The sequence below is a fragment of the Enterobacter cloacae complex sp. IR5450 genome, from assembly GCF_049238665.1.
GTDB lineage: Bacteria > Pseudomonadota > Gammaproteobacteria > Enterobacterales > Enterobacteriaceae > Enterobacter > Enterobacter hormaechei_C.
Genome location: NZ_JBMKIC010000003.1, coordinates 109,189 through 164,628, shown reverse-complemented (window position 1 = coordinate 164,628; position 55,440 = coordinate 109,189). Strand labels below are relative to the sequence as shown.

General features: G+C 54.5%; 56 protein-coding genes, 3 tRNA genes, 1 other RNA gene, 1 pseudogene and 1 riboswitch (2 of these 62 cut by a window edge). Of the genes and pseudogenes, 28 read left to right on the top strand and 33 right to left on the bottom strand.

The features are described 5' to 3' along the window. Both ACOTYB_RS04605 and ACOTYB_RS04600 read right to left on the bottom strand, forming a co-directional pair. On the bottom strand, window positions 1-309 hold the beginning of the coding sequence (locus ACOTYB_RS04605) for a FecCD family ABC transporter permease (protein WP_220153715.1). The gene continues 723 nt to the left of window position 1, outside the view; only the first 309 of its 1,032 coding nucleotides appear in the window; the start codon lies at window positions 307-309; the stop codon falls past the left edge of the window. Further along, window positions 306-1,313 (bottom strand): ABC transporter substrate-binding protein, encoded by a 1,008-nt coding sequence (locus ACOTYB_RS04600; protein WP_023324421.1) that lies wholly within the window; start codon window positions 1,311-1,313, stop codon window positions 306-308. Before ACOTYB_RS04600 ends, ACOTYB_RS04605 begins: the two co-directional genes overlap by 4 nt. 173 nt (window positions 1,314-1,486) lie before the next feature. Between ACOTYB_RS04600 and ACOTYB_RS04595 the strand changes: the two are divergent. Beyond that, a pseudogene (locus tag ACOTYB_RS04595) lies at window positions 1,487-2,877 on the top strand (mechanosensitive ion channel family protein). Between the two features lie 40 nt (window positions 2,878-2,917). On the opposite strand, the gene ACOTYB_RS04590 reads toward ACOTYB_RS04595, so the two are convergent. Beyond that, complete coding sequence (locus ACOTYB_RS04590) at window positions 2,918-3,436, bottom strand: LuxR C-terminal-related transcriptional regulator (protein WP_032657976.1); 519 nt, start codon at window positions 3,434-3,436, stop codon at window positions 2,918-2,920. 254 nt (window positions 3,437-3,690) lie between these two features. On the opposite strand from ACOTYB_RS04590, the gene ACOTYB_RS04585 reads away from it, so the two are divergent. Then, a tRNA-Ser gene (locus ACOTYB_RS04585) sits at window positions 3,691-3,778 on the top strand. A gap of 42 nt (window positions 3,779-3,820) precedes the next feature. On the opposite strand, the gene ACOTYB_RS04580 is transcribed toward ACOTYB_RS04585, so the two are convergent. Beyond that, complete coding sequence (locus ACOTYB_RS04580) at window positions 3,821-4,822, bottom strand: magnesium transporter (protein WP_045343523.1); 1,002 nt, start codon at window positions 4,820-4,822, stop codon at window positions 3,821-3,823. A gap of 60 nt (window positions 4,823-4,882) precedes the next feature. After that, window positions 4,883-5,052, bottom strand: a riboswitch (M-box (ykoK) riboswitch). 158 nt (window positions 5,053-5,210) lie between these two features. Between ACOTYB_RS04580 and ACOTYB_RS04575 the strand changes: the two genes are divergently transcribed. Together ACOTYB_RS04575 and agp are read left to right on the top strand one after the other, a co-directional pair. Next, window positions 5,211-5,711, top strand: coding sequence for a DedA family protein (locus ACOTYB_RS04575; RefSeq protein WP_023315778.1), 501 nt, complete (start codon window positions 5,211-5,213; stop codon window positions 5,709-5,711). 92 nt (window positions 5,712-5,803) lie between these two features. Beyond that, window positions 5,804-7,045, top strand: a complete 1,242-nt coding sequence (agp, locus tag ACOTYB_RS04570; protein ID WP_220153716.1) for a bifunctional glucose-1-phosphatase/inositol phosphatase — start codon at window positions 5,804-5,806, stop codon at window positions 7,043-7,045. Between the two features lie 32 nt (window positions 7,046-7,077). Here agp and ACOTYB_RS04565 read toward each other — a convergent pair whose 3' ends face one another. Further along, complete coding sequence (locus ACOTYB_RS04565) at window positions 7,078-7,305, bottom strand: YccJ family protein (protein WP_003858110.1); 228 nt, start codon at window positions 7,303-7,305, stop codon at window positions 7,078-7,080. 18 nt (window positions 7,306-7,323) lie between these two features. Next, complete coding sequence (gene wrbA / locus ACOTYB_RS04560) at window positions 7,324-7,920, bottom strand: NAD(P)H:quinone oxidoreductase (RefSeq protein WP_006809323.1); 597 nt, start codon at window positions 7,918-7,920, stop codon at window positions 7,324-7,326. Between the two features lie 391 nt (window positions 7,921-8,311). On the opposite strand from wrbA, the gene ACOTYB_RS04555 reads away from it, so the two are divergent. Together ACOTYB_RS04555 and ACOTYB_RS04550 are read left to right on the top strand one after the other, a co-directional pair. Next, the gene (locus ACOTYB_RS04555; RefSeq protein ID WP_001273664.1) at window positions 8,312-8,482 is read left to right on the top strand and encodes a general stress protein; all 171 of its coding nucleotides are present in this window, start codon (window positions 8,312-8,314) and stop codon (window positions 8,480-8,482) included. 116 nt (window positions 8,483-8,598) lie between these two features. Then, a complete protein-coding gene (locus ACOTYB_RS04550; protein WP_263521498.1) occupies window positions 8,599-9,519 on the top strand; it encodes a DMT family transporter in 921 nt (306 codons plus the stop codon). Between the two features lie 110 nt (window positions 9,520-9,629). Here the strand turns inward: ACOTYB_RS04550 and rutG are convergent, their stop codons facing one another. The 8 genes from rutG to ACOTYB_RS04510 all read right to left on the bottom strand — a co-directional run bounded on the left by rutG (window position 9,630) and on the right by ACOTYB_RS04510 (window position 15,887). Further along, window positions 9,630-10,952, bottom strand: a complete 1,323-nt coding sequence (gene rutG, locus ACOTYB_RS04545; RefSeq protein WP_220153717.1) for a pyrimidine utilization transport protein G — start codon at window positions 10,950-10,952, stop codon at window positions 9,630-9,632. Between the two features lie 21 nt (window positions 10,953-10,973). Next, window positions 10,974-11,465, bottom strand: a complete 492-nt coding sequence (gene rutF, locus ACOTYB_RS04540; protein ID WP_015570873.1) for an NADH-dependent FMN reductase RutF — start codon at window positions 11,463-11,465, stop codon at window positions 10,974-10,976. A gap of 12 nt (window positions 11,466-11,477) precedes the next feature. Further along, window positions 11,478-12,068, bottom strand: coding sequence for a malonic semialdehyde reductase (locus ACOTYB_RS04535; RefSeq protein ID WP_409248785.1), 591 nt, complete (start codon window positions 12,066-12,068; stop codon window positions 11,478-11,480). A 9-nt stretch (window positions 12,069-12,077) separates the two neighbouring features. Then, on the bottom strand, window positions 12,078-12,878 hold the full coding sequence (rutD, locus tag ACOTYB_RS04530; protein ID WP_220153718.1) for a pyrimidine utilization protein D: 801 nt from the start codon (window positions 12,876-12,878) through the stop codon (window positions 12,078-12,080). Between the two features lie 7 nt (window positions 12,879-12,885). Beyond that, entirely contained in the window at window positions 12,886-13,272 is a 387-nt protein-coding gene (rutC, locus tag ACOTYB_RS04525) for a pyrimidine utilization protein C (protein ID WP_008499822.1), read from the bottom strand. An 11-nt stretch (window positions 13,273-13,283) separates the two neighbouring features. Continuing rightward, window positions 13,284-13,973, bottom strand: coding sequence for a pyrimidine utilization protein B (rutB, locus tag ACOTYB_RS04520; protein ID WP_220153719.1), 690 nt, complete (start codon window positions 13,971-13,973; stop codon window positions 13,284-13,286). Beyond that, window positions 13,973-15,064 carry a pyrimidine utilization protein A gene (gene rutA, locus ACOTYB_RS04515; protein ID WP_220153720.1) on the bottom strand — a complete coding sequence of 364 codons (1,092 nt, stop codon included), beginning with the start codon at window positions 15,062-15,064 and terminating at the stop codon, window positions 13,973-13,975. The genes rutB and rutA overlap by 1 nt, the downstream gene beginning before the upstream one ends. Before the next feature lie 439 nt (window positions 15,065-15,503). Next, window positions 15,504-15,887 (bottom strand): hypothetical protein, encoded by a 384-nt coding sequence (locus ACOTYB_RS04510; protein WP_230683309.1) that lies wholly within the window; start codon window positions 15,885-15,887, stop codon window positions 15,504-15,506. Between the two features lie 620 nt (window positions 15,888-16,507). On the opposite strand from ACOTYB_RS04510, the gene ACOTYB_RS04505 reads away from it, so the two are divergent. Continuing rightward, entirely contained in the window at window positions 16,508-17,248 is a 741-nt protein-coding gene (locus ACOTYB_RS04505) for a hypothetical protein (RefSeq protein ID WP_126524713.1), read from the top strand. A gap of 942 nt (window positions 17,249-18,190) precedes the next feature. Here ACOTYB_RS04505 and ACOTYB_RS04500 read toward each other — a convergent pair. Together ACOTYB_RS04500 and ACOTYB_RS04495 are read right to left on the bottom strand one after the other, a co-directional pair. After that, window positions 18,191-18,364, bottom strand: a complete 174-nt coding sequence (locus ACOTYB_RS04500) for a VOC family protein (protein WP_214595493.1) — start codon at window positions 18,362-18,364, stop codon at window positions 18,191-18,193. Between the two features lie 429 nt (window positions 18,365-18,793). Further along, entirely contained in the window at window positions 18,794-19,048 is a 255-nt protein-coding gene (locus ACOTYB_RS04495) for a GNAT family N-acetyltransferase (RefSeq protein WP_324292429.1), read from the bottom strand. 433 nt (window positions 19,049-19,481) lie between these two features. On the opposite strand from ACOTYB_RS04495, the gene rutR reads away from it, so the two are divergent. Beyond that, window positions 19,482-20,120 carry an HTH-type transcriptional regulator RutR gene (gene rutR / locus ACOTYB_RS04490; protein ID WP_015570865.1) on the top strand — a complete coding sequence of 213 codons (639 nt, stop codon included), beginning with the start codon at window positions 19,482-19,484 and terminating at the stop codon, window positions 20,118-20,120. On the opposite strand, the gene ACOTYB_RS04485 is transcribed toward rutR, so the two are convergent. Next, window positions 20,117-20,512: a lysozyme inhibitor LprI family protein gene (locus tag ACOTYB_RS04485; RefSeq protein WP_220153721.1), complete on the bottom strand. Its 396-nt coding sequence runs from the start codon at window positions 20,510-20,512 to the stop codon at window positions 20,117-20,119. The genes rutR and ACOTYB_RS04485 overlap by 4 nt on opposite strands. A 51-nt stretch (window positions 20,513-20,563) precedes the next feature. Further along, window positions 20,564-24,526 (bottom strand): trifunctional transcriptional regulator/proline dehydrogenase/L-glutamate gamma-semialdehyde dehydrogenase, encoded by a 3,963-nt coding sequence (putA, locus tag ACOTYB_RS04480; RefSeq protein WP_220153722.1) that lies wholly within the window; start codon window positions 24,524-24,526, stop codon window positions 20,564-20,566. Between the two features lie 422 nt (window positions 24,527-24,948). On the opposite strand from putA, the gene putP reads away from it, so the two are divergent. Then, entirely contained in the window at window positions 24,949-26,457 is a 1,509-nt protein-coding gene (gene putP, locus ACOTYB_RS04475) for a sodium/proline symporter PutP (protein ID WP_421765754.1), read from the top strand. A gap of 71 nt (window positions 26,458-26,528) precedes the next feature. Then, window positions 26,529-26,948: a DUF3574 domain-containing protein gene (locus tag ACOTYB_RS04470; RefSeq protein ID WP_023315789.1), complete on the top strand. Its 420-nt coding sequence runs from the start codon at window positions 26,529-26,531 to the stop codon at window positions 26,946-26,948. Between the two features lie 82 nt (window positions 26,949-27,030). On the opposite strand, the gene ACOTYB_RS04465 is transcribed toward ACOTYB_RS04470, so the two are convergent. After that, on the bottom strand, window positions 27,031-28,215 hold the full coding sequence (locus tag ACOTYB_RS04465) for a NupC/NupG family nucleoside CNT transporter (RefSeq protein ID WP_023315790.1): 1,185 nt from the start codon (window positions 28,213-28,215) through the stop codon (window positions 27,031-27,033). Window positions 28,216-28,466: 251 nt separating this feature from the next. Here ACOTYB_RS04465 and efeU point away from each other — a divergent pair, with 251 nt between their 5' ends. From efeU to phoH, 4 genes are all read left to right on the top strand, one after another. Further along, on the top strand, window positions 28,467-29,300 hold the full coding sequence (efeU, locus tag ACOTYB_RS04460; RefSeq protein ID WP_003858080.1) for an iron uptake transporter permease EfeU: 834 nt from the start codon (window positions 28,467-28,469) through the stop codon (window positions 29,298-29,300). Window positions 29,301-29,339: 39 nt separating this feature from the next. Next, a complete protein-coding gene (efeO, locus tag ACOTYB_RS04455) occupies window positions 29,340-30,467 on the top strand; it encodes an iron uptake system protein EfeO (protein WP_045343514.1) in 1,128 nt (375 codons plus the stop codon). A 3-nt stretch (window positions 30,468-30,470) separates the two neighbouring features. Next, window positions 30,471-31,754, top strand: a complete 1,284-nt coding sequence (gene efeB / locus ACOTYB_RS04450) for an iron uptake transporter deferrochelatase/peroxidase subunit (RefSeq protein WP_003858074.1) — start codon at window positions 30,471-30,473, stop codon at window positions 31,752-31,754. A 500-nt stretch (window positions 31,755-32,254) separates the two neighbouring features. After that, a complete protein-coding gene (gene phoH, locus ACOTYB_RS04445) occupies window positions 32,255-33,043 on the top strand; it encodes a phosphate starvation-inducible protein PhoH (RefSeq protein ID WP_003858070.1) in 789 nt (262 codons plus the stop codon). 293 nt (window positions 33,044-33,336) lie between these two features. Here the strand turns inward: phoH and ACOTYB_RS04440 are convergent. From ACOTYB_RS04440 to ACOTYB_RS04430, 3 genes are all read right to left on the bottom strand, one after another. Beyond that, window positions 33,337-33,424 (bottom strand) — tRNA-Ser (locus ACOTYB_RS04440). Window positions 33,425-33,561: 137 nt separating this feature from the next. Beyond that, the gene (locus ACOTYB_RS04435) at window positions 33,562-34,239 is read right to left on the bottom strand and encodes an isochorismatase family protein (RefSeq protein WP_003858068.1); all 678 of its coding nucleotides are present in this window, start codon (window positions 34,237-34,239) and stop codon (window positions 33,562-33,564) included. Between the two features lie 19 nt (window positions 34,240-34,258). Further along, on the bottom strand, window positions 34,259-35,119 hold the full coding sequence (locus tag ACOTYB_RS04430; RefSeq protein ID WP_040117482.1) for a pirin family protein: 861 nt from the start codon (window positions 35,117-35,119) through the stop codon (window positions 34,259-34,261). A 109-nt stretch (window positions 35,120-35,228) separates the two neighbouring features. Here ACOTYB_RS04430 and ACOTYB_RS04425 point away from each other — a divergent pair, with 109 nt between their 5' ends. Further along, window positions 35,229-36,134: a LysR family transcriptional regulator gene (locus tag ACOTYB_RS04425; RefSeq protein ID WP_017384759.1), complete on the top strand. Its 906-nt coding sequence runs from the start codon at window positions 35,229-35,231 to the stop codon at window positions 36,132-36,134. A gap of 131 nt (window positions 36,135-36,265) precedes the next feature. Here the strand turns inward: ACOTYB_RS04425 and ACOTYB_RS04420 are convergent. Together ACOTYB_RS04420 and ACOTYB_RS04415 are read right to left on the bottom strand one after the other, a co-directional pair. Next, window positions 36,266-36,404, bottom strand: a non-coding RNA gene (locus tag ACOTYB_RS04420) — RtT sRNA. 42 nt (window positions 36,405-36,446) lie between these two features. Next, window positions 36,447-36,534, bottom strand: a tRNA-Ser gene (locus ACOTYB_RS04415). 229 nt (window positions 36,535-36,763) lie between these two features. Here ACOTYB_RS04415 and ghrA point away from each other — a divergent pair. The 4 genes from ghrA (at window position 36,764) to ACOTYB_RS04395 (ending at window position 39,677) form a co-directional block, all read left to right on the top strand. Next, window positions 36,764-37,702: a glyoxylate/hydroxypyruvate reductase GhrA gene (gene ghrA, locus ACOTYB_RS04410; RefSeq protein WP_220153725.1), complete on the top strand. Its 939-nt coding sequence runs from the start codon at window positions 36,764-36,766 to the stop codon at window positions 37,700-37,702. Window positions 37,703-37,786: 84 nt separating this feature from the next. Beyond that, window positions 37,787-38,524, top strand: coding sequence for a phosphatase (locus ACOTYB_RS04405; protein WP_220153726.1), 738 nt, complete (start codon window positions 37,787-37,789; stop codon window positions 38,522-38,524). 19 nt (window positions 38,525-38,543) lie between these two features. Further along, window positions 38,544-39,098, top strand: coding sequence for a TorD/DmsD family molecular chaperone (locus ACOTYB_RS04400; protein ID WP_003858059.1), 555 nt, complete (start codon window positions 38,544-38,546; stop codon window positions 39,096-39,098). Window positions 39,099-39,194: 96 nt separating this feature from the next. Beyond that, window positions 39,195-39,677, top strand: coding sequence for a DUF1097 domain-containing protein (locus ACOTYB_RS04395; protein WP_074173990.1), 483 nt, complete (start codon window positions 39,195-39,197; stop codon window positions 39,675-39,677). A gap of 43 nt (window positions 39,678-39,720) precedes the next feature. On the opposite strand, the gene csgG is transcribed toward ACOTYB_RS04395, so the two are convergent. Genes csgG through csgD form a run of 4 tightly spaced genes read right to left on the bottom strand, consistent with a single transcriptional unit; the run spans window position 39,721 to window position 42,068 of the window. Beyond that, window positions 39,721-40,554, bottom strand: coding sequence for a curli production assembly/transport protein CsgG (gene csgG / locus ACOTYB_RS04390; protein ID WP_003858055.1), 834 nt, complete (start codon window positions 40,552-40,554; stop codon window positions 39,721-39,723). Window positions 40,555-40,580: 26 nt separating this feature from the next. Beyond that, on the bottom strand, window positions 40,581-40,997 hold the full coding sequence (csgF, locus tag ACOTYB_RS04385; protein ID WP_003858054.1) for a curli production assembly/transport protein CsgF: 417 nt from the start codon (window positions 40,995-40,997) through the stop codon (window positions 40,581-40,583). Between the two features lie 26 nt (window positions 40,998-41,023). Continuing rightward, entirely contained in the window at window positions 41,024-41,413 is a 390-nt protein-coding gene (gene csgE / locus ACOTYB_RS04380) for a curli production assembly/transport protein CsgE (RefSeq protein ID WP_003858052.1), read from the bottom strand. Window positions 41,414-41,417: 4 nt separating this feature from the next. Continuing rightward, entirely contained in the window at window positions 41,418-42,068 is a 651-nt protein-coding gene (gene csgD / locus ACOTYB_RS04375; RefSeq protein ID WP_003858049.1) for a biofilm master transcriptional regulator CsgD, read from the bottom strand. A gap of 743 nt (window positions 42,069-42,811) precedes the next feature. Here csgD and csgB point away from each other — a divergent pair. The 5 genes from csgB (at window position 42,812) to ymdB (ending at window position 45,242) form a co-directional block, all read left to right on the top strand. Next, on the top strand, window positions 42,812-43,267 hold the full coding sequence (gene csgB, locus ACOTYB_RS04370) for a curli minor subunit CsgB (RefSeq protein WP_023315797.1): 456 nt from the start codon (window positions 42,812-42,814) through the stop codon (window positions 43,265-43,267). A gap of 39 nt (window positions 43,268-43,306) precedes the next feature. Next, window positions 43,307-43,762, top strand: coding sequence for a curli major subunit CsgA (csgA, locus tag ACOTYB_RS04365; protein ID WP_003858043.1), 456 nt, complete (start codon window positions 43,307-43,309; stop codon window positions 43,760-43,762). Window positions 43,763-43,818: 56 nt separating this feature from the next. Beyond that, on the top strand, window positions 43,819-44,151 hold the full coding sequence (gene csgC, locus ACOTYB_RS04360; protein ID WP_003858040.1) for a curli assembly chaperone CsgC: 333 nt from the start codon (window positions 43,819-43,821) through the stop codon (window positions 44,149-44,151). 153 nt (window positions 44,152-44,304) lie between these two features. Then, window positions 44,305-44,625, top strand: a complete 321-nt coding sequence (locus ACOTYB_RS04355) for a type 1 fimbrial protein (RefSeq protein WP_003858038.1) — start codon at window positions 44,305-44,307, stop codon at window positions 44,623-44,625. 80 nt (window positions 44,626-44,705) lie between these two features. Next, window positions 44,706-45,242, top strand: coding sequence for an O-acetyl-ADP-ribose deacetylase (gene ymdB, locus ACOTYB_RS04350; protein WP_023324442.1), 537 nt, complete (start codon window positions 44,706-44,708; stop codon window positions 45,240-45,242). 41 nt (window positions 45,243-45,283) lie between these two features. Here the strand turns inward: ymdB and mdoC are convergent, their stop codons facing one another. Next, the gene (mdoC, locus tag ACOTYB_RS04345) at window positions 45,284-46,423 is read right to left on the bottom strand and encodes a glucans biosynthesis protein MdoC (protein WP_023315799.1); all 1,140 of its coding nucleotides are present in this window, start codon (window positions 46,421-46,423) and stop codon (window positions 45,284-45,286) included. A gap of 255 nt (window positions 46,424-46,678) precedes the next feature. On the opposite strand from mdoC, the gene mdoG reads away from it, so the two are divergent. The 3 genes from mdoG to ACOTYB_RS04330 all read left to right on the top strand — a co-directional run bounded on the left by mdoG (window position 46,679) and on the right by ACOTYB_RS04330 (window position 51,065). After that, on the top strand, window positions 46,679-48,232 hold the full coding sequence (mdoG, locus tag ACOTYB_RS04340) for a glucans biosynthesis protein MdoG (RefSeq protein WP_015570847.1): 1,554 nt from the start codon (window positions 46,679-46,681) through the stop codon (window positions 48,230-48,232). Continuing rightward, a complete protein-coding gene (mdoH, locus tag ACOTYB_RS04335) occupies window positions 48,225-50,753 on the top strand; it encodes a glucans biosynthesis glucosyltransferase MdoH (RefSeq protein ID WP_015570846.1) in 2,529 nt (842 codons plus the stop codon). Before mdoG ends, mdoH begins: the two co-directional genes overlap by 8 nt. An 84-nt stretch (window positions 50,754-50,837) precedes the next feature. Beyond that, window positions 50,838-51,065 (top strand): YceK/YidQ family lipoprotein, encoded by a 228-nt coding sequence (locus ACOTYB_RS04330; RefSeq protein WP_003858030.1) that lies wholly within the window; start codon window positions 50,838-50,840, stop codon window positions 51,063-51,065. A 7-nt stretch (window positions 51,066-51,072) separates the two neighbouring features. On the opposite strand, the gene ACOTYB_RS04325 is transcribed toward ACOTYB_RS04330, so the two are convergent. The 3 genes from ACOTYB_RS04325 to ACOTYB_RS04315 form a co-directional block, all read right to left on the bottom strand. Continuing rightward, the gene (locus tag ACOTYB_RS04325) at window positions 51,073-51,447 is read right to left on the bottom strand and encodes a MysB family protein (RefSeq protein WP_003858026.1); all 375 of its coding nucleotides are present in this window, start codon (window positions 51,445-51,447) and stop codon (window positions 51,073-51,075) included. A gap of 79 nt (window positions 51,448-51,526) precedes the next feature. Then, window positions 51,527-52,762 carry a multidrug efflux MFS transporter MdtG gene (gene mdtG / locus ACOTYB_RS04320; RefSeq protein WP_409248879.1) on the bottom strand — a complete coding sequence of 412 codons (1,236 nt, stop codon included), beginning with the start codon at window positions 52,760-52,762 and terminating at the stop codon, window positions 51,527-51,529. Window positions 52,763-52,903: 141 nt separating this feature from the next. Further along, window positions 52,904-53,830 (bottom strand): Kdo(2)-lipid IV(A) acyltransferase, encoded by a 927-nt coding sequence (locus tag ACOTYB_RS04315; protein ID WP_003858019.1) that lies wholly within the window; start codon window positions 53,828-53,830, stop codon window positions 52,904-52,906. A gap of 218 nt (window positions 53,831-54,048) precedes the next feature. On the opposite strand from ACOTYB_RS04315, the gene ACOTYB_RS04310 reads away from it, so the two are divergent. After that, window positions 54,049-55,098, top strand: a complete 1,050-nt coding sequence (locus tag ACOTYB_RS04310; protein WP_058656505.1) for a rhodanese-related sulfurtransferase — start codon at window positions 54,049-54,051, stop codon at window positions 55,096-55,098. A 38-nt stretch (window positions 55,099-55,136) separates the two neighbouring features. On the opposite strand, the gene ACOTYB_RS04305 is transcribed toward ACOTYB_RS04310, so the two are convergent. Then, window positions 55,137-55,440 carry the 3' portion of a YceI family protein gene (locus ACOTYB_RS04305; protein ID WP_023315801.1) on the bottom strand. Its footprint extends 275 nt past the window's final position, so only the last 304 of its 579 coding nucleotides appear in the window; its start codon lies beyond the right edge, outside the window; it ends in the stop codon at window positions 55,137-55,139.

The window sequence follows — 55,440 nt, the reverse complement described above, 5'->3', positions numbered from 1 at the left end:
CAGCAGATAAGGCTCAGCCAGAGGGTTACGCAGGATCGACTGCAACACCAGCCCGCACAACGCCAGGCCGCCGCCGTTGCACGCGGCCATTACTGCCCGGCTCATGCGATATTGCCAGACGATACCTTCCTCCGTTTGCGGCAACGCATAAGAGGTCAAACCCAGTCCGTTGAGGATCGCTTTCCCGGTACTGGCATACGACACCGGCATATCCCCGATACTGGCGGCAAAGACCAGCATCAGCGGCAGCGCCATGGCACCTGCTGCCAGTAAACCCTGCTGGCGGCGGTCAAAAGCGAAATGACTCATTGTTCATCCTGGAAAGAAGCCAGCCGATCGCTGATAAGCTCAACCGCATCGACGTTACTCAATGAAGGGTTTAACGACATCGCTGGCACCACGATGATGTAGTTGTTCCTGACCGCAGGCATGTTCTTTGTCACCGGGTCACTGCGCAAGAACGCTTTTTTTACCTCAACCTCATCGGCAGGATAGAGCCTGCGGGACATCCCGGCGATAACAATCACGTCCGGCTGCGACTGGGCAATATGTTCCCACGTTACAGCGGGCCATTCGTCGTGAGAGTCAATAATGTTCTTCAACCCCAGCGTGCGGCTAATCCAGCCAGGCGCGCCGTAATTCCCCGCCACCCAGGGATCGCCATTCAGACGGCTGCTGGAGAACCAGAATACGACGCTAAGTTGTTTCGCGGAGGCGCGCGCCTGGGCCTTTTTAATACGCTCCGCCAGCGCACGATTGAGCTGCTCACCTCGCGCGGAAACATCAAAAATCGTCGCCAGATCTGTCACTTCCCGCGTAATTTCCGCCAGTGAAAACGGCGCGCTACGTGCTCCGTCTGCGTTTGAGGTTTCCGTTACCGTTTTATCCGTGCAGTCGGCAGGGGAGATCCACGTATTAATCCCCAGCGACGCAAACTGTTCACGGGTTCCCACTTCTCCCTGCGGACCAATGTGCCAGTGATACTGCGCGAGAACGAGTTCAGGTTTCTGCCCTACCACGGCCTCAAAGGAGGGGGAATTATCCGCAAGCCGGGGGAGGTTTTTCCCGGCATCCTCCAGCGTGGGTGGCAGCGTGCCGAACCAGACTGACGTCGCGGCGATGGTTTTCTCCAGCCCCAGTGCGAGCAGTAATTCTGTTTCATGCTGACCCACGGTCACGACGCGCTGAGGAGCCTGCGTAAAGGTCTGCTTTACGCCGCAATTTTCAATCGTGAGAGGCCAGGTGGTTGCGGCGAAAGCGGCAGGTGCCATGGAGAGCAGTGAAGCCAGAAATAACCCTTTTTTAAGTAACATAGAACGCTATCCGAAATTGTTATGTTATAACATAATACATATATTGCGATTGAGAGCAACACGCTCACCGTCGCTTGTTGCAGAAACGAAAGGCTGGACTATTCTCAACATACCCACCTGGCATTCGCGGGTTGCCTGAAAAATAACAAGATTTCTGACCTGGGGGAGTGAGGATGAAAAAGATCCTGCTCGCGTTTGCGTTCTGTTTTGCCGCCCTGAGCGCCTTCTCATCGTATGCCGCAGAGCCCCGCCAGGCGCCTACGGAGCAGGAGCGCGCCCGAACGGTCTATATCTTCCATCAGCCCATCGTCATGCTACAGGCGAAATTTGGCCTGACTACGCCGGAAGAGCGCGTTTTACGCATCCGCAACACCCTGCGCAATTTTACCGAGGCGGATGTGCGTGAGCCGCTGGCCTGCTGGCGCTGTTGCTGCTCTGCTACGGCGCGTGGCGATCCTGGCGCTGGTTCCGGCGCGTCTACCGTCGGCGTATTGTGGAGAACCGCAGCCGGGTGCCGCAAAGCTGGCGGCGGTACATTGGCGCCATTGAGATTCGGCTTTACGCCTTGCTGATGTTCCTGTTGGGTTTGATTGGCTTTTACGTCTGGCTGAGCTGGGCATTCAGTCTGTTTCCGTGGACGCGGGTGTGGGGCACGTCGCTGGGAGACTGGACGCTTCGCGTGGTACAGCAAATTGCCCTGGCGATTGTCTCGGCCTTGCCGGGGCTGACGATTGTTCTGATCATTTTCCTCATTACCGCTTTTATTCTGAAGCTTCTTAAGATGGTGCTGAATCAGGTGGAGGCTGGTCGTCTGCAACTTCCCGGCGTACATCCGGAAACCGTGGGGGCTACCCGTAAGCTCATTTCCGTCGCCGTCTGGCTATTTGCTCTCTCCGCTGCCTGGCCGTTTCTTCCCGGTGCAAACTCGCTGGCGTTTAAAGGTATTAGCGTCTTCTTTGGACTGATGTTAACGCTGGGCTCGGCAGGGGTGATGAACCATGCCATGAGCGGTCTGGTCCTGATTTACTCCCGCGCGCTGCGTAAAGGCGATGTCATTCGGGTGGCGGATAACGAAGGTAAGGTCAGTGAAATAGGCATGCTGGCGACCAAAATTATTACCCGGGAAAATTATGTCGTTACCGTGCCCAATGCGGTGGTGGTGAGCGGTAAGATCACCAATCTGAGCGCGCTACAGCCCGATGGCAGCCTCAATCTGACGGTCAGCGTCACTATCGGTTATGACACCCCATGGCGTCAGGTGCATGCCATGCTGGAGCTGGCCGCGAAACGGGCAAAAGGGTTTGACCTTTCCGAGCCGCCGCTGGTGCGCCAGTTAGGGTTAATGGACTGGTATATCGCTTACGAATTGCAGGTCCGCCTGCTGCCCGATCAGTCCCTCGCGGTTGCCCGCAATGAACTGCATAGCCAGATACAGGATGTGTTTAACGAATTTAACGTGCAGATCATGTCCCCGAATTTTGTTATGCAGCCAGAGGGCAGCGTGATGGTTGCCAAAGAGAACTGGTATACCGCGCCAGCCAAACCCCCTCAGGGCGAAACGTGACGGCCCGGTTTTTCCGTGGCAAGGCAAAATGTCACAGCTTTTAATCGACGATCGCCGATTTTACACGGGTCATCGCCAGAATGTTTTTTGAGCGCATATTTAATTTCTCGATGATCCTCACGCGGTAGGTGCTGGTCGTTTTTTGTGACAGTTGCAGCTTTTTCGCGATCTCATGGTTTTCCAAATGAAACAGCTTCAGCACGTCATACTCGCGTCGCGTAAAGGAGTGTGTCCTGAGCGCCCGATAAAAACGCATCAGCTGCTGAAAAGGGTGAGCAGTAAAATGCATCGACGAATAGATAATATTATCGATTCTCACCGCGCGGTTGGCTTCTATCTCATGCATCAGGACAATGTAATCACGCTTAACTTTTTTGACCTGCCGAATGGTTTTATTGCGTAACTTATCCTGTTCAATCGCAATGATAAAATCCATCGCCTGATCGACCCCATCAAGATCGTGAATATCCGCGTCATCGCGAATCAAATGGGTTGATGTCAGGGAGCTTGATACACCATGGCAAAGGTAATAGTTATCACTGATAAATAAAAAATTCATAATCGTCGTTAAATAAAGTCATGGCTAATCTCTTATCGCAGTGATCCACGGTTAATGGGTGTTGTGCGAAAAAGAGTCTAAATGACCACCCGCGAATCTAATAAACGTTATGAATGTAAAAATAAATGTTTACATTTTAACCAGTCGATGACGAAGAAATCAGCGGGACGGAAGGGGACGACGAAAGACGTGTAACGTTATGCAATTTCGTGCTTTACATCATGCTCAGAGATGTTTATAGTGCGCCTCACTTTGGAAGCGTGGCCGAGCGGTTGAAGGCACCGGTCTTGAAAACCGGCGACCCGAAAGGGTTCTAGAGTTCGAATCTCTACGCTTCCGCCAAATTCGAAAACCCTGCGATAGCAATATCGCAGGGTTTTTTCGTTATTCCAGCCCCAGCGTATACTGCGCAATTTTGAAGTAGATAATCAGCCCGGTGCCGTCGATTAGCGTGGCGATAAACGGTGCGGAGACCACCGCCGGATCGATTTTGCAGCGTTTCAGTACCATCGGGATCACCGACGAGACGATGGCGCTCCACAGCGTAATGCAGACCAGCGTCAGGCTGACGATGAGCGTGATTTCCATCCCAATGCCCATCATCCAGGCGCGAACGCAACCCGCCAGACCCAGCGTGGCGGCAATCATTAACGAGGTGCTCATCTCTTTGCGCAGCACACGACCCACATCGCGAAGGTGGACTTCACCCAGCGCCATGGCGCGCACCAGCGTCGAGGTGATCTGCGTCCCGCTGTTTCCGCCGGTGCCAATCAGCAGCGGAATAAAGAACGCCAGCGCAATTGCGGATTCCAGCGCCTCTTCAAAATGCTGGATCACCGAGCTGGTATACGCTTCCGCGACAAAAAGCAGCAGCAGCCAGACGGAGCGTTTCTTCCACAGGCTAAAGGCGCTGGTTTCCAGATAGGGCTTCTCCAGCGGCAGCGTCGCCCCCTGAAGCTGGGCATCTTCAGTAACGTCATCTTCCAGCAGATGGGCGATTTCACGCTCGGTAAGGCAGCCCACCAGCTTGCCGTGGGCCACCACCGGCACCACATCCGCCCCCGCGTGCGCCAGCACCCCGGCGACATCCGCCCGCTCATCTTCCGGTTTGAGCTGAATAAAATCCGATATCATCAACCCCTTAACGGGCTGCACGGTGTCGGTGGCCTGCAACAATTTGCGTACGGCGATCAAACCCGCGAGGCGACCGTTATCTTCGATAAAAATATGCGACGGAATATCATCATCTTTTAATTTTCCAAAAAACTGCTCGCGTGCCAGAGCTACGCATAATGAAATATCGATAACGATAAAATCGGTATTCATATATTGCGCGATGGCGCTGTCATTGAAAGCCAGGTTTTGGTTGTGAATAGCGTAAGACATAGTAAATTCCCTTTGAATAATAAAATCTCTCAGGGGCGAGCAAGACAGGGCATGTCGGAAAGGAGATCCCCACGTCCTGGGTTCAGCACTGTACACCGTATCCCGCAAGGGAAGTTATACTGACAAAGCCTTGATTCGACAGTGCCTGTTTTACCCTGTGCCGGTTCTCTCGAACCCGCCAGAGCGATAACGTGTATTTGTACAGGAGCCTCGCCATAACTAGATCGTTGTAAAACGAGAGGGATAATACGCTTATTTAAAACCGCTGCTGAGGAATTTTAATAATGTTGAAGAACGGTTTAAATGAATAGTATTAAACGCATGTTGAGGTTTTATTTAACTGCTTTCTTTTTAAATGGATAATTCATTTGTTACCGGAGAGAGTAAAATGGCATGGCTGGACACGCTGCTGGATCATTTTGCGCATTATCCGACGCATCTGTTCGCGCTGCTCGTTGTTATGGCGTTGAGTAAATCGACGGTGCTGGTCTCCTCGGTGCTGCCGCCCGCATCGGTCATGCTGATGGCGGGGATCGCCGTCAGTCAGTCGAGTCTGCATCCCGGAATGACGTGGCTGGCGGTGGTGATGGGCGCTACGGCAGGTTCGGTGCTGAATTACCATATCGGCCAGCTGATGGGGCATACCCGGCTGGTGTCACGCCTCACCGCAAAACATGCCGATAAGTTTCTGCGGGTACAGCATCAGCTGCAAAAGCACGGCGTAGTCGCGCTGTTCACGTCGCGTTTCCTGGCGGTGCTGCGTTATATCGTGCCGCTGGCGGCCGGCATGCTCAGGATGAGCGCGATGAAGGTTTACGTCGTTAGCCTGCTGTCAGCCTGCGCATGGGCGGCGCTGTATGTCGGCATCGTCACCGGCATCAGCATCTGAACGTATTCATCAGTTTGAGAAATGCTTCCCGAAAAAACGGTCACCAGTCTGTCACACTCAGCGTAACGATAAAAACGCATGAGGAAAAAGGGATGAGAAAAGCACTACTCGCTGTCGCCGTGGCAGGAACGTTTTCAGTGACGTTTGGGGCGCAGGCACAGGACACGCCGGATGGCTATCAGCTGGAACAGGTGCTCATCATGAGCCGCCACAACCTGCGCGCGCCGCTTGCCAATAACGGCAGCGTGCTGGAGCAGTCCACGCCCAAGCAGTGGCCGGAGTGGGACGTCCCGGGTGGACAGCTCACCACCAAAGGCGGCGTACTGGAAGTGTATATGGGTCACTATATGCGCGAGTGGCTGGCAGAGCAGGGAATGGTGAAGACGGGTGAATGCCCGCCAGCGGATACCGTCTATGCCTACGCCAACAGCCTCCAGCGCACCGTGGCGACCGCGCAGTTCTTTATCACCGGCGCGTTCCCCGGGTGCGATGTTCCTGTGCATCATCAGGAAAAAATGGGCACCATGGACCCCACCTTCAATCCGGTCATTACCGATAACTCCCCTGAGTTTCGCGAGAAAGCGCTGAAAGCGATGGAGACGGAACGGCAGAAAATGCAGCTGGATGAAAGCTACAAACTGCTGGAACAGCTGACAAACTACAGCGACTCGCCGTCCTGCAAGGAGAAAAAAGTCTGCTCCCTGACGGAGGCGAAAGATACCTTCAGCGCCGATTATGAAAAAGAGCCGGGCGTCTCCGGGCCGCTGAAGGTGGGTAACTCGCTGGTGGATGCGTTCACGCTACAGTATTACGAAGGCTTCCCGACAGACCAGGTGGCCTGGGGGGAAATCAAAACCGATCAGCAGTGGCGCGTGCTGTCGAAGCTGAAAAACGGCTATCAGGACTCGCTGTTTACGTCGACGGAGGTGGCGCAGAACGTGGCTAAACCGCTGGTGAAGTACATTGATAAAGCGCTGGTGACCGACCAGGCAAAAGCGCCAAAAATCACCCTGCTGGTAGGGCACGACTCTAACATCGCCTCGCTGCTGACCGCGCTGGACTTCAGGCCTTATCAGCTGCACGACCAGCAGGAAAGAACCCCGATTGGCGGTAAAATTGTCTTCCAGCGCTGGCATGATAAAAACACTAACCAGGAGCTGATGAAAATTGAGTATGTTTACCAGAGTTCAGATCAGCTGCGTAACGCCAGCGTACTGTCGCTGCAATCCCCTGCGCAGCGCGTGACGCTGGAGCTGAAGGGCTGTCCGGTGGATGGCAACGGCTTCTGTCCTGTCGATAAAATCAATGCGGTGATGGATAACGCGGCGAAATAGAAAATAACCCCCCGCGTGGGCGGGGGGAACGTTCAGACGTTTTTACGTTCGATGGTTTGCTCGCCCCAGAACAGCGAGTCTTTGTCGGTTTTTTTGAAGGCGCGAACCAGCACTTCATCGTTGCCTTCTTCCCAAATCTGTTCAGCCAGCTTTTCGTCATAATTGGCGACTTCAAAGATGGCTTCGGCAATCTCCGGAGAGGTATTGCGTAAACTTGCCCATTCGCCCACGTGGTGAGCTTTGGATTCTTGAGTTGGCATACTTGTCCTCCTGTTAGGTTAGCCGTTCAGTTTTTTGGCAAGACCCGCGACGTATTCACCCTGATAGCGGGCGATTGAAAGTTCTTCATTGCTTGGCTGACGTGAACCATCCCCACCGGCAATCGTTGTTGCGCCATAGGGCGTACCACCACGGACCTGGGAGACATCAAACAGTTCCTGCGCGCCGTAGCCAATCGGCACAATGACCATCCCATGATGCGCAAGCGTTGTCCAGGTGGAAGTGATCGTCTGCTCCTGGCCGCCGCCCGTGCCGGTAGAGCTGAACACGCTGGCCAGCTTGCCATATAACGCGCCGGAGGCCCAGAGTCCGCCCGTCTGGTCGAGGAAGGTGCGCATCTGGCCGGACATATTGCCGAAGCGGGTCGGGGTGCCGAAGATAATGGCATCATAGTCCGCGAGCTCCTGCGGGGTGGCGACCGGGGCGTTTTGTGTTTTCCCCCCGGCTTTGGCGAAGGCTTCCGCCTGCATGGTTTCCGGTACGCGTTTAACCACGACCTCAACGCCGTCTACTCTGTTTGCGCCTTCTGCTACTGCGTGAGCCATGGTTTCAATGTGTCCATACATGGAATAATAGAGCACCAGAACTTTTGCCATTTTGCATCACTCCTCGTTGGTTTTTCTTACAGCGGATCGCTGCGTTCCTTTAAAGATATGACATCACGGCCAGACTGCAAAAATGAACGGCATTTCTTTGATATATAACAATATCTTTTCGTTACGTGCTTTGTAGCAAAATGAAACAACTTTCGCGGCGCGGATTTTTCAAAATATAAGAATGGCTTATGAATGACTTCCTCAATATTTCATACGAAAGGCTGAGATCATGTTGCAGAATATTACCTCTCGCTTGCCGGATAGCCGCATTACACTAAGCTTAGTTTCACGCGGCACAGATAAAGGCACTGTCCTTGAGCCGCGAGGTGAAAGAATCCTCTTTTACTGAATGCAATATGATGTCTAATGTTTCACACTCTGGAGGTTAGAGATGGCAAACCATCGTGGTGGTTCAGGTAATTTCGCTGAAGACCGTGAAAGAGCATCAGAAGCAGGTCGTAAAGGTGGCCAGTCTAGCGGGGGCAACTTTAAAAACGACCCTCAGCGCGCATCAGAGGCTGGTAAAAAAGGGGGTAAAAATAGCCACGGCAGCAACAAGTAGTACGCCGGGTTAACTCTCTGCCGCCGGGTTTCCCGGCGGTTTTTTTATGTCTGCTACATTGAACTGTCATCAAAGGCATCGCACACTACAGGATTGATTCTTCGTGCTGGTGTCCCATGTCCGTTTCCCGTTTTACCTTCTCCATTAAGCCTCAGGAAGCCATCCTGATTTTGATCACCATGTTCTGGGGCGGAACCTTTCTTGCCGTTCAGTACGCGGTCACGATGAGCGATCCGTTTTTCTTTGTAGGGCTGCGTTTTGCAACCGCGGCGGTTGCCGTGGCGCTTATTTCACTGAAAACCCTGCGCGGATTGACCCTGAGAGAGCTTAAAGCGGGTGTCGCTATTGGCGTGGCGATTGCCATGGGTTACAGCCTGCAAACGTGGGGGCTCCAGTCTATCTCCAGCAGTAAATCCGCCTTCATCACCGCCATGTACGTACCGCTGGTGCCGCTGTTGCAGTGGCTGTGCCTCGGCAGAATGCCGGGCCTGATGTCGTGCATTGGCATCGTGCTGGCGTTCATCGGCCTTATTTTATTAGCCGGGCCGGAAAATAATCTGCTGGCGCTGGGGCCGGGGGAGATCATCACTCTGGTGGGGGCCGTCGCCATTGCGGCAGAAATTATTCTGATTAGCGCCTGGGCAGGAAAAGTGGACCTCAAGCGGGTGACGGTGGTGCAGCTTGCCACCGCGTCGCTGGTGGCGTTCGCGACGATGGTGCCGGCAGGGGAGTCCGTCCCGCCGATGTCTACCGGGCTTATCGTCGTGGCGCTGGGGCTGGGCATTTTCAGCGCCATTATCCAGGTCACCATGAACTGGGCGCAGCGCAGCGTATCCCCGACACGGGCGACGGTCATTTACACCGGTGAACCGGTGTGGGCGGGTATTTTCGGGCGACTCGCCGGGGAGCGTCTGCCGCTGCTGGCGCTGGTGGGCGCGGCATTTATTATCGCCGGGGTGCTGGTGAGCGAGTTGAAGTTAAAAAAACGACGTAAGGCGACTGCCGGATTGAGCGCTGAACAAAGGGCAGATAGCTAACAACGCGCACCCTGTCCGTTTAGCCCGGCGGCGCTTCGCTTGCTCGGGCCTACTTGCCAATTGTAGGCCGGGTAAGCGTAGCGTCACCCGGCAAGAATGCGGCACGTATTTCAGGTGGAAGGGGTGATGGCTTTTCCTTGCGGTACATCCCTTTTCCGGCGGCTCAGCAGGGCGTTGAGCAGGATCGCGCCGAAGGTCGCCGTGCCAATCCCGCCCACCGTAAACCCGCCCAGCGTCAGGGCGAAATCACCCGCCCCCAGCACCAGTGTCACCGCCACCATGATCAGGTTACCGTTCTGGCTCAGATCAACATGATTCTGCACCCAGATACGTGCCCCCGCGACGGCAATAAGACCAAATACCACAATCGAGGCGCCGCCAATCACGGGTGCCGGGATGGTGTGGATCAATACGCCGAATTTTGGGGAAAAGCCGAGCAGCATCGCCATCACCGCCGCCGCCACGAAGACCAGCGTCGAGTAGACTTTGGTCACTGCCATCACGCCGATGTTTTCCGCGTAGGTCGTCACGCCGCTGCCGCCGACCGAGCCGGAGAGCATGGTCGCCAGGCCGTCTCCCACAAACGCCCGTCCCATATACGGATCCATATTGCGCCCGGTCATTCCCGCTACGGCTTTCAGGTGGCCCAGGTTTTCAGCCACCAGAATCACTGCGACAGGCGCGATGAGCATCATCGCCTGAGAGTTAAAGGTGGGCGAGGTTATGTGCGGCATGCCGAACCAGGCGGCCTGATGAATCAGTGTGAAATCAACCGGTTTGCCGAGGCCGAACACGTTCGCCAGCAGCGCGTAGACCAGACAGGCCGCAATCAGCCCGACCAGGATCAGCAGCCGCTGGATCATGCCGCGCGTAAAGACCGCCACCACGCCGATGCACAGCACCGTTATCACCGCCATCCAGCTTTCAAACGGCGAGCCGGATACGCTCTTCACCGCAATCGGCGCGAGGTTCAGGCCTATCGCCATCACCACCGCCCCGGTGACGACGGGGGGCATCATTCGCTCGATCCAGCGCGTGCCGACTTTCATCACCACCAGACCGGTCAGGGTGTAGACCAGCCCACAGGCGATAATGCCTCCGAGGGCCACGCTCAGGTTGGGATTAATACCCTGACCGTTAAACCCGGTCGCTGCAATGACCACTCCAACGAAGGCGGCGCTGGAGCCCAGATAGCTGGGCACACGCCCGCCGGTGACAAAAAAGAACAGCAGGGTACCCATACCCGACATCAAAATGGCGAGGTTAGGATCCAGCCCCATCAGCATGGGCATCAGCACCGTCGCACCAAACATCGCGACCGCATGCTGCACGCCCATCACCATTGTCTGCCCGAGCGGGAGCCTTTCATCCGGCGCGACCACGCCTTCTTCTGTGGAGGTCGATTTCAACTGCCAGTGGGGAAGTCCGAACATGATCTGTCTCCTGAATGCGGATTAACAGGCGGGTCGCATAAGTGCGTGATAGCCGCGGTCGAACCACACCAGCCCTTGCGGCGCCGGGTGGCGTACGATGGATACGATGTCGCAAAACAGAATGTCGTGAGTGCCAACGCTCACCACCTGGCTGATGCGGCAGTCGAACGAGGCCAGCGCATTTTCCAGACGCGGGCAGCCCGTGTCGCCTGTCTGCCAGCGGGCAGCGGCAAAGCGGTCCGCCATCGGCGTTTTCCCGCCAAACAGGTTGGATAAAGGCTCCTGTCCGGCACTCAGCGTGTTAACGCACAGGGTGCGGTTCTCGCTGAAAATCGGCCAGACCGACGCGCCGCGGTTCAGGCACACCAGCAGGGTAGGCGGGGAATCCGTGACGCTGCATACCGCGCTGGCGGTGAAGCCCGCCAGGCCTGCCGGGCCGTCGGTGGTAATGATATTGACCGCTGCGCCGACGCAGGCCATAGCGTCGCGAAAGGTTTGTTTATCCGGTGTCATCACGTTCGCTCCTTACGCCAGCCCGCAGGCATCGTCAAAGGCCAGACGCGGCAGGCGTCCGTACAGTTTGGTCGTATCGCCATAGCCGATGTTAATCAGCAGATTGCTTTTGAGTAGCGTGCCCGTGAAAAATGCCGCGTCCACTTTTTCCCGGTCAAAACCCGACATCGGCCCGGTGTCCAGCCCGAGCGCGCGGCAGGCGAAAATCAGGTACGCGGCCTGCATTGAGCTGTTGCGAAAGGCGGTCTCTTCCGCCAGCGCGGGGCTTGCGGTAAACCAGCTTCTGGCATCGCCGTGCGGGAACAGTTCAGGCAGGCGCTCATAAAACTCGCTGTCCCAGGCGACAATCGCCGTGACCGGGGCAGTGAGCGTTTTCTCAAGGTTGCCGCTGGAGAGCGCCGGGCGCAGCTTCTCTTTTCTTTCCGGGCTTCGCACAAACACAATGCGCGCCGGGGAGCAGTTGGCGGACGTCGGCCCCCATTTCATCAGGTCATAAATCTCGCGCAGCGTCTCGTCACTGACCGGTATATCCAGCCAGCCGTTATGGGTACGTGCGCCGGTAAACAGCGTTTCCAGCGCGGCGGGCGTGATGGCTTCGCTCATTCAAACTCCTTACAAAGCGGGTTCTGGGCTGTGCAGCAGGCTGGCAAGCCCGTTCAGCAGCAGAGTGTTAAAGATGTCCGGCGCGGTCACGTTGCAGGCATGCCCGCCCTGGCGCATGACCGTTTTGCGGGCGTGCGGGAGTGCGGCGTGCAGTTCATCAGAACAGACGGACGGCACCAGCAGATCGTCGGTGGAACAGATAATCTGCACGGGGCAGCGAACGCGTGCAGCGTGGCGGCTGAAATCGGCCTGCTTCAGCGCATGCAGCCTGCGCAGCAGATTGGCTTTGCCCTGAAAATGGGCCAGCGCCAGCGCGTCCTCGGCCTCCAGCCGCGGGGCGCGGGCGGCCATCCAGTCTGCCGGGTAGAGGAACAAGGGCTGTGCCTCTACCCACGCCTGCGCGCCGCCCGCATGCAGCAGACGTTCGCGAACGTCAAAACAGCGTCGGGTATGGGCATTGAGCGTCAGCCAGCCGTTGACGCAGACCAGCGCGGTAAGGGCGTCGGGCTTATCGATGGCCAGCCGCAGGCCTACCAGCGCCCCCAGCGCGTGGCCGACCACGCAGTAACGGGCGATCCCGGCCCCGGCTAACGCCAGTGCGAGCTCGTCGGCCATGTGTGCGAGGGTGTAGTCTTCCGGCAGGGTATCCGGGTTATTCCCCGTGCCCCGCTGGTCGTAGCACACCACCTGATACTCCTGCCCCAGCACGGCGAGCTGAGGCAGCCAGTAGCTCCCGCTGCCGCCGAGCCCGGCAATCAGTACCACCACGGGCGCGCCCGCAAAGGGGGGCGGGAAAATGGACAGTTTCATGGCGGCCTCACTTCGCGATGTGCGCAACGGTGGCAATTTCAACCAGCGCGTCCGGCTTTACCAGCCCGCACTGGATGCAAAACCGCGCCGGTTTATCGCCGGGGAAAAACTCCGCGTAGATTTCGTTAATCGCGGCGTAGTTTTTCCAGTCGGTGATAAAGATGCTGTTGAAGGTCACGTCCTCCATCGTGCCACCCGCCGTTTCGATCACGGTTTTGATCGTCTCCAGCACGTGGCGGGTTTGCGCCTTTGGGTCGTTGATAAACACCACGTTGTTGTCTTTATCAAACGGCAGCGTGCCCGAGACATACACCACGCCGTCGGCGAGGGTGCCGGGGACAAACGGGGCAATCGGGGTGCTGGTGCCCGGCGGAATAATCACGGATTTCGGCATAGCGGTTCTCCTCAGGCGATGCGGGCGAGCGGGGGATCCAGCGCGTCGCAGAAATCATTGACGTTACTGACCCAGCCAAAAAAGGTTTCGATATTGAACAGGGCGGCTTTCTGGGCAAAATCCGGCCCGGCCTGATGGGTAGCGTCTTCCAGCACCACGCCAAAATACTCGAGGAAAAAGCCGTCGCGCAGGGTCGACTCCACGCAGACGTTGGTGGCAATGCCCGTAAAGACCAGATGACGAATGCCCCGGCTGCGTAGCAGGCTGTCGAGCGGGGTATTGAAAAAGCCGCTGTAGCGCGGTTTCGGCAGTACGATATCGCTGGCTTCCGATACCAGCTCATCCACCAGCTGATAATCCCAGCCGCCTTTCGCCAGCAGCGTGCCCTGGAGTTCGGGCCGTTGGCGCATGGTTTTCAGGGCGTTGGATTTGTGAAAGTTGGGTGAGCCGGGACCACCAGCTTCGACGTACTGGTCGTCCCAGCCGTTCTGGAACCAGACGATGAGCATGCCCGCAGCGCGCGCAGCGTGCACGGCGGTTTTAATGTTCTCGATCACCGGCTGCGTGGTGGAGACGTCAAACCCGGCCAGATCCAGATACCCGCCTTTACTGGCATAGGCGTTTTGCATATCCACCACGATCAGCGCGCTGCGCTGCGCGTCAAAGGTAATGGCTTCCGGGCGAGCGTTGAGGGTCGTCATTACGCCACCTCCTTCGTCATGGCAGGGATGTGGGCGCGGCACTGCATCAGCGGCTGAATGCGCTCGCCGAAGGTTTCCACGCCGGTGAGAAAATCATCGAAGGTCAGCAGCACGCCTTCGGCGCCGGGCACGGTAGCCACTTCGTCGAGCATTCTGGCGACGCTGGCATACGAGCCAACCAGGGTGCCCATGTTGATATTGACGGCAGACGTCGGGTCGGCCATCTGGCGAACGTTGGTGTCCGCGCCGGAGCGGGTATCCTTCTGGCTCTGCTCGGTCAGCCAGCTCAGCGCTTCGTCATCCGCGCCGTCCTTGTATCGTTCCCATTTGGCGCGCGCGGCGTCATCGGTTTCGTCGGCAATCACCATAAACAGCACGTAGGAGCCCACGTCGCGCCCGGTTTTATCGGCGGCCGCTTTCATGCGTGCCGCAGTGGGCGCGAAGGCGGCAGGGGTGTTAACGCCTTTGCCGAAGCAGAAGTTGAAGTCGGCGTATTTCGCGGAAAATTCCATTCCCGCGTCGCTCTGCCCGGCGCAGATAACCTTCATCGGCACCGACGGCTGCGGGCTGACGCGGCAGTCGTTCATGGTGAAGAAATCGCCTTTGAAATCGCTTTTGCCGGTGCCCCACAGATCGCGCAGCACCTGCACATATTCAGTCAGGTAGTCGTAGCGACGGGAGAAGTAATCGTCCCCCGGCCAGATCCCCATCTGCTCGTACTCCGGCTTTTGCCAGCCGGTGACCAGGTTAACGCCAAAGCGCCCGCCGGAGATGGAGTCGATGGTGGAGGCCATCCGCGCCACGATCGCCGGGGGCAGGGTAAGGGTGGCGGCGGTGGCGTAGATCTGGATCCGCGAGGTGACCGCCGCCAGGCCCGCCATCAGGGTAAAGGACTCCAGGTTGTGGTCCCAGAATTCGGTCTTACCGCCGAAACCGCGCAGCTTGATCATCGAGAGCGCAAAGTCGAAATGGTAATGCTCCGCTTTCTGCACGATGGCTTTATTCAGCTCAAAGGTCGGCATGTATTGCGGGGCAGTGGTCGAGATAAGCCAGCCGTTGTTGCCGATCGGTACAAATACGCCAATTTTCATCACGAACCTCTCTTCATCTCTGTATGGGTGAAAGTCAGACGTGGCGCTGCATCCTGCATATCCTGTTCAGCCTCGTGAAAAGGGTTTTGCAAAGGGGATGCCAGTTTTTAAAAGGGCTTTATTGTTAATGTGTTAACGCAAGGTTGGTGAATAGAGTGCAAATAAAGTGGACTAAATGGTCAAAATAGATGCACGCAAACAGGCAACGGTGCGCGATGGCGGTGCAGGGGCGGTAAGGGATTGGGGAGCGGGTCGTCCGCATTGAGCAAAAAGCAAAAGTTAGTAATCGCTCTCGTTGCTGATGAGGGCCGCACCCGTGGCAGGATAAAAGGTGTTGTTATTCAATCTATCCAGGGTACAGATTCTCCAACATAAGTGTGTGTGTGCAGCAGCGGCAAGTCATCTTAACATCCTTTATCGTGATTAAAGTATTTACCTCTTACAGAATTCCATTCTCATCAACAAACAGACCCGGATAAAAACTGCTTTCGCCAATGCAGAATAAATCCCTTCGCTGATGCTCATGTAGCGCGACCAACCAGAATACAGGCTCGGTGGTATCAAGACGTCCACATACTTCGCTGAATATTTCATTCCACGATTTGCCAATCTTTTTGATCAGAAAATAAAACAATGGTGTGTAGTCTCGGCCATGCTTCTGTCCGCCATGTATTGACTCGCGCTTGGCCAGTAGTTCATCCCCGACTCTTTTACGATTACGTTCCCAGCAATATTCAGAACCTGGATTATTAGAATGGTGCCGCGTAGTCGTGTTGACGCTGCAATACAGTTTACGAGGCTTATTCTGTTTATGAGTACGCATAATCCGATCCTGTGCATCCTTTATTCTATGAGTTAGTAACTCCTGCCGGAGCTAGATTTAATAGTTGGAGGCTGCATAAAAAATTGCCGTGTTTAAAGGTAATCTCATTTTGCTGAAATACCCTCCCATTGACAACAACTAAAAGCCCGCTGCTGGCTGTGAATTCAACGGTTCGGAGCAATCACCAGCTTGGACGTTCAGGTTGTTCTGTCCAATTTCAGGTAATGGGAGATTCACCATGTAAATATATTTCACAAATCCATGTATCATGTGTATGAATTGTTTTCATGACCTGTTTCTTCTATAATTTGTGCCAGGACATAAACATCAAACATAATTTAGGTTGCAAAGATATGTATAAATGCCTCAGGTTGCCTTTTGACAAAGTAAAAATCGACAGAATGTGTGATGAGAAAGGTAACAATGCCTCATACGTAAGAATCACCTACAATGAGTTCTACTATTATTTAAGTTACTACGATCTGAGACCAGTCACACCAAATTTTAATTCCATTGAATGCATTCCCAAAAACAGCGATCTTTATATCATTGTATATAAAATATCACCTAATAGCTATAGGATATGCTGGCTAGGAGATTGCGATTGCATCGAGTTCAGAATGATGGACACTGAAAGAAATCGTGGTAAATCTGCATCTTTAGCTGTATTGCTTGGTCTGATTTTATGTACACTTTCTATAGGTGCGTATTACTCATCTAGCACTGATATATTTGTATGTTATGTCCCATTTTTATTACTAAGTTTGTTTGGTTTTATCCTGACACTCCTTAATTTTTGTCATACATACTCAGATGAATTCATTCAATTTCGAGATTTGATGCGAAAAAACCTTATGCAAGAAAAAGATTTATTTACCTCTGTTACAAACTTATCAAAAAGTTGCCAGCATAAACAAGATTATGAGCTAAACCTAAGATTACCTAAGGAACTCAACCGAAGAATAGTTACAATAGACACTGTATACCGGGAGAGAAGAAAAGTAACTGTATACGAGCCCAATACTGGTTCAGATTTGTCTTATAGTACAAGTTACACAAAATGCATGGTGAATATGGTTTGTGATGGAGAAAAATTCACATTTGAGTATAAGGAGGCTTCAGGTGATCCAGCTCCATTTATTGCAAAGGGCGATAAAGCCAAACTATATTGGTATGGACCGGAACACGAAGTAATTCCTAGTGATCGCGAAGATATTACCTATGGAACACGACTTATCTGTTTACATAATATAACAACGGATAACTTTTATGAAAGTCGCATGTGTAATGAACCGGGTAATGTTTTCAAACTATCGCAGAAGGGAGGACGGGATATTTATAACCACTACTCGCAATGTTGATTAAAAAATCATCTATCATGCGATCCCACTAGATGCACTCCCAATAAGAGCTGGATGCAGCCATCGAGCCGCACCAGCCGTCTTTTCTTCACTCTTTTAATTCTCCGCAATCACTTGGACATACAGCATTTTATATCCACTGGGACTGATAACATATCAGTTCAAAAATATCCTATATAAAACAACTGCAACTAAACAAATAAATGCTGCTAGTGAGATTTTTCCAAGACCGGACTCGTATTTTAAAACCATAAAAACCATAAAAACCAAAAGAAGAAAAGCCAGAGCAGGCAGTCTCCATACCACAAAAAACACCGTTAATTTTGGCATCATTGATTATACATCACTGATCCTTTCATTGTAATATCTGCTTCCTCGGGATGCTCAGACTGTTCTGTCTATATCCGCCAGGGCATGGGAGGCATTTAACGACGAAACTCCCGCAGCGTTAGCGAGGACAAAAAATGAGCTGCGACTTCAGCCATAATAATCCCCCATACTGCAAAACTGGGTTTTCTACCGTGGTGCTTCGTGGGCCAATTTTCTGGGATTCAGACCCGGAACGCGCCATTTCAGCAATATTTCAGACCAGTTTTGTTGTAATCTAAAGCAGTCAGCACTCGATCTTCCAGGATAAGTATCGCCTGTGTCCTTTTCCGTGTCACCCTGACAAACAGGAAGTTCCGTCCATTTATGTAAAATAACAGCCGATACACCTTCAGAAATCACGGTAGTTGACCGGCTGCTATGAGCAGAGGAACGGAAATACAGGAAATGATGTAAGCGCTTTTCATGATACAGAGAAAGTAATTATGCCAAACGCATTAATTGACCAACGCTTTTACTGAACTGATACCACCCGTCAGACGATCCTGCCTGAATATTTGCGCAGGATCGTCTATCAGCATTGGGGAAGTATATTAGCGACTATCGCGTCTCGTGTTAAACCGCCTCTATATTGTACCCATCAGGATCAAGGATGAACGCGGCGTAATATCCAGGGTGATAATGGGGCCTGTAACCCGGCGCACCATTATCTTTTCCACCTGCCTGGAGGGCGACATGGTGGAATGCCTCAACATCCTCTTTGTTTTTTGCATTGAAGGCAAGATGCATTCGGGGTGTGGAGGGAGTTCCCTGTGTTAACCAGAACGCACCGCCAGGATCTTGCCCTTCATCGAGTTGGGCGGGACCAAAACCTACCGCCTTGCCCGGAAATTCAAGCCGGATAACATGACCAAGACTGGCAAGAACATTTGTGTAACATTACTTACTGTCTTCAAGATTTATGACGTTGAATCCGGTGTAGTCAATCATTTTTTACTCTCGTCAGCAAAGAAGAATAACAGTAAAACATTAAACCATCGGGTGAGGTTGGATTTGGTATAAGAATTGGTGATTGCGTCTGTTCTTTACCTGTGTGAAACGATCTCTCCCAGAGCTGGTATGTTTGTTCTCTATTGATTCTCGCGCTGATATTTGTAAGGTCCACTCCTGACACGATGCAGCCAGCACCGAAGGTCCGCTGTGAGCGAAAATCGGACGTTATATACACATCCCCATTATCTTGAGTATGCTCCGCTGTGACTCTGTTTCGAAAACGATGTCGCTGATGTATTGCATTCCCTGCTTTTTATAGAATCTATGAGCATGTTCGTTTTGCTCGAGAACCTCCAACCATAAAAATTTTTTTCCATCACTTCGGGCAAGATCTATGAATTTTTTAAACATTAATTGACCGTAATGCTGATTCGTTTTAGTTGGGGCAAGGTAGAGTTTGTCAAGAAGAACACCACTAATGTCTGTATTAGGGATAGTCGCTTGCCATGTCAGCTTCGCAAAACTAATCGGCTGATCTATTTCCGCTATATACCAGTTTATGTTTTGTCATTAATATTCTGCTCAATAACAGGAAGAGAATATTCACATTCCAAATAATTATACAATCCTGATTCTGACTGCCACATATGCTTAAAGTGCGCTGGATAGATGCGATAGCCAAGCTCTTTTAGTAATACTGAATCGGCTAATGTTGCTTGTCGTATGACTAAAGGCATGGGAAAAGCCCTTACTTAACGAGAAAAAAGTGATATCAAATTTGTAATATAAGTGGGCTGTTAAGTCTACCTGTCCGTACATTTTCCTTTTTGATTCGGTGCAGCCCCGCTCCCCAAAATGTCGAGAGAAAGCAGGGCATTTGCTATGCTATGGCAAACCAATAAGGAGAGCGAAAATGACACAAGGCGCAGTGAAAACACCAGGTAAACGTTCGCAGGCGGTGAGCGCCAAGAAACAGGCGATCCTCAGCGCTGCGCTGGAGACATTTTCGCAGTTTGGTATTCACGGTACGCGCCTTGAGCAGGTGGCGGAGCAGGCCGGGGTGTCCAAGACCAATCTGCTCTACTACTACCCTTCGAAAGAGGCGCTGTATGTGGCGGTGATGCAGCAGATCCTGGATATCTGGCTCGCACCACTTAAAGCATTTCGCGAAGAGCTGGCCCCGCTGGTGGCGATAGAGGAGTACATACGCCTGAAGCTGGAGGTATCGCGTGATTACCCGCAGGCATCAAGGCTGTTCTGCCTGGAGATGTTGCAGGGCGCGCCGCTGTTGCAGGCGGAGCTGACGGGAGATCTAAAGCAGCTGGTGGACGATAAATCGGCCATTATTGCCGGATGGGTCGCCAGCGGAAAACTGGCGCCCGTCGATCCGCATCATCTGATCTTCATGATTTGGGCCTCAACCCAGCACTACGCTGACTTCGCGGCCCAGGTCGAGGCGGTGACCGGTAAAACGCTCCAGGACGAGGCGTTTTTCCAGAGTACGCTGGATAACGTGCAGCGGATGATTATCGAAGGGATCCGTGTGCGCTAATCAGCCGGTTGGAAAGGGCAGCTTAAATTGCCCTCTTCACACTGCATCAACGAGGCCAGAAAGGCTTCGCGCCCCGCTGTTTTCTCCGTCAGGCACTGGTTGATAATCATCGGCTGAATAGTGCCACCTTCGGTTCCTGAACCCATCAATTTACAGTCTGCGTCACGCAGGGCGATCCACGCCTGCTGCGCCTTTTTCAGCAGGTCGCGCTGAGGGGCTGCCGCGCGTTTGATGGCGGCCTGGTACGTCTGGTTGAGCTTTTTATCCGCAGCCTGGTACTGCTCTGCCGCACAGGCACTGAGTTCTGTCTGGGTGGTCGCTTTGTCGCACTCGTCGGCCAGCGCGCTGACGCTGAGCAGCAGTGCTGCGCCTGCGATAAGATATCGTTTCATACACTCCCCAATAAAATAAGCCTCCGTCTCCGGAGCCTTATTAGCACAGCGTTAGCCGATTGTCATCAGGCTGGCGTTACCCCCTGCCGCCGCGGTGTTGACGCTGAGCGAGCGCTCAACGTACAGACGCTCCAGCAGCAGGTTGGTTTCCCCGCGCGCAAAGCCCTGCACGGAAACGATGGCACCGCTGCGGGCCGCAACCTGCTCGCACAGTTCGCGCAGCTGGTCGGAATCACCGTGGTAGATCACCGCGTCAAACGGCTGGGTCAGCAGGGCATCGGCCTTCGCAAAGCGAATGCAGGCCGAAACCGCTTTTGGCAACTGTTTGGCGAGGTCGCGATGCAGGGCATCTTCCGGCCACAGCACCTCACAGCCCGTTGCCGTTGCGGCTGCCAGCTGCACCAGCGCATCCTGCTCGTTATCCGCCACGCACAGCACACGCTCGCGCGGCATCAGCGTCCAGGTGTTGCGCTCACCGGTTGGACCCGGCAGCAGACGCTGTGTTCCCGCCTGCGCCAGCTCGCCGTACTGCTGTGCAATCGCATGCAGCTCGGGACGATTTTCAGCCCACTTAATCAGCGCGTCCAGCGGCTGGGTCAGCACGGCTTTCACCTGCGCATCCACCGGATATTCCGCGTCCTGACGCGCCAGCGTCACGCCCAGCGCATTTTCCGGACGGTTTGCCAGCAGACGGTACAGATAGAGCGGACCGCCCGCTTTCGGGCCGGTGCCGGAGAGACCTTCACCGCCGAATGGCTGCACGCCCACGACCGCGCCAACCATGTTGCGGTTGACGTACAGGTTGCCAACTTTAGCATTGCCGGTCACCTGGGCAATGGTTTCGTCGATACGGGTATGCACGCCAAGCGTCAGGCCGTAACCCGAGGCGTTGATCTGATCGATCAGCTCGTTGAGGTTGTTACGGTTGTAGCGCACCACGTGCAGTACCGGGCCGAAGACCTCTTTTTTCAGCTCGTCGAAGCTTGCCAGCTCAATCAGCGTTGGCGGCACGAAGGTGCCGGTCTGCCACTCGCGGGCATCTTCGCTGTTCTCGCGCACCGCCTGGAACACCGGACGGCCTTTTGCACGCATGGTCTGAATGTGGTTTTCAATGTTGGCTTTGGCTTCCGCGTCGATCACCGGCCCGATGTCGGTAGTGAGACGGCCCGGGTTGCCCATGCGGCATTCCGCCATCGCACCGCGCAGCATCTTCAGCGTGTGGTCAGCCACGTCATCCTGTAAGCACAGTACGCGCAGGGCGGAACAGCGTTGGCCCGCGCTGTCGAAGGCAGAGGCCAGCACGTCAACGACGACCTGCTCGGTGAGTGCGGAGGAGTCCACGATCATGGCGTTCATGCCGCCGGTTTCAGCGATCAGCGGGGTAGGACGGCCCTGCGCATCCAGACGGGTGGCGATGTTGCGTTGTAGCAGGGAGGCCACTTCGGTAGAACCGGTAAACATCACGCCGCGTACGCGGTTATCGGAGGTCAGTTTGGCCCCGACCGTTTCACCGCGCCCTGGCAGCAGCTGCACCACGCCCGCCGGTACGCCCGCTTCCAGCAGAATGTTAATGCCCTGGGCGGCAATCAGCGGGGTCTGCTCTGCCGGTTTTGCCAGCACGCTGTTGCCTGCGGCAAGGGCCGCGGCAATCTGGCCGGTGAAGATCGCCAGCGGGAAGTTCCACGGGCTGATACACACCACCGGGCCGAGCGGACGGTGGGTTTCGTTGTCGAAATCATCGCGCACCTGACCGGCGTAGTAGTGCAGGAAGTCGACCGCCTCGCGCACTTCGGCGATGGCGTTGCTGAAGGTTTTACCCGCTTCACGCACCAGAATGCCGATCAGCTGCTGCATCTGATCTTCCATCAGAACCGCCGCGCGTTCCAGAATGGCGGCACGCTCCTGCGGCGGGGTGGCAAACCAGATTGGCGCGTTGTTCACCGCGCTCTCCAGGGCCTGCTCCACTTCCGTTTCCGTGGCTTCGCGCACGTAGCCGACGATATCCTTCGGCTCTGCCGGGTTGATCACCGGCTGCATTTCACCGTCCTCAACGGACTGCTCAAGGATCGGCCTGGCCTGCCACTTCTGCAATGCGCTGTTAAGCAGGGCAGAAGAGAGCGAGGCCAGACGGTGTTCGTTGGCGAGATCCAGACCCGCCGAGTTGACGCGACCTGCACCATACAGCTCGCGCGGCAGGGCAATCTTCGGATGCGGCAGACCAATCTGGCCTTCCTGCGCCGCCATCTTCTCAACGGCCTGTACCGGGTCGGCCACCAGTTCGTCCAGCGGCAGGGTGGTATCGGCGATGCGGTTAACGAAGGAGGTGTTCGCCCCGTTCTCCAGCAGACGACGCACCAGGTAGGCCAGCAGAGTTTCGTGAGTACCTACCGGGGCATAAATACGGCACGGACGGTTCAGCTTGCCGTCGGCCACTTTACCGGTCACCTGCTCGTACAGCGGTTCGCCCATGCCGTGCAGACACTGGAACTCGTACTGGCCCGGATAGTAGTTCTGACCCGCCAGGCTGTAGATCGCCGCCAGGGTGTGGGCGTTGTGGGTGGCGAACTGCGGATAAATCAGGTTCGGCACGCCGAGCAGTTTTTTCGCGCAGGCGAGGTAGGAGACGTCGGTGTAGACCTTGCGGGTATAGACCGGATAGCCTTCCAGACCTTCCATCTGGGCGCGTTTGATTTCGCTGTCCCAGTAGGCGCCCTTCACCAGACGGATCATCAGGCGGCGACGGCTGCGGCTGGCCAGGTCAATCAGGTAGTCAATGACGAACGGGCAGCGTTTCTGGTAGGCCTGGATAACGAAACCAATCCCGTTCCAGCCCGCCAGCTCCGGCTCGAAGCACAGTTTTTCCAGCAGATCGAGGGAGATCTCCAGACGGTCCGCCTCTTCGGCGTCGATGTTAATGCCGATATCATACTGGCGCGCCAGCAGGGTCAGGGACTTCAGGCGCGGGTAGAGTTCTTCCATCACCCGGTCGTACTGCGCGCGGCTGTAGCGCGGGTGCAGGGCGGAGAGCTTAATGGAGATGCCCGGGCCTTCATAAATACCGCGACCGTTGGACGCTTTACCGATGGCGTGGATCGCCTGCTGGTAAGATACCATGTAGGCCTGCGCGTCGGCGGCGGTCAGCGCCGCTTCACCCAGCATGTCGTAGGAGTAGCGGAAGCCTTTATCTTCCAGCTTGCGGGCGTTCGCCAGCGCTTCGGCAATGGTTTCCCCGGTGACGAACTGCTCGCCCATCAGGCGCATCGCCATGTCCACGCCCTTGCGGATCAGCGGCTCGCCGCTCTTGCCGATGATGCGGTTCAGAGAGCGCGACAGGTTGGCTTCGTTATGGGTGGAGACCAGCTTGCCGGTAAACAGCAGGCCCCAGGTGGCGGCGTTAACGAACAGCGACGGACTGCGGCCAATGTGGGAGTGCCAGTTGCCGTTGCTGATTTTGTCGCGGATCAGGGCATCGCGGGTGGCTTTATCCGGAATACGCAGCAGCGCTTCCGCCAGACACATCAGCGCCACGCCTTCCTGTGAGGAGAGGGAAAACTCCTGCAGCAGACCCTGAACCATCCCGGCGCGTCCGCTGGCGGTTTTCTGATTACGCAGCTTGTCGGCGAGCTGATACGCCAGGCTGTGCGCCTGAGCGGCAACGGCTTCCGGCAGGCGCGCCTGCTCCAGCAGCATCGGCACGGCGTCGGTTTCGGCACGGCGGTAGGCGCCGGTAATGGCGGCGCGGCTGACGGACTGCGGCAGGATCTGCTCGGCAAATTCGAGGAACGGCTGGTGGTTCTCCTCAACGGCCGTCGCGGCTTCTTCGCTTTCGTTCGCTGCGCCCGCCAGCAGGGCAGGCAGCTCCGGCAGACCTTCTTCACTCTCCAGTCTTTCCAGATAGTTAAAAATCGCCTGCTTGATTAACCAGTGCGGTGTGCGGTCGATGCGGGTCGCAGCGGTTTTAATCCGTTCGCGGGTAGCGTCATCCAGCTTAACCCCCATGGTGGTCATCCCCATGCCAAAACTCCTGTTGTTCTGTAATAGCGTTCTGTTGATAGCGTGAAATATCCACCATGTTGCAACTTTGTGCAACCGTGTTAAATGTGACCTGGTCTGCAAGCTGGAAAATGAATGGATTGTTAACGATTAGTTAGCTGTGAAAAAGAACGTGCGGCCGTTTCTGAGCCCAGTTTTTATGCGGTGCTTAACACTTTTTAAAGGTGCAACCCGTAAAAGCGTGAGCGAGTGCAACCTATAGGAAAGACGTATAAAACCAGTGATGAAATTCATGTAAATGCAGTGTTAAATCGTTTGTCAGTGGGATGCGTATACGGCAGGATAGCGCGCCCAAGGGAAACACATACACACATCACTACGTTCCGGTGATGACATAACAAGGCAACCCGGACGGTTGTCGCTCGACATTTTGGAGAATTTGAATGGCTATTAGCACACCGATGCTGGTGACATTTCTCGTTTATATTTTTGGCATGATCCTGATAGGGTTTTTGGCATGGCGTTCCACTAAAAACTTTGACGACTACATCCTCGGCGGGCGCAGCTTAGGCCCGATGGTCACCGCACTCTCTGCGGGCGCTTCCGACATGAGCGGCTGGCTGCTGATGGGGCTGCCGGGCGCGATTTTCATCTCCGGTATCTCCGAAAGCTGTATCGCCATCGGCCTGACCGTTGGCGCATGGATCAACTGGAAGCTGGTAGCAGGCCGTCTGCGTGTGCATACCGAAGCCAACAACAACGCCCTGACGCTGCCGGATTACTTCACCGGACGCTTTGAAGATAACAGCCGTATCCTGCGCATTATCTCTGCGGTGGTGATCCTGCTGTTCTTCACCATCTACTGTGCTTCCGGCATCGTGGCGGGCGCGCGTCTGTTCGAAAGTACCTTCGGCATGAGCTATGAAACCGCCCTGTGGGCCGGTGCGGCCGCGACCATCCTCTATACCTTCGTGGGCGGATTCCTGGCGGTAAGCTGGACCGACACCGTGCAGGCGAGCCTGATGATTTTCGCCCTGATCCTGACTCCGGTGATTGTCATTTTCACCGTCGGCGGCTTTGGCGAATCGCTGGAAGTGATCAAGCAGAAGAGCATTGAAAACGTCGATATGCTGAAAGGGCTGAACTTTGTCGCCATCGTCTCCCTGATGGGCTGGGGCCTGGGCTACTTCGGTCAGCCGCACATTCTGGCGCGCTTTATGGCGGCGGATTCTCACCATACCATCGTTCACGCGCGTCGCATCAGCATGACGTGGATGATCCTGTGTCTGGCGGGCGCGTGCGCGGTTGGCTTCTTCGGCATTGCGTACTTTAACAACAACCCGGCGCAGGCGGGCGCGGTGAACCAGAACGCCGAGCGCGTGTTCATCGAACTGGCGCAGATTCTGTTTAACCCTTGGATTGCCGGTATTCTGCTCTCCGCGATCCTGGCTGCGGTGATGTCCACCCTGAGCTGTCAGCTGCTGGTGTGCTCCAGCGCCATCACCGAAGACCTCTACAAAGCGTTCCTGCGTAAGGGCGCGAGCCAGAAAGAGCTGGTGTGGGTAGGGCGTTTTATGGTGCTGCTGGTTGCGCTGGTGGCGATTGCGCTGGCAGCAAACCCGGAAAACCGCGTGCTGGGGCTGGTGAGCTACGCGTGGGCGGGCTTCGGTGCCGCGTTTGGGCCGGTAGTCCTGTTCTCCGTCATGTGGTCACGCATGACCCGCAACGGCGCGCTGGCGGGGATGATTATTGGTGCGGTTACCGTTATCGTCTGGAAACAGTTCGCCTGGCTGGGCCTGTACGAAATCATTCCTGGCTTCATCTTCGGCAGCATCGGTATCGTGGTCTTCAGCCTGCTGGGTAAAGCACCGTCTGCCTCCATGCAGAAACGCTTTGCGGAAGCCGACGCGCACTACCACACTGCGCCGCCGACTAAGCTTCAGGCTGAGTAATCTCCCCTCACCCTAACCCTCTCCCCGGTGGGGAGAGGGGATAGTCCTTTCACCTATGTGAGTCTTCATCAATGAGAATTAAAACAGGGTTAATGGTGGCAGCATTCGTGATGCTGGCGGGCTGTAACGCACCCGCGCAGCACGTGCCGGTGGAAACCTGCAAAGCGGATAACCAGATGCAGCAGACCACGCTCTATTTTGGCTTGAATCGCCCGGCAGGGGCGCAGATTACCGGCAGCGAGTGGCAGCAGTTTGTTGACCAGGACGTGACGCCGCGTTTTCGCGATGGCTTAACGGTGTTTGATGCCCGTGGTCAGTGGCTGGGTAACGACGGCAAGGTGGCGCGCGAGCCGAGCAAGGCGCTGATGCTGATCCACGGGAAAGATGCGCAGAGTGAGAAGAATATTGAAGCGTTGCGCGGGATCTATAAGTCACGCTTCGCGCAGGAGTCGGTGATGCGGGTTGACCAGCCGGTGTGCGTGCAGTTTTAATGAAAAACGGCGGGAAATCCCGCCGTTGTAGTATCGTAGGCCCGTGCAAGCGAAGCGCCGCCGGGCATTAACCGCACAAAACTTACAACACCAACCCCGCAAAGCTCGCCGAAAGCAGGCTCACCAGCGTCGCGCCGTACACCAGACGCAAACCAAACCGCGACACCACGTTGCCCTGCTGCTCGTTCAGACCTTTTATTGCCCCCGCCACAATGCCAATGGAAGCAAAGTTAGCGAACGACACCAGGAACACGGACAAAATACCCAGCCCGCGAGGTGACATTTGATGGGCAATTTTTTGCAGCTCGATCATCGCCACAAATTCATTCGCCACCAGTTTAGTTGCCATAATGCTCCCCGCGTTTAAGGCATCGCTCAACGGAATACCAATAAGCCACGCCAGCGGATAAAACACATAACCCAGAATCTGCTGGAAGCTCATGCCAAATATGCTGGAGAAGAGGGCGTTAACGGCGCTAATAAGGGCGATAAAACCAATCAGCATCGCCAGAATAATCATTGCCACCTTAAAACCGGCCAGAATATACTCGCCCAGCATTTCAAAGAAGCTCTGGGATTCGTGCAGTTTTTCCAGCTTGATATCCGGCTCCGCTTCCGGGCGGGTCGGGTTAATGACCGAAAGAATAATAAAGGTGCTGAACATGTTCAGGATCAGCGCCGCGACGACAAATTTGGCGTCGAGCATGGTCATATAGGCCCCGACAATCGACAGCGACACCGTCGACATAGCCGTGGCAGCCATCGTAAACAGACGACGTGAGGAGAGATCCCCGAGTACGCCCTTGTAGGCAATAAAGTTTTCCGACTGACCGAGGATCAGCGAGCTCACCGCGTTGAAGGATTCCAGCTTGCCCATGCCGTTCAGTTTTGACAGCAGCGTCCCGATCACCCGAATAAAGATCGGCAGAATGCGCCAGTGCTGAAGAATACCGATCAACGCTGAGATAAAAATAATGGGGCAGAGCACGCCAAGGAAAATAAACGCCAGCCCTTTTTCACCCATCCCGCCAAAGACAAAATTCGTCCCTTCGGCAGCGAATTTAAGCAGCGACTCAAAGAAACCGGAGACGTATTTAATAATAAACAGACCGCTTTCTGCATGCAGGAAAAAGAACGCCAGCGCAATTTCAATCACGATCAGCTGTAAAACGAAACGAATACGAACTTTTCGGCGGTCGAAACTCACCAGCCAGGCAAGCGCAAGAATAATCACCAGCGCCAGCAGGAAATGGACAATTTTAAACATGGTTTATTTTCAGTTGGTTTTCGAGGTGGACATTTAGCCACAGCCCCGGTTAACCGTAAATGGGCATTTTCGTTATACCTTATAAACGCAACGGTTACTCAGGCAATTATTACTCCGCAATGCGTTTACATCTGGTCATCAAAACGCAACACATTTCGCTTGTTTTTCTTGTTGCCGTAATGATAATCACTATCACAAGAATTTACCTTTCTTTGCATCAGTTGACCGCGATAAACATTTAAGGTGTCGGCATGTTTGTTCCTTTTCTCATTATGTTACGTGAAGGCCTTGAAGCGGCCCTGATTGTTAGCCTTATCGCCAGTTATCTGAAGCGTACCCAGCGCGGACGCTGGATTGGCGTGATGTGGGTTGGCGTTTTCCTTGCCGCGGCGCTCTGCCTGGGGCTGGGTATTCTTATCAACGAAACCACTGGTGAATTTCCGCAGAAAGAGCAGGAGCTGTTTGAAGGCATTGTTGCCGTAATAGCGGTGGTGATCCTCACCTGGATGGTGTTCTGGATGCGCAAAGTTTCCCGTAACGTGAAGGTACAGCTTGAGCAGGCGGTGGATAACGCCCTGCAAAAAGGCAACCACCACGGCTGGGCGCTGATCATGATGGTCTTTTTCGCCGTGGCGCGTGAAGGCCTGGAGTCCGTGTTCTTCCTGCTCGCGGCTTTTCAGCAGGACGTGGGCATCTGGCCGCCGCTGGGCGCGATGCTCGGGCTGGCCACGGCGGTTGTGCTTGGTTTCCTGCTCTACTGGGGCGGCATTCGTCTTAACCTGGGCGCGTTCTTCAAGTGGACCAGCCTGTTTATTCTGCTGGTGGCCGCGGGACTGGCGGCAGGGGCGATCCGCGCCTTCCACGAAGCGGGCCTGTGGAACCACTTCCAGGACGTGGCGTTCGATCTCAGCAACGTCCTGTCGACCCATTCACTGACCGGTACCCTGCTTGAAGGGATCTTCGGCTACCAGGAAACGCCGAGCGTCAGCGAAGTGGCGATGTACTTTATCTATCTGGTTCCGGCGCTGATCCTGTTCGCTATGCCGCCGCGTACCGGCTCGCAGACGTCGCGCGTTGCGCCGTAAGTGCTGTTTTAGTTACAACATACTTTAAAGGGAAGAGTCATGGCCATTCAGTTCCGTCGTAGTGCGTTATGCGCAGGCATCGCCGCGCTGCTCGTGTCTGCCTTCGCCGCTCAGGCAGCAGATATTCCGCAGGTCAAAGTCACCGTCAACGATAAACAGTGTGAGCCGATGACCATCACGGTTAACAGCGGTAAAACCCAGTTTATTATTCAGAACCACAGCCAGAAGGCGCTGGAGTGGGAGATCCTGAAAGGCGTGATGGTGGTGGAAGAGCGCGAGAATATCGCGCCGGGCTTCAGCCAGAAGATGACCGCAAATCTTCAGCCCGGGGAATATGACATGACCTGCGGCCTGCTGACTAACCCGAAAGGTAAGCTGATCGTCAAAGGCGCAGCGAGGGCGGACGCGGCCAAAGGCACGGCGCTGCTGAGTCTCGGCGACGCTATTACCGCCTATAAAGCCTACGTCACCAAAGAGACGGCGGACCTGGTGGCAGGCACCAAAGCCTTTACCGACGCGGTGAAAGCGGGCGATATCGAAAAAGCGAAATCCCTGTATGCGCCTACACGTCAGCACTACGAGCGCATCGAGCCGATTGCCGAGCTGTTCTCTGACCTCGATGGCAGCATTGACGCCCGTGAAGACGACTACGAGCAGAAGGCCGCCGATCCGAAATTCACCGGCTTCCACCGTCTGGAAAAAGCCCTGTTTGGCGATAACTCCACCAGGGGGATGGAGAAATACGCCGAGCAGCTCAACAGCGACGTGCTGGAACTGCAAAAACGCATCAGCGAGCTGGCATTCCCACCGTCGAAAGTGGTGGGTGGCGCAGCGGGTCTGATTGAAGAAGTAGCCGCCAGCAAAATCAGCGGTGAAGAAGATCGTTACAGCCACACCGACCTGTGGGACTTCCAGGCAAACGTTGACGGCGCACAGAAAATTGTCGATCTGCTGCGGCCACAACTGCAAAAAGAGAACGGCGAACTGCTGGCGAAAGTGGATGCCAATTTTAAGAAAGTTGACGCTATCCTGGCGAAATACCGCACCAAAGACGGGTTCGAAACCTACGACAAGCTGACCGATGCTGACCGTAACGCGCTGAAAGGCCCGATTACGACGCTGGCGGAAGATCTCTCCCTGCTGCGTGGCGTACTGGGTCTGGATTAAGCGATGAACGAGCATGACGAGTACGACGTGGCGGAACCTTCCCGACGTCGGTTGTTAAAAGGGGTAGGGGCGCTGGGCGGCGCGTTTGCCCTGGCGGGCGGCTGTCCGGTGGCGCATGCGGCAAAACCGCAAAGCGCCCCCGGCACGCTCTCCCCGGACGCGCGTATGGAAACGCAGCCGTTTTATGGTGAGCACCAGGCGGGGATCCTGACGCCGCAGCAGGCCTCGATGATGCTGGTGGCTTTCGATTCGCTGGCGAGTGATAAGGCCGACCTTGAGCGTCTGTTCAGGCTATTAACCACGCGCATTGCCTTCCTCACCGCCGGCGGTCCGGCACCGGAAACACCGAATCCGCGCCTGCCGCCGATGGATTCCGGGATCCTCGGTGCGTTTATCGCTCCCGATAATCTGACCATCACCGTGTCGGTGGGGGAATCACTATTTGATGATCGCTACGGTCTGGCGAAGCAGAAGCCGAAAGCGCTGCAAAAAATGACGCGATTCCCGAATGATTCTCTCGACGCGGCGCTGTGCCACGGCGATCTGCTGTTGCAGATCTGCGCTAATACGCAGGATACGGTAATCCACGCCCTGCGCGATATTATCAAGCACACCCCGGATCTGCTGAGCGTGCGCTGGAAGCGGGAAGGTTTTATCTCTGACCACGCCGCGCGCAGTAAAGGGAAAGAGACGCCGGTCAACCTGCTGGGCTTCAAAGACGGTACCGCCAACCCGGACAGCAGCAATACCGCGTTGATGAACAAGGTGGTCTGGGTGACGGCGGATCAGGGCGAACCGGCCTGGGCGGTGGGCGGCAGCTATCAGGCGGTGCGTATCATTCAGTTTCACGTGGAGTTCTGGGACCGCACGCCGCTGAAAGAGCAGCAGACTATCTTCGGCCGCGATAAGCAAACCGGCGCACCGCTCGGCATGAAGCTCGAGCACGATGAACCCGACTACGCCCGCGATCCGAACGGGGATGTCATCGCGCTGGACAGCCATATTCGCCTCGCCAATCCTCGCACCAAAGAGACGCAATCCAGCCTGATGATGCGCAGGGGTTACAGCTACTCGCTGGGGGTGACCAACTCCGGGCAGCTTGATATGGGACTGCTGTTTGTCTGCTATCAGCACGATCTGGAGAAGGGATTCCTCACCGTGCAGAAGCGGCTCAACGGCGAAGCGCTGGAAGAGTACATTAAGCCCATCGGCGGCGGCTATTTCTTTGCCCTGCCCGGCGCGCGTGACGCGAACGCCTGGCTCGCTCAGGGTCTCATAGAAGCCTGATAATCGTCCCTGCGACAGTTCGCGGGGACATTATTTTTTTCCCAGACTATCTTATTGTTATATTTCTGTAATATTTCTATATAAGACTGATTTTCCATGTAGGGGCAGTCCGAAAAGTTGCATTCAGGTAAAATAAATGTTGCATTTATGATAATTCCTGATGTACTTAAGAGAAGACAGCGGTAGTTCCCGGCAGTGATGTTAACTCACTATGGAGATCGCGAATGGTTGCGTCCTGTACTGGACAAGGTAAACACATCAACCGCAGTACCCGGCGCGGAGGCTCAGACTCCGGCAGCGATTTCTTCACCACCAAATTCTCTCCTTCACCTCAACAACCTTTTTCTACCGACGTGCATAACGGTGCGCGTAGCCGTTGTATATCGTCATCCGGTAATGCAAGCAATGGCTTACAAGGAAGCCAACCCTCTGATGTTCGTGCGCATAATCGTGCCGATGCTGGCGCGTGTGATGAATACCAACAACTCAAGGTGCTATCCATGGGAAGACAGAAAGCAGTGATCAAAGCTCGTCGCGAAGCAAAACGTGTGCTGAGACGGGATTCACGTAGTCATAAACAGCGTGAAGAAGAATCGGTCACCTCGCTTGTGCAGATGAGCGGCGTAGAATCGATTGGCATGGCGCGGGACAGCCGCGATGCATCGCCAATTGTGGCGCGAAATGAAGCTCAGGCGCACTACCTGAATGCTATCGAGAGTAAACAGCTCATCTTTGCAACCGGGGAAGCCGGATGCGGGAAAACCTGGATCAGCGCCGCCAAAGCGGCGGAGGCGCTGATTCATAAGGACGTGGAAAGGATCATCGTTACCCGTCCGGTACTGCAAGCGGATGAAGATCTGGGCTTCCTGCCCGGCGATATTTCCGAGAAGTTTGCCCCGTACTTCAGGCCCGTCTATGACGTGCTGGTGAAGCGGTTGGGCGCTTCCTTTATGCAGTACTGCCTGCGACCAGAGATTGGCAAGGTGGAAATCGCGCCGTTCGCCTATATGCGCGGACGTACATTTGAAAATGCGGTCGTTATTCTTGACGAGGCTCAGAACGTGACCGCTGCGCAAATGAAGATGTTTTTAACGCGCCTCGGGGAGAACGTGACGGTGATCGTCAACGGCGATATTACCCAGTGTGACCTGCCGTCGGGCGTTAAGTCTGGCCTGAGCGATGCCATGTCACGTTTTGAGGAAGATGAGATGATAGGGGTGGTACGCTTCACAAAAGAGGATTGCGTCCGCTCGGCGCTCTGCCAGCGCACGCTACAAGCGTATTATTGAATATGCTGTTGTGTTCAAGGCCCGGGAAACCGGGCTTTGTTTTTTGTGCATTTTATCCCCTCTTCCCAGGGGAGAGGGTTAGGGTGAGGGGCTCAGGCCGCACCGAGCTGCATATAGCACCGGGGGGATTGACTCGCTGCGCTCGCCCTGCGGGCAGCCTGTTCGCTTCGCTCTCAGTCTGTCCAACTGGCTTCGCCAGTTGTCGAACCCCGGTCGGGGGTTCTCATTCCCCACAAAGGCGTACAACATGCAAAAAAAAAGCCCGCATTTTCATGCGAGCTCTTCTTCAAATATGGCGGTGAGGGGGGGATTCGAACCCCCGATACGTTGCCGTATACACACTTTCCAGGCGTGCTCCTTCAGCCACTCGGACACCTCACCATATTGTTTTGCTGCCTGACCGCTTGGGGGGCAACGGGGCGCTACTATAGGGAGTTGCGCTAAAACGGTCAAGCAGATTTTCAGCATTCGTGCTTGTTCGGTTAAGCCTTAATCAGCTTATGTCGCAGCGCGCAGGGTTAACGCTGCGAATCGAGCACTTCGCTATTTTTCACCACGTCCTGCGCTTTGCTGTAGCTTTCGATCAGCAGCTGGTAGGCCGGGAAGATGTGTGTGTACACCTCAGCCCATTCACCCGCATCTTCACGGTTCCACGTGCGCTGAATTTCGGAAGCAACGGCTGCCGTGTCCATCGGCACCACGCCTGCCTGCACCACGCGCGCCAGGGTGATCTCCTGCGCCATTTTGCTGTAGGTGCCAGAGGCATCAATCACCGCAAATACTTTATATCCGTCCGCCACCGCACTGATGGACGGGAAGGCCATGCAGACGCTTGTGATCGTCCCCGCGATAATCAGCGTTTTGCGCCCGGTGGCTTTCACCGCCGCCACGAACTCCGGGTTATCCCAGGCGTTGATCTCACCCTTGCGTGCCACATACTGTGCGTGCGGCGCGTTGGCGTGGATCTCCGGGATAAGCGGGCCGTTCGGTCCCTGTGGAACCGACGCCGTGGTGATCACCGGGATCTTCGCCAGCGAGGCGATTTTTGCCAGCGCTGCTGCACGGGCGCGCAGCTCAGGCATTGGCATGTCTCCTACGGTCTGGAACAGCCCGCTCTGGTGATCGATAAGCAGCATAACGGCATCGTTTACGTCAATAACGGGACGTGCACCGTTGAAGTTTGCAGGGGTAGACATAATGCGCTCCTTATTACGTTTAGATTTGGCCAAAGCGGCCGGAGTTGAAATCGCGAATAGCCTCGGCAATTTCGGTTTTACTGTTCATCACAAACGGGCCATAGCCCACGATGGGTTCATTCAGCGGCTCCCCGGCCATCAGCAGCACTTTGGCATCGCTGCTGGCTTCGAGATGCAGTTTGTCACCGCTCTGGCTCAGCACGACCAGTTGCGCCTCACCGGCAGGCGTGGTGCCGTTCACCGTCACGCTGCCTTCAACGACAACCAGCGCCGTGCTCCAGCCTTCGGGCTGATTGAGCGTCAGATGGCTACCCTGGCGCAGCGCGAGATCCCACACGTTCAGCGGTGAGAAGGTATGCGCCGGGCCGGTTACCTCTCCAAAGCGGCCAGCAATCACGCGCAATGTTCCGCTGTTATCCGGTAGGGTGACCACCGGGATATCCGCCTGAGTGATGCTCTGGTAGCCAGGCGTCGCCATTTTGTCTTTGGCGGGCAGGTTGACCCACAGCTGCATCATTTTCAGTTCACCGCCTTTCTGCGAAAACGCGCTGGAGTGGAACTCCTCGTGCAAAATGCCTGCGCCCGCCGTCATCCACTGCACGTCGCCAGGGCCAATAACGCCGCCTCTGCCGGTTGAATCACGGTGCTCCACTTCGCCTGAGTAGACGATGGTCACCGTTTCAAAACCGCGATGAGGATGCTCGCCCACGCCGCGTTTCGCGCCATCCGCCGGGAAGGTATGCGGTCCGGCGTAGTCCAGCAGCAGGAACGGGCTCAGGGGCTCGCCATGCGTCTGGTAAGAAAACATCGAACGAACCGGAAAACCGTCACCGACCCAGTGCGGACGAGGTGCGGTATACACGCCTGTTACGTTTTTCATGATTAACTCCTGATGTCCTGTTGATGGAATTAGCTTATATTCAGGGTTAATATCCCGGTAGATAGCAAAAATGACATTCACTGTTCCTTAAATGGAACAATGGAGGCGTATGCAGGACCTCAATGATTTCGTATGGTTTGTGAAGGTGGTGGAGCATGGCGGCTTTGCAGCGGCGGGTCGGGCGCTCGATCAGCCTAAGTCGAAACTGAGCCGTCGGATTGCGCAGCTGGAGGAACGCCTGGGTGTTCGGTTGATACAACGTACCACGCGGCAGTTTGCGGTGACGGAGGTGGGGCAGACATTCTATCAGCACTGTAAAGCTATGCTTGTGGAGGCTGAAGCTGCGGAGGAGGCGGTGGCTGCTTTACAGGCTGAGCCGCGTGGTATGGTCCGGATCACCTGTCCTGTCACCTTGCTGCACGTTCACGTGGGGCCCATGCTGGCGCGGTTTATGGCGCGCTATCCGGGGATCAACCTTCAGCTCGAAGCCACCAACCGCCGGGTCGATCTGGTGGCGGAGGGGGTGGATGTGGCGATCCGCGTTCGTCCGCGCCCGTTTGATGACAGCGATCTGGTATTAAGGGTGCTGGCGGACAGGGGACACTGTCTGGTTGCCGGGCCGGCACTGATTGAACGGATGGGCAACCCGGCGATGCCCTCTGAACTCAGCGAGTGGCCGGGGTTAAGTATGGGGGCGGGCAAGCACCTGCATAAGTGGGAATTGAGCGGGCCGGAGGGCGCAAAGGCAGAAATTCACTTCACGCCGCGCCTGGTGACTACCGACATGCTGGCGCTGCGGGAGGCGGCGATGGCGGGCGTGGGCGTGGTACAGCTGCCCATTTTGATGGTGAAGGATCAGCTGGCTTCAGGTGAACTTGTTCGGGTGCTGAATGCCTGGGAACCCAGACGGGAAGTGATCCACGCGGTGTATCCTTCCCGGCGCGGCCTGCTGCCATCGGTCAGGACGCTGGTGGATTTTCTCACCGAAGAGTATGCAAAGATGGTTGAAGACTAGCTTTTTGTAGGTCGGGTAAGCGTAGCGCCACCCGACACAATTACCGCAGGGGCTGCAAAGTTCGAATCCCCCACAGGCGTGCAACATGTGAAAAAAAAGCCCGCATTTTCATGCGAGCTCTTTTTCAAAGATGGCGGTGAGGGGGGGGATTGACTCGCTTCGCTCGCCCTTCGGGCAGCCTGTTCGCTACGCTCTCAGTCTGTCCAACTGGCTGTCGCCAGTTGCCGAACCCCGGTCGGGGGTTCTCATCCCCCCTTACGAGAATATAAAAGAAAAAAGCCCGTACTTTCGTACGAGCTCTCATCATGAATATGGCGGTGAGGGGGGGATTCGAACCCCCGATACGTTGCCGTATACACACTTTCCAGGCGTGCTCCTTCAGCCACTCGGACACCTCACCATATTGTCATCCCGTTGTTGTCGGGACGGGCGCTAATGTAAGGAAAAGCCGTACTGCCGTCAACCCACTTTTTCAGTAATTTAGCGTGTTTAGACAAACTTCAGGCAACCTGATTCCGAAATGTGCGAAATGCGCCTCTTTTATCAGCAACGCGGTTTAGCGATAAATTTGTTATGCTGGCAAGCCAGTTGAAAATGAAAATAAAACAGTGCAATAAAAGGCAATGACTATGGATATTATCTTCTATCACACCACTTTTGATACGGCTTACTGGATTAACGCGCTTACGGCGGCACTGCCTGGCGCACGCGTTCGCGAATGGAAACAGGGCGATAATGAACATGCCGACTACGCGCTGGTCTGGCATCCCCCGGTCGAAATGCTTCAGGGACGCCGTTTGAAGGCGGTATTTGCTCTTGGTGCGGGGGTGGATTCCATTCTCAGTAAGCTGAAGGCACACCCTGAAATGCTGCCGGAAGATATTCCCCTGTTTCGTCTGGAAGATACCGGTATGGGGCAGCAGATGCAGGAATATGCCGTGAGCCAGGTGCTGCACTGGTTCCGCCGTTTCGACGATTATCAGGCGTTTAAACAGCAATCCCACTGGGAACCGCTTCCGGATTATCAGCGTGAAGATTTCACCATCGGCATCCTCGGCGCGGGTGTACTGGGTTCGAAAGTCGCCGAAGCGCTCGCACCGTGGGGCTTCCCACTGCGCTGCTGGAGCCGGAGCCGTAAGGAGTATCCGGGCGTCGAGAGCTTTGCCGGAACGGACGAACTCCCGGCGTTCCTGAAAGGGACTCGCGTCCTCATTAACCTGCTGCCGAATACGGCGGAAACGGTCGGCATTATTAATGGCACGCTCCTCAACCAGTTGGCAGAAGACAGCTACTTAATGAACCTGGCGCGCGGGGTACACGTTGTGGAAGACGATCTGCTGAAAGCGCTGGATAGCGGTAAACTGAGAGGCGCAATGCTGGATGTGTATAGCCGCGAACCGCTGCCAAAAGACAGCCCGCTCTGGGCACATCCGCGCGTGGCGATGACGCCCCATATTGCGGCCGTGACGCGACCGGCGGAGGCCGTGGCGTACATCTCGCATACCATCAGCGAAATAGAGAAGGGTAACGCGGTGACCGGACAGGTCGACAGACAGCGAGGCTACTGAGAGAAACCCGGCGTTCGCCGGGTTTTTGCTAATATTCGCCGCTGATAACTGCTATCCTTTGGAAAAACCGCAGAGGAGAGAAAGATGTATCCCGTTGACCTGCATATGCACACCGTCGCCAGTACCCACGCTTACAGTAACCTCCATGATTATATCGCTCAGGCGAAGCTGAAAGGCATCAAACTGTTTGCGATAACCGATCACGGTCCGGATATGGCGGATGCGCCGCACTACTGGCATTTTGTGAATATGCGTATCTGGCCACGCCTGGTGGACGGTATTGGGATACTGCGCGGCATCGAAGCGAACATCAAAAATACCGACGGTGAAATTGACTGCACCGGCCCGATGCTGACCTCTTTAGATCTGATCCTCGCTGGCTTCCATGAGCCTGTCTTTGCGCCCCAGGATAAAGAGACCAACACCGCAGCGATGATTGCCACTATTGCCAGCGGCAACGTGCACATTATCAGCCACCCGGGAAATCCGAAATACCCGATTGATATTCAGGCCGTGGCGCGGGCGGCAGCGAAGCACCGCGTGGCGCTGGAGATTAACAACTCCTCCTTTGTTCACTCGCGTAAGGGCAGTGAAGCCAACTGCCGCGAAGTGGCGGCGGCCGTGCGTGACGCGGGCGGCATGGTGGCGCTGGGCTCTGATTCACACACGGCCTTCACGCTGGGGGATTTCAGCGAGTGCCTGAAAATATTGCGGGACGTGAATTTCCCGGAAGAACAGATCCTGAACGTCACGCCGCGTCGTATGCTCGACTTCCTTGAGTCGCGCGGCATGGCGCCAATTGATGAATTTGCCGATCTTTAATTAATAACGGAATAAAAACATGAATGAGTTTTCCATCCTTTGCCGCGTGCTGGGCACCTTATATTACCGCCAGCCGCAGGATCCGCTGCTGGTTCCGCTGTTTACCCTGATTCGTGAAGGTAAACTGGCGCAGAGCTGGCCGCTGGAACAGGATGAATTGCTGGAACGTTTGCAAAAAAGCTGCGATATGCAGCAGATTTCAACGGATTACAACGCGCTGTTTGTGGGGGAAGAGTGTCGCGTGTCGCCGTATCGTTCTGCCTGGCAGGAAGGTGCGACCGAAGCGGAGGTTCGGGCGTTTCTTTCAGAACGCGGCATGCCGCTGACGGATATGCCTGCCGATCATATCGGTACCCTGCTGCTGGCGGCCTCCTGGATTGAAGATAATGCAGGTGATGATGAGAACGAGGCGATTGAAACCCTGTTCGAAACGTATCTGCTGCCGTGGGTTGGCACCTTCCTGGGTAAAGTGGAAGCCCACGCCACCTCGCCGTTCTGGAGAACGCTGGCTCCGCTGACGCGTGACGCTATCGCTGCTATGTGGGACGAGCTGGAAGAAGAGAATGAAGAGTGACTTGAATCACAAAAATCCTGCAACGATACATTTCAACTTGCACGTAATGTGCTTCTGATCTCATTTATATGGTGCGCATCTGCTAAGATGCGCACCATGAACATATTACTTTGTATTGCAATCACGACTGGCATCCTCTCCGGCCTCTGGGGTTGGGTGGCTGTCTCTCTCGGCTTGTTGAGCTGGGCTGGTTTTCTTGGCTGCACGGCCTATTTCGCCTGCCCGCAGGGTGGTCTCAAAGGGCTCTTTATTTCAGGCTGCACGTTACTGAGTGGCGTGGTCTGGGCGCTGGTCATTATGAAAGGCAGCGCGCTGGCGCCGCATCTGGAAATCCTGGGGTACGCCATGACCGGCATTGTGGCCTTCCTGATGTGCGTTCAGGCAAAACATCTGCTGTTGTCCTTTGTGCCCGGCACGTTCATGGGTGCCTGCGCGACCTTTGCAGGGCAGGGGGACTGGAAGCTGGTGGTCCCTTCGCTCATGCTGGGGTTACTGTTTGGCTACGCCATGAAGAACAGCGGCCTTTGGCTTGCGGCCCGACGCGAGAAGAGCCAGAGCGTTCCTGCGGTAAGTAAATAAAAAAAGGCGAGACGGAATTCTCGCCTTTTTTATGCGCCGCTGATTATGACTCTGGCGGCACCGACATCTCACGATATTTCACCAGCACCGCATTACTCACGTCACTTTTATTCTGAAGATCCCACAAGCCGCGATCGATACCGTCATTAATCAGGAAAATCACGCCGGTTTCGATGGCCGACATCAGACACAGCATGACCGGCTCGTTAGAGGTATAGCCAATTTCACCCTCCAGCAGACGCTGGTAATCGATAAAGCGGAATACCCCGGCCTGCACTTCATAAGAGAGAATCGTTTTGCTGGTGGTCACCGAGGATAATATCTCACCCGTGCTCACGTTAACCACGCGCAGGTTGACGGCAATCTGGTCCAGCTGATACTGCGTGTCGGCCCCGATGCCAAAGTAACGCGCACCCGCGCCACCCGATTTCACGTTACTTTCGTAGCCGATAATCGAGCCTTCCACCATGATATTGGCTGCGGTGAGAGACTGTAGCGGCATGCGGTTATTGACGCCAACGGTACCATTCTCCTGCGCGGCACGAATGATTTTTCGTTCGTTAAGCAGGTTTTGCAGCCCCTGACGTTCCAGCGGGATAAACCAGCGAGAATCTTTCAGGGCGGTAACCAGCATCGCGGTGGCGCTCTGCGGTACGGCTGTCGAGAAGTTACTGGCCGGATACGGTTTGAACTGACCCGTCTCATCCTGAATGTTATACACCGAGACGAATATCTTTCCGGTTGGGACCGGCAGATGCGTCAGATCCCGATAGCTCTGGGCACGAGGCATCAGGGTGGGTTTAGCGGCTTCTTTTGGCGGGGCAGTTAAACAACCGCTTAATAAGCACACTGCAACTAAAATAAAAAAGCGCTGCATAATAATTGTCCTTATTTCGGGGTTGTTTAGAAATCAGTTGAACTGGTCTGCAAACCGGAAACCTGGATTGTCGACGTTTTACCGGTTTTTCGGTCTGTCACATTTAACTGAAGCTGCCCGTCTTTATTGGCAATATCGACGATAAAGTCGTTAGTGACCATCCGGCCGGGTTTTCCGGTATTAATGTTAGTTAATAAGCCACCTAATATTTGCGACTGGATGGCCTGAGTAAAATTATCCAGGGCTGACGGGGTCTCGATACCGAAATCATCGTCATAGCTGGGGTCTTTATAGGAGTTTTGAGCCTGAGCCTGGTTAAGCATAAAGGCTCCGTTATTCGGGTTGCCGCCAAAATTAGGGTTGCGGAACTGGAATGTCATATTTCCGGCCCAGCTCAACGGCGCAATGAGCATTAACGAAATCACTGTGTGTGCGAGACGCATTACAGCCTCCGAAATTGGTATCGTTGTTAGAACTCATCTTTTGCTAAATCGCCTGTGCTCAAAAGGGCTTTGTCTAACTGTAGGCGGTTAATAGCTTCTTCTGTTTGTGCCAGCGCGAAAGCGACGTTCTGATCGAAGTCTCTTTTCGTTGGGAATAAAAAAGTCTGGTAAATAACGTCCTGATTAGCGGTTATTGTGATCCAGCTTCCCCACCGCGCACTGGGCCGTTCGTTGATGGTTAAGTTACCCGGATAATCGCTTTCCCACTTATCGCTGAAGGCACGATAAAAATCGTGTCCGACAGAGGTGACGGTGTGGTCGGTTAACAGTCCGGGAACTTCTACCTCAACAGCCTGAAGGTTTCCGGCAGCAAGCATAATGCCTGCGGCGGCAATCCAACTTAAGGTGCGTTTCATGCTATTAACGCCTGAGGTTATCGTTTGCCCACGACACCGCCTGCGTGCGATTTTTAACAGCTATCTTTTTGAAAAGATTATAAAGATGCGTCTTAACCGTATTTTCGCTGATAAATAACGAACGGGCGATTTCAATATTTGAAGCACCAATACGCAGTTTGTTCAGGATCTCTTTCTCACGGTGCGTCAGAAGGGCCGATTCCGAACTGTTATAGCGATAATTTCCGGAGTGGGTAATGAGGTAGCTGGCCAGTTTCTGCGAGAAATAACACTCCCCCCGCAATATGCCCTGCAAACCCTCCACGACACGGTTTTCTTCTTCAGTGACGTAAAACACGCCGTTAATATGCGGCCAGCTCTCAATTTCGCGGAAAGGATACTCATCAGGCGTATTTAATAACAATACGCGGATATTATTGTTTTTCCTGCTTAAATTATCTTGCCAGTAATGAATGAGTTTTTTATCCGCTTCCATCATATCGAGAAGAATGATGCTGCCAGAAGCGATATCATCAAAAGAACGTTGAATATTATGCAGTTTCCCGTTAAGAGACAGGCATTGCTTTAAATGCTGCAATAACGCTGTCGCTTGTAAGGAAGGTTTTGTGATCAACAATAATGTATGACCGGGTAAGCTATGGACTTCATTAAACATGATGAAACCCCACGTTATTTATGACACCCGGCAGTTGCCCTCGTATTATTGAAAAGGGCACCAGAGGTACTGACAGGTGTGGCACTGCTGTGTGTAGTTAAAAAACCTTCCTCCAAAGGAGGCGGTAAAATTAAAAACAAATAACGTACTGCTGTTTTCAATCTAGCTATTGCAAACTTTAAAGCAAGTGTTAATTGTGTAACAGAATGTAAAATTCGATATTAATTTGTGTATATTGCAGGGCTAATAGATTTTAAGATAAGGGGAAAGTTGTACATGTGTATAAACGTGCACAGATTTTAAAAACCATAAAGTATATTATAATGGGTTGAATTATTTGGCTTTGTATTATTCTAAGCCAGCCGGTAAAAAGTATGATCTCTGCTAAAAACATAAGACTTCCCTAAGCCAGAATTTTTTCTTAAGAAAACTTGCTTCGTGTCACGCGCGTGGCAAAGGGCATTGTCTTTTTTGTCTGAAGAAGCCGGTGCAGGTTGGACAGTCTGTCTCGCTGTTGTACAAGCGCAGGAAGACATTTTTGGTTTCTGCTTTAGGCGTGTATCCCGTCGTTTCAGGCGAGATTTACGACTTTGAGGTGAAGGAGAATATAAAAATAAGGCGCACGGGTGAGATATTAAACATGTTTCGGCAGACATACTCTTTTCCGTAACGCGGCGTTAACAAAACGAATCGCGTTAACGGAGCAAGAGATACTTTTTTATAGCCAGGTCCAGGGTGACAGCATGAAAAACAAAACGTTGTTTATGATGTTTACATTACTGGGTGCGCCTGGGTTTGTAATCGCAGGTGATTCAGATTTAGCCAGTTCTGAATATAATTTTGCGATAAATGAATTAAGTAAAGCTTCATACAATCAGGCAGCCATTATTGGTCAACAGGGTTCAGGAAATAATTCTGATGTACGCCAGGGCGGTTCTAAATTGCTGTCCGTTATTTCTCAGGAGGGCGGGAATAACCGCGCGAATGTTGATCAGTCAGGGACGTATAACCTTGCTTATATCGATCAGACCGGCAACGGCAACGATGCGAGTATTAAGCAGGGCGCTTTTGGCAACACCGCCATGATTATCCAGAAAGGCTCGGGTAACAGGGCGAATATAACGCAGTATGGTACGCAGAAAACAGCAGTTGTAGTACAGAGACAGTCGCAAATGGCTATTCGCGTTATTCAACGTTAGCGATGTGTGACGCCTTAATCAATCCGATGGGGGTTTACCATGAAACTTTTCAAAGTGGCAGTTATTGCAGCAATCGTAGTTTCTGGCAGTGCTTTCGCAGGTGCCGTACCACAATTTGGCGGCGGCCACGGTGGTGGCTGGGGTGGCGGCAATAACGGCCCTGACTCAACCCTGAGCATTTACCAGTACGGCGGCGGTAACTCCGCGCTTGCTTTGCAGACGGACGCCCGAGATTCTGAATTGACCATTACCCAGCATGGTGGTGGTAACGGCGCAGATGTTGGCCAGGGCTCTGATGACAGTTCTATCGATCTGCTGCAAAAAGGCTTTGGTAACAGCGCCACCATCGACCAGTGGAATAGCAAAGACTCTGTTATCAACGTGAAACAGTTCGGCGGCGGCAACGGCGCGGCGGTAGACCAGACAGCGTCCGGCTCAACGGTGACTGTGCACCAGGTTGGCTTTGGCAACAACGCGACCGCACACCAGTACTGATTCATTTCTGTACCAAAAAACAGGGCATGCGCCCTGTTTTTTTTCGGGAGGATCTCATGAGCACCTTCATTCTCCTTGCCGCGCTTGCCAGCCAGATAACGTTCAGCACCTCACAGCAGGCAAATATGACAACCATTATTCCTCAGGTCACGCTGGCAGACGCTTGCGAATGTCAGGTTGAGGTGTTATCTGTCCGACAGGGGCAGGGGGGACAAAGTACATCGCGGCAGAAAAATACTCTTTTTATACCCGCTAATCAGCCGATTGATTTAACGCGAATCAGTTTAAATATTCGCTCAGGGGATGCGGTAAAAATAATCGTCACCGTTTCCGATGGAAAATCGCTTCATTTATCACAGCAGTGGAACGCACCGGTAAGTGCGCTTTAATAATTCATGAAATCAATGATTTAATAAAGTGGCGGCGCTGCACAGGTAAGCTATGCTGATATCAAGAACCCAGTCATCGGGTTGCTTAAATTGATACGTCATAACGGAGCGTTTTTACCCCTCAAGGACGAATTTCATTGAGGAGTACAAATAATGTTCAAATCCGCAGCGTGTATTATTTCTGGTCTGGGACTGATCCTGTCCTCTTTTTTTTCTCCGGCTTATTCAGCAACTATAGAAAATGGTGGGGTGATTCATTTTCGTGGCGCGGTGGTCGCTGACCCGTGCGAAGTCACGCCCCGGCATCAGCAGTTTGCGATCTCCTGTCCGGAAAATAACCGTATGAAAACGCATACCATCAGTTATGACGAGGCGCTCCGGGGCCATCATCCTCATTCAGCTCTGGCCGCTGTCAGCATGAAATACCTGAATGAACAGAAAACGCTTGCGGTCGTTCAGGTGGATTACCGCTAACCGACGTTTTTTTCGCGGCAGTTTTTCTCCTTCACCCTCTGCGATACACTGGTGAAAAAGGCGGGTTGCAGAGGGTGTTTATGAGACCGCAAATCGACGTTATTCATGGCGATATCACGACGGTGCGCGTTGACGTGATCGTCAACGCAGCCAATTCCTCCCTGATGGGTGGTGGCGGGGTGGACGGTGCCATTCACCGGGCCGCAGGCCCTCAACTCCTTGAAGCATGCAAAACCGTGCGTCAGCAGCAGGGAGAGTGCCCGCCGGGGCATGCTGTTATTACGCTTGCGGGCGATCTCCCGGCCAAAGCGGTGATCCATACCGTTGGACCCGTCTGGCACGGTGGCGACCGCCATGAGGCTGAGATTCTGGAGCAGGCGTATCGTAACTGCCTGCGGCTTGCGGCGGATAACGGGTATAAGACCATGGCGTTCCCCGCCATTAGCACCGGGGTGTTCGGCTATCCAAAGGAAGCGGCAGCTACGATCGCCGTGAATACCGTTTATCACTACCTTTCCCTCAAACCCATGCCGGAAAAAGTCATTTTTGTCTGTTTCGATGAGCACACCGCCGACCTGTATCAGCGGATTTTGACCGCGCGCAGCCAGGCATTTTGATGTCTGAAGTGCAAAAACGGCGCCCTGGAGGCGCCGTTTTGTTATCCCGCTTTAACCTGAGGTTTGCCTGAGAACAGGAAACGCAAAAGCGGGATCCGCAGGTGGATTTCATACAACACGATGGCAATGCCAACCACAAAGACCAGGCCGGTGAAGAAGCCCAGCGCATTCGAGGCGATATGCGGCGTAATGTACGCCCCGAAAAACAGCGTCAGCGGATGGTGAACCAGGTAGATAAACAGCGAAGCATTAACGAAATAGGTGACGCGACTGGATTTAAAATTCAGCAGACGATGGCCAAGGGCGAACACCACGTTCACCATCCACAGGCCCATCAGCATCGTTATAACGCTCTCTGTTTCATACATCCACGCGTCCCCGCTGCCATAGCGCTGATTGAGAAGATAGGCGGCAAAGGCCAGCGCAGCACCCACCGCACACCAGGGGGAGGGGGTGGTAAACAGCGCTTTAAGCCGGGGATGAATAAATGCCAGCGCCCCAATCAGGAAGAAGGGAATGTAGAACAGGGTCTGCATCACCACGAAATTAAACAGCCCATCGCTCAGAATGGGAGGGTAGACAATGAGCAGGGTACGCCTGATGGCGGCATACGCGACCCCCAGCGCAAGAAACAGCAGCGACAGCTTGCCCAGGGTGATGTTGGCGAAGAAGGTCGAGGATGTGGTGCTCGCGCGCTGACGCAGCTGGCTGAAGATCAGCAAACTCACCGTGGTTAGCACCACCAGTACCAGCAGGAACCAGAGGTGGGAAATAAGCTCCCAGACCAGGGTGTTGTATTTCTCATAGAAGGAGAGATTCGGCCAGTTTTCCGCCTTGCCTTTAACATGCTGCAACATGATGAACTGCGGCAGCGTCAGCAGCGGAATGGCCGTCAACATCGGTATGCCCACGCGCTCCACGCGCACTTTCCACCATCGCTTGAGGGGATAGCGCAAGAAGAGCATGTAAGAGAAATAACCGGAAATAACAAAAAACACCTGCATGCGGAAGGCATGGATAAAATCATTAAACAGCGTCAGCCACCAGGAGGGCATCTGGCTGTTCACGTGCCAGGTGTGGCTGGAATAGATCAGTGAAATATGAAAAGGGATCCCCAATAGCATGAGCCATGCGCGGATCGAGTCGAGGAAATATTCACGTTGTACAGGGGTTGTGCTCATATAACTTTGCGCATTCTCAGACTTTTCGCCTTATCCCTAAGGCTCATAATGGTTACATTCGGAGCCAACCCTACACCAAGACCGACACCCTGTCTCCAGGATAAGCACGCAAAGTGAAAAGCGGGTTCTTTCATTTGCTTAATCCATGAGCCAGCGAGCTGAACAAAGCAGTGATAATGTTGTCGGATTGCCTGAGTTTCCATTAAAATGGATCGGATCGATATAAGCACACAAAGGGGGAAGTGCTTACTTATTATGAAACATAAACCACAAATGATGAAAATGCGTTGGTTGGGTGTAGCAGTGCTGTTGTCACTGTATACCTCATCTGCACTGGCCTTTAACATCGATGATGTCGCAAAACAGGCAAAATCGATGGCGGGCAAGAGCTACGAAGCGCCAAAAAGTAACCTGCCCTCCGTTTTCCGCGACATGAAATACGCGGACTATCAGCAGATCCAGTTCAATCACGATAAAGCGTACTGGAACAATATTAAAACCCCGTTCAAGCTTGAATTTTACCACCAGGGTATGTACTTCGACACGCCAGTTGCCATCAATGAAGTGACGGCGACCGCGGTACGCAAAATCAAGTACAGCCCGGATTACTTCAATTTTGGCGATGTGCAACACGATAAAGACACGGTGAAAGACCTCGGCTTCGCAGGCTTCAAGGTGCTTTATCCGATTAACAGCAAAGATAAAAACGATGAAATCGTCAGCATGCTTGGCGCCAGCTACTTCCGCGTGATTGGCGCGGGGCAGGTGTACGGGCTTTCTGCGCGCGGTCTGGCAATTGATACCGCGCTGCCATCAGGTGAAGAATTTCCACGTTTTCGCGAGTTCTGGATCGAACGTCCAAAACCAACCGACAAACGTCTGACAATTTATGCGCTGCTGGACTCCCCTCGTGCGACCGGCGCTTATCGCTTCGTGATCATGCCAGGGCGTGACACGGTGGTTGACGTGCAGTCTAAAGTTTACCTGCGCGATAAAGTGGGCAAACTGGGCGTCGCACCGCTGACCAGTATGTTCCTGTTTGGGCCGAACCAGCCATCTCCGGCGACCAATTTCCGTCCTGAACTGCATGATTCCAATGGCCTCTCCATCCATGCCGGTAACGGCGAGTGGATCTGGCGTCCGCTGAACAACCCGAAACACCTCGCGGTCAGCAGCTTTGCGATGGAAAACCCGCAGGGCTTTGGTCTGCTGCAACGTGGCCGTCAGTTCTCCCGCTTTGAAGATCTGGATGACCGCTACGATCTGCGCCCAAGCGCCTGGGTTACGCCGAAAGGCGACTGGGGTAAAGGTAAGGTTGAGCTGGTTGAAATTCCAACCAACGATGAAACCAACGATAACATCGTGGCGTACTGGACACCGGATCAGCTGCCTGAAGCCGGTAAAGAGATGAACTTCAAGTATGCGATTACCTTCAGCCGTGACGAAGACAAGCTGCACGCACCGGATAATGCGTATGTGATGCAGACGCGTCGTTCAACGGGTGACGTGAAGCAGTCCAACCTGATTCGTCAGCCGGATGGCACGCTGGCATTTATCGTGGACTTCACCGGGCAGGATATGAAAAAACTGGCGCCGGATACTGCCGTGACGGCACAGGCCAGCATTGGCGATAACGGTGAAATCGTTGAAAACGCCGTGCGGTACAACCCGGTCACCAAAGGGTGGCGTTTGACCCTGCGCGTGAAGGTGAAGGATCCGAAACAGACCACTGAAATGCGCGCCGCGCTGGTCAGTAACGATAAGCCGCTGAGTGAAACCTGGAGCTATCAGCTACCTGCCAATGAATAATACATCTGAATATATTGATGCCATGCCGCTGACGGACATTGAAAAAGCGGCGCTCCCTGCGAGCGACATCCGCGCGGTTCACACCGCGCTGGATGGTGAACATCGTCATTTTTCCCGTGATGATGATACGCCGCTGGGGTCAGTGAAGGCACGTCTGGAGCAGGCATGGCCGGACTCGCTGGCAGAAGGGCAGTTAATCAAGGATGACGAAGGGCGTGACCAGCTACAGGCGATGCCGAAGGCCACGCGTTCCTCCATGTTCCCCGATCCGTGGCGCACCAACCCGGTGGGCCGCTTCTGGGATCGTCTGCGTGGGCGTGACGTGACACCGCGCTATCTGTCACGTCTGACCAAAGAACAGCAGGCCTCCGAGCAGAAATGGCGTACCGTAGGAACGATTCGTCGTTACATTCTGCTGCTGCTGACGCTGGCGCAGACGGTTGTCGCCACCTGGTACATGAAAACCATTCTGCCGTACCAGGGCTGGGCGTTGATTAACCCTGCTGACATGATTGGCCAGGATATCTGGGTCTCCTTCATGCAGCTGCTGCCGTATATTTTACAGAGCGGCATTCTTCTGCTGTTCGCTGTGCTGTTCTGTTGGGTCTCCGCCGGGTTCTGGACGGCGCTGATGGGTTTCCTGCAACTGCTGATGGGGCGTGACAAATACAGCATTTCCGCGTCGACGGTCGGGGATGAACCCCTCAATCCTGAGCACCGTACCGCGCTGATCATGCCTATCTGTAACGAAGACGTTGACCGCGTATTCGCCGGGCTGCGTGCCACCTGGGAGTCCGTGAAGGCGACCGGTAACGCGGCGCATTTCGACGTCTATATCCTGAGCGACAGCTACAACCCGGATATTTGCGTGGCAGAGCAAAAAGCCTGGATGGAGCTGATTGCTGAAGTGCAGGGGGAAGGGCAGATCTTCTACCGCCGTCGTCGTCGTCGTGTTAAGCGTAAGAGCGGGAACATTGATGACTTCTGTCGTCGCTGGGGTAACCAGTACAGCTACATGGTGGTACTGGATGCGGACTCCGTGATGAGCGGCGACTGCCTGAGCGGGCTGGTCCGTCTGATGGAAGCCAACCCGAACGCGGGTATTATTCAGTCCTCGCCAAAAGCGTCAGGTATGGACACGCTGTATGCGCGCTGCCAGCAGTTTGCGACCCGCGTCTACGGGCCGCTGTTTACTGCCGGTCTGCACTTCTGGCAGCTGGGTGAATCTCACTACTGGGGCCACAACGCCATTATCCGCGTGAAGCCATTCATCGAGCACTGTGCCCTGGCGCCGCTGCCGGGTGAAGGGTCGTTTGCCGGGTCCATTCTGTCGCATGACTTTGTGGAAGCTGCTCTGATGCGTCGTGCAGGGTGGGGCGTCTGGATTGCCTACGATCTGCCTGGCTCGTATGAAGAGCTGCCGCCGAACCTGCTGGATGAGCTCAAACGCGACCGCCGCTGGTGTCACGGTAACCTGATGAACTTCCGCCTGTTCCTGGTGAAAGGGATGCACCCTGTTCACCGTGCGGTGTTCCTGACGGGCGTTATGTCCTATCTGTCTGCGCCGCTGTGGTTTATGTTCCTGGCACTCTCGACCGCGTTGCAGGTTGTGCATGCTCTGACCGAGCCGCAATACTTCCTGCAACCGCGCCAGCTGTTCCCGGTGTGGCCGCAGTGGCGTCCGGAGCTGGCGATTGCGCTGTTCGCGTCGACCATGGTGCTGCTGTTCCTGCCTAAGCTGCTCAGTATCATTCTGATCTGGTGCAAAGGTTCGAAGGAGTACGGTGGTTTCTGCCGCGTGACCCTTTCACTGCTGCTGGAAGTGCTGTTCTCGGTCCTGCTGGCGCCGGTGCGTATGCTGTTCCATACGGTGTTTGTGGTGAGCGCGTTCCTGGGATGGGAAGTGGTGTGGAATTCACCGCAGCGTGACGATGACTCTACGCCGTGGAGTGAGGCCTTTATGCGCCACGGCTCTCAGCTGCTGCTGGGCCTGGTGTGGGCCGTTGGTATGGCCTGGCTGGATCTGCGTTTCCTGTTCTGGCTGGCGCCAATCGTCTTCTCGCTGATCCTGTCGCCGTTTGTGTCGGTGATCTCCAGCCGTTCCACGGTTGGCCTGCGTACCAAACGCTGGAAGCTGTTCCTGATCCCGGAAGAGTATTCTCCGCCGCAGGTGCTGGTGGATACCGATACCTATCTGGAGCAGAACCGCAAACGCACGCTGGATGATGGCTTTATGCACGCCGTGTTTAACCCGTCATTCAACGCGCTGGCAACCGCGATGGCGACGGCGCGTCACCGCGCCAGCCAGGTGCTGGAGATCGCCCGCGATCGCCACGTTGAGCAGGCGCTGAACGAGACGCCAGAAAAGCTTAACCGCGACCGTCGTCTGGTGCTGTTGAGCGATCCGGTGACGATGGCACGGCTTCACTACCGCGTGTGGTCCGCGCCGGAGAGATACTCTTCGTGGGTGAACTACTATAAGGACGTTAAGCTGAATCCGCTGGCACTGAAGGCGAAGTAAGTTGTTAAGTAGGGCGGGTAAGCGAAGCGCCACCCGCCAAATGAAATACCGGCTTAATCGCCGGTATTTTTTTAGAGGTCAGACATGAAAGTAATCATTGTCGTCATGATGGCATGCCTGCTCAGCGGCTGCGGCAGCATTATCAGCCGCACCATCCCCGGGCAGGGCCACGGGAATCAATACTACCCCGGCGTACAGTGGGACGTTCGCGATTCCGCATGGCGCTATCTCACCGTGCTCGATCTGCCGTTTTCGCTGATTTTCGACACGCTGCTGCTGCCCATTGATGCCAGTCACGGCCCTTACGAGTAACGGGAGCTCATCGCTCGTCCCATTCGTCCGCTGCGGCCTGACCCTCTTCGGTATCCAGCGGCGGTTCGAGCTGAAACTCGCCTTCGTCCCATTCGTGCAGCGTATTTTCTTCCAGCCACTCCTGACGTAACTCAATTTCGTCATAGTCGCCGTCGAATACCGCCTGTGCACCTTCACCACTCAGTATCGGCAGACATTCACCATCTTCACCTTCATCAGCAAAGAATTCGGCCTGCCACATAATATCGCCGTCCTGTAGGACGTATTTTTGGATATTGAGTTGTTGCACGTCAGCATCTTCTTCCTCAATGCCGGGATTATCGGCGAGGAACTCTTCGCGAGCGGCATCAATTGCTTCTTCCAGCGTGGCGTACATGGTCATTGGTGTCTCCCTGTTTTTCGTGAAGGTATTCAGGGAAAGAATAGCTGATTATGTGATTTTGCAAGTATGAATGCGAAAATTAGCCGTCACGATGTTGTCTTATTCGCCCCGGGCGTAGCGCCCGGGATAAGCTGAGCCACGAATAAACGGCGTTGAACAGCACGACGCCTGCCGTCACGATAAAGACCGCCCGGAAACCGAAACTGGCTGAAATCCCCGCACCGACCAGCGGCCCGGTGACGTTACCCAGATCGCGAAACGACTGGTTATAGCTGAAGATACGACCGGCTATCTGGTTGGTGGAATTATAGACCAGCAGCGTCTGCACGGCCGGGAGCAGTGCGCCATCGGCAGCCCCCAGCAGGAAGCGCAGGACGCCGAGCTGCCAGGGAGACTGCACCATCGCCATGGGGATCAGCAGCAGGACGGAGACGATCAGGGCGCAGATCAGGATCTTTTCCGGGCCGATACGGTCTCCCAGCTTGCCGAGCCGCGGCGCGCTCAGTAGCGCCGCCACACCGGGAACAGAGGCGATCAGGCCGCTGATAAAGGCGATATTGCTGACGTTTCCCGCCAGATCGCGGACATACAGCGTCAGAATAGGCGCGATTGAACCGGTGGCCACCTGGATAATCATGGTGGTCACAAACAGACTCAGCACCAGCTTTGGGTTTTTCAGCGAGGCCAGTACATCCCGGGCGTGCAGCATCTCTTTTTTAGCTACCGGCGCGAAATTCTCCCGGATACAGATAAGCGTCACCAGGAAGCAGAGGAACAGCACGCTGGCGGTAATGAAGAATACCGGCCGCAGTCCGTAGTGGTCGGCGAGCAGCCCGCCCGCCAGCGGGCCCAGCAGTGCGCCACTTACGCCGCCAGTAGAGAACGTGCCCAACGCCCAGCCGCTTTTCTGGCGCGGGATTTGGGTGGCGATCAGGGCGTTGGCGTTAGGGATAAATCCCCCGAGCAGACCCAGGAGTGCGCGTAATATCAGGAACTGCCAGACGTTCTGCGCCACCCCCATCAGCAGCATAATGATCGCCATGCCGAGCGCGGAGCGCAGCAGCATAATTTTGCGGCCTTTGCGATCCGCCAGCCCACCCCAGAAAGGCGACGCAATGGCGGAGAACAGGAACGTAATGCTGAACACCAGGCCGGACCACATATTCAGGGCGCTATGTCCGGTGACGCCGAGCTGTTCAACGTAGAGGGGCAGGAAAGGCATCACCAGGCTAAAGGCGGCGCCAGTAAGAAAACAACCCAGCCACGCAACCGTCAGGTTACGTTTCCAGTTTATGGGAGCATCTGTGGGGGACATAACTATCCGCATAATGAGGTGCAGGGCACCGTGACCAGTGAGGTAATAAGCCTGCTAATTATGCGCCCGGGGTATGATTGCCGCAATGACGGGGAGCTTTTAAAGCTAAAACAACATGCGGCCCGGAAGGCCGCATGCAGATTAATACCGGGAAGGGACGCCCTGAGGCCGGGTTTTAAAGCGGCGATGCAGCCACATGTACTGCTCCGGGGCGAGCATAATGCATTTCTCAACAACGCCGTTCATCCAGCGGGCGGTGGTTTCCGCATCAATCAGCGGTGGCGCGAGCTCCGGCTCCAGCATGATGAGCTGATAGCCTGAACCGTCTGGTTTACGGCGCGGTACAAACGGCACGATAGCCGCTTTGGACATTCGCGCCAGCATCCAGGTCCCGGTGGTCGTCGCTGCATCTTCCACCGCAAAGAACGGAACAAACACGCTGGATTGCGGGCCATAGTCATGATCCGGGGCGTACCAGACCACTTCACCTGATTTCAGGGCGCGGATCATCCCTTTCAGGTCTTTTCGGTCGATCATGCTTTTATTGGAGCGCATACGTCCGTTGGTCTGGATCAAATCGATCACCGGATTATCGTTAGGACGATAAACGCCAATACCGGGCGCCTGCATGCCGAACATGCGTGCGCCAATTTCGAGCGTCAGAAAATGAACGCCAATCAGCAGGACGCCAGTCTGGTTGGCCTGAAGAGTATGCACTGGCTCCATGCCGGTCCCGGCCACTTCCGTCCAGCGCGCCATGCGCTTATCCGACCAGAACCAGGCCATACCGGTCTCCATCAGCCCCATGCCGACAGATTCGAAGTTTTTAACCACCATGTCGTGGCGCTCAGATTCACTCATCTGAGGAAAGCAAAGCTCAAGGTTGCGATACGCGATCCTGGCGCGACGCTTCATAAACTGCTGAGCAATGCGACCCAGCCCTTTACCCATGCGGAAAATGACGGGATAAGGCAGCTGTACAATTAGCCACAACAAGCCAATGCCTGACCATGTTAACCAATAGCGGGGATGCAAAAGCGCGGCAGTAAATTTCGGTAACTGGGTCATGTCTGTCCTGTGTTCTAACGTCCTGAAAGGCTATTGTCTCATTTTTTAAGGCATAGCCAAAATGTCTGTCATCGAAACATGAAAGAATATGCAAATGTTAAGTCTGATTAATCAGATTGACTGAAATGTAGCGTAAATTGTGTGGATGTAAATTGTCTTTGTTTGCTATATCATGCCGACCGATTTTTATTTCTCAACGATTGCAGGACTTGTACACCATGCCAGTGTTACACAACCGCGTTTCGAATGAGATGTTGAAAGCGCGTATGTTGGCCGAAACCGAACCGCGCACAACGATCTCTTTCTATAAGTATTTCACCATCGACGATCCACAGGCGACCCGCGATGCGCTTTACCAGGCTTTCACCGCCCTGAACGTGTTTGGTCGCGTCTATCTGGCGCGTGAGGGGATTAACGCGCAGATCAGCGTGCCGGAAAGCAAGGTCAGCGCCTTCCGCGATCTCCTTTACGGGTTTGATCCGGCGCTTAACGGCTTACGCCTGAATATTGCGCTGGATGATGACGGTAAATCATTCTGGGTGCTGCGCATGAAGGTGCGCGAGCGTATTGTGGCGGATGGCATTCACGATCCGAGCTTCAATGCTGCTAATGTGGGGGAATACCTGAAGGCCGCTGAAGTGAACGCGATGCTCGACGATCCGGATGCGGTGTTCATCGATATGCGTAACCACTACGAATATGAAGTGGGGCACTTCGAAAATGCGATGGAAATTCCTGCCGACACCTTCCGCGAGCAACTGCCGAAAGCGGTTGAGATGATGCAGGAGCATAAAGACAAAAAGATCGTGATGTACTGTACCGGGGGGATCCGCTGTGAAAAAGCCAGCGCCTGGATGAAGCACAACGGGTTTAATAAAGTCTGGCACATTGAGGGTGGGATTATCGAGTATGCCCGCCGCGCCCGTGAGCAGGGTTTACCGGTGCGTTTTATCGGTAAGAACTTTGTGTTTGATGAGCGTATGGGCGAGCGAATTTCAGAGGACGTGATCGCGCACTGCCACCAGTGCGGAACACCGTGCGATACGCATACCAACTGCAAAAACGACGGGTGTCATCTGCTGTTTATTCAGTGCCCTGCATGTGCCGAGAAGTTTAATGGCTGCTGTAGCGAGCTGTGCAGTGAAGAGAGTATGTTGCCTGAAGAAGAGCAACGTCGTCGCCGTGCCGGACGCGAGAACGGGAATAAGATCTTTAATAAATCCCGGGGCCGACTGAATACCAAACTGGGTATTCCGGACCCGGAGTAAAACACTGCCCGGCGGCTCACAAGCCTGCCGGGCCTGTTTTATGACTTCTGCTGAACGCCTTCCACCGAAATAATCAGCTCTACATCCTGCGATGCCGGGCCTAAATCCGTGGTGATATTAAAATCTTTCAGATGAATTTTGCCTGCGGCTTCAAAGCCAGCACGTTTTCCGCCCCATGGATCGTCACCCTGTCCAATTAATTTGGCATCCAGTGTGACAGGTTTTGTTACGCCGTTCAGCGTGAGATTACCGGTAATAGCGAGTTTATCACTGTCTTTCTTCACCTCTGTCGACGCGAAAGTAGCTTGCGGGAATTTGCCCACGTTCAGGAATTCAGCGCTG

Bases quoted from the DNA above. Each gene is read 5' to 3' on its own strand.
- csgA (WP_003858043.1), top strand. From the start codon at position 43,307: ATGAAACTTTTCAAAGTGGCAGTTATTGCAGCAATCGTAGTTTCTGGC.
- phoH (WP_003858070.1), top strand. From the start codon at position 32,255: ATGGGAAGACAGAAAGCAGTGATCAAAGCTCGTCGCGAAGCAAAACGT.
- efeO (WP_045343514.1), top strand. From the start codon at position 29,340: ATGGCCATTCAGTTCCGTCGTAGTGCGTTATGCGCAGGCATCGCCGCG.
- csgF (WP_003858054.1), bottom strand. From the start codon at position 40,997: ATGCGTCTCGCACACACAGTGATTTCGTTAATGCTCATTGCGCCGTTG.
- ACOTYB_RS04430 (WP_040117482.1), bottom strand. From the start codon at position 35,119: ATGAAAAACGTAACAGGCGTGTATACCGCACCTCGTCCGCACTGGGTC.
- ACOTYB_RS04505 (WP_126524713.1), top strand. From the start codon at position 16,508: ATGATGGACACTGAAAGAAATCGTGGTAAATCTGCATCTTTAGCTGTA.
- ACOTYB_RS04565 (WP_003858110.1), bottom strand. From the start codon at position 7,305: ATGCCAACTCAAGAATCCAAAGCTCACCACGTGGGCGAATGGGCAAGT.
- ACOTYB_RS04395 (WP_074173990.1), top strand. From the start codon at position 39,195: ATGAACATATTACTTTGTATTGCAATCACGACTGGCATCCTCTCCGGC.
- ACOTYB_RS04555 (WP_001273664.1), top strand. From the start codon at position 8,312: ATGGCAAACCATCGTGGTGGTTCAGGTAATTTCGCTGAAGACCGTGAA.
- agp (WP_220153716.1), top strand. From the start codon at position 5,804: ATGAGAAAAGCACTACTCGCTGTCGCCGTGGCAGGAACGTTTTCAGTG.
- mdoH (WP_015570846.1), top strand. From the start codon at position 48,225: ATGAATAATACATCTGAATATATTGATGCCATGCCGCTGACGGACATT.
- csgG (WP_003858055.1), bottom strand. From the start codon at position 40,554: ATGCAGCGCTTTTTTATTTTAGTTGCAGTGTGCTTATTAAGCGGTTGT.
- ACOTYB_RS04510 (WP_230683309.1), bottom strand. From the start codon at position 15,887: ATGCGTACTCATAAACAGAATAAGCCTCGTAAACTGTATTGCAGCGTC.
- mdtG (WP_409248879.1), bottom strand. From the start codon at position 52,762: ATGTCCCCCACAGATGCTCCCATAAACTGGAAACGTAACCTGACGGTT.
- rutB (WP_220153719.1), bottom strand. From the start codon at position 13,973: ATGACGACCCTCAACGCTCGCCCGGAAGCCATTACCTTTGACGCGCAG.
- ymdB (WP_023324442.1), top strand. From the start codon at position 44,706: ATGAGACCGCAAATCGACGTTATTCATGGCGATATCACGACGGTGCGC.
- putP (WP_421765754.1), top strand. From the start codon at position 24,949: ATGGCTATTAGCACACCGATGCTGGTGACATTTCTCGTTTATATTTTT.
- ACOTYB_RS04600 (WP_023324421.1), bottom strand. From the start codon at position 1,313: ATGTTACTTAAAAAAGGGTTATTTCTGGCTTCACTGCTCTCCATGGCA.
- ghrA (WP_220153725.1), top strand. From the start codon at position 36,764: ATGGATATTATCTTCTATCACACCACTTTTGATACGGCTTACTGGATT.
- csgB (WP_023315797.1), top strand. From the start codon at position 42,812: ATGAAAAACAAAACGTTGTTTATGATGTTTACATTACTGGGTGCGCCT.
- ACOTYB_RS04500 (WP_214595493.1), bottom strand. From the start codon at position 18,364: ATGCATCTTGCCTTCAATGCAAAAAACAAAGAGGATGTTGAGGCATTC.
- rutC (WP_008499822.1), bottom strand. From the start codon at position 13,272: ATGCCGAAATCCGTGATTATTCCGCCGGGCACCAGCACCCCGATTGCC.
- ACOTYB_RS04405 (WP_220153726.1), top strand. From the start codon at position 37,787: ATGTATCCCGTTGACCTGCATATGCACACCGTCGCCAGTACCCACGCT.
- rutF (WP_015570873.1), bottom strand. From the start codon at position 11,465: ATGACACCGGATAAACAAACCTTTCGCGACGCTATGGCCTGCGTCGGC.
- ACOTYB_RS04485 (WP_220153721.1), bottom strand. From the start codon at position 20,512: ATGAAACGATATCTTATCGCAGGCGCAGCACTGCTGCTCAGCGTCAGC.
- rutA (WP_220153720.1), bottom strand. From the start codon at position 15,064: ATGAAAATTGGCGTATTTGTACCGATCGGCAACAACGGCTGGCTTATC.
- csgC (WP_003858040.1), top strand. From the start codon at position 43,819: ATGAGCACCTTCATTCTCCTTGCCGCGCTTGCCAGCCAGATAACGTTC.
- ACOTYB_RS04550 (WP_263521498.1), top strand. From the start codon at position 8,599: ATGTCCGTTTCCCGTTTTACCTTCTCCATTAAGCCTCAGGAAGCCATC.
- ACOTYB_RS04575 (WP_023315778.1), top strand. From the start codon at position 5,211: ATGGCATGGCTGGACACGCTGCTGGATCATTTTGCGCATTATCCGACG.
- csgE (WP_003858052.1), bottom strand. From the start codon at position 41,413: ATGAAACGCACCTTAAGTTGGATTGCCGCCGCAGGCATTATGCTTGCT.
- wrbA (WP_006809323.1), bottom strand. From the start codon at position 7,920: ATGGCAAAAGTTCTGGTGCTCTATTATTCCATGTATGGACACATTGAA.
- ACOTYB_RS04325 (WP_003858026.1), bottom strand. From the start codon at position 51,447: ATGACCATGTACGCCACGCTGGAAGAAGCAATTGATGCCGCTCGCGAA.
- efeB (WP_003858074.1), top strand. From the start codon at position 30,471: ATGAACGAGCATGACGAGTACGACGTGGCGGAACCTTCCCGACGTCGG.
- ACOTYB_RS04400 (WP_003858059.1), top strand. From the start codon at position 38,544: ATGAATGAGTTTTCCATCCTTTGCCGCGTGCTGGGCACCTTATATTAC.
- rutR (WP_015570865.1), top strand. From the start codon at position 19,482: ATGACACAAGGCGCAGTGAAAACACCAGGTAAACGTTCGCAGGCGGTG.
- mdoC (WP_023315799.1), bottom strand. From the start codon at position 46,423: ATGAGCACAACCCCTGTACAACGTGAATATTTCCTCGACTCGATCCGC.
- ACOTYB_RS04470 (WP_023315789.1), top strand. From the start codon at position 26,529: ATGAGAATTAAAACAGGGTTAATGGTGGCAGCATTCGTGATGCTGGCG.
- csgD (WP_003858049.1), bottom strand. From the start codon at position 42,068: ATGTTTAATGAAGTCCATAGCTTACCCGGTCATACATTATTGTTGATC.
- putA (WP_220153722.1), bottom strand. From the start codon at position 24,526: ATGGGGATGACCACCATGGGGGTTAAGCTGGATGACGCTACCCGCGAA.
- rutG (WP_220153717.1), bottom strand. From the start codon at position 10,952: ATGTTCGGACTTCCCCACTGGCAGTTGAAATCGACCTCCACAGAAGAA.
- rutD (WP_220153718.1), bottom strand. From the start codon at position 12,878: ATGAAACTGTCCATTTTCCCGCCCCCCTTTGCGGGCGCGCCCGTGGTG.
- ACOTYB_RS04315 (WP_003858019.1), bottom strand. From the start codon at position 53,830: ATGACCCAGTTACCGAAATTTACTGCCGCGCTTTTGCATCCCCGCTAT.
- ACOTYB_RS04580 (WP_045343523.1), bottom strand. From the start codon at position 4,822: ATGTCTTACGCTATTCACAACCAAAACCTGGCTTTCAATGACAGCGCC.
- ACOTYB_RS04435 (WP_003858068.1), bottom strand. From the start codon at position 34,239: ATGTCTACCCCTGCAAACTTCAACGGTGCACGTCCCGTTATTGACGTA.
- ACOTYB_RS04310 (WP_058656505.1), top strand. From the start codon at position 54,049: ATGCCAGTGTTACACAACCGCGTTTCGAATGAGATGTTGAAAGCGCGT.
- ACOTYB_RS04425 (WP_017384759.1), top strand. From the start codon at position 35,229: ATGCAGGACCTCAATGATTTCGTATGGTTTGTGAAGGTGGTGGAGCAT.
- ACOTYB_RS04330 (WP_003858030.1), top strand. From the start codon at position 50,838: ATGAAAGTAATCATTGTCGTCATGATGGCATGCCTGCTCAGCGGCTGC.
- ACOTYB_RS04535 (WP_409248785.1), bottom strand. From the start codon at position 12,068: ATGAGCGAAGCCATCACGCCCGCCGCGCTGGAAACGCTGTTTACCGGC.
- efeU (WP_003858080.1), top strand. From the start codon at position 28,467: ATGTTTGTTCCTTTTCTCATTATGTTACGTGAAGGCCTTGAAGCGGCC.
- ACOTYB_RS04590 (WP_032657976.1), bottom strand. From the start codon at position 3,436: ATGAATTTTTTATTTATCAGTGATAACTATTACCTTTGCCATGGTGTA.
- ACOTYB_RS04355 (WP_003858038.1), top strand. From the start codon at position 44,305: ATGTTCAAATCCGCAGCGTGTATTATTTCTGGTCTGGGACTGATCCTG.
- ACOTYB_RS04465 (WP_023315790.1), bottom strand. From the start codon at position 28,215: ATGTTTAAAATTGTCCATTTCCTGCTGGCGCTGGTGATTATTCTTGCG.
- mdoG (WP_015570847.1), top strand. From the start codon at position 46,679: ATGAAACATAAACCACAAATGATGAAAATGCGTTGGTTGGGTGTAGCA.